Origin of the sequence: Microbacterium sp. LEMMJ01, from assembly GCF_002114135.1 — a bacterium.
Lineage (GTDB): Bacteria > Actinomycetota > Actinomycetes > Actinomycetales > Microbacteriaceae > Microbacterium.
On record NZ_NCTV01000033.1, the window covers coordinates 225,272 to 282,241 of the forward strand.

Below are 56,970 nucleotides of genomic sequence, written 5' to 3' on the forward strand. Positions count from 1 at the left end.
CACGTCATGGCCGTGGTCGCGCAGGAACCGCGCGGTGTCGACCGCCGCCGCCACGGTCAGCGTGTAGATGATCCCGCTGCCGGGGAGATCGTCGAGGTGGCTGAGCAGCCAGGCCAGGCGGCTCGCCGAGTCCTTGAGGCGGAGCACCCCGAGCCGCAGCGAGGTACGGGCGAGCGGCCCCCGGATCGTGAGCACGGGCACCGCCTCCGCTCCGCCCGCGCCACCCGGCAGCGCCCCGAGCTGCTCGGCCACGTCGGCCACCACGCGGGAGTTCGCCGTCGCAGTCGTCGCCAGCACCGGCACGTCGGCGGGCATCTGCGCGATGAGGTCGCGCAGTCGGCGGTAGTCCGGACGGAAGTCGTGCCCCCAGTCACTGATGCAGTGCGCCTCGTCGACGACGAGCATGCCGAGCCGCGCCACCAGCGCGGGCAGCTGCTCCTCGCGGAAGGCCGGGTTGTTCAGCCGCTCCGGCGAGACGAGCAGGACGTCCACGTCGTCTCCGGCGAGCCGCTCCTGCACCTCGGCCCACTCGTGGGCGTTCGTCGAGTTGATCGCCACGGCGCGCACGCCCGCGCGCTCGGCCGCGGCGATCTGGTCGCGCATGAGCGCCAGGAGCGGGGAGACGAGCACGGTCGGGCCGGCTCCCTGCCGGCGACGGAGCAGGGTCGCGACGAAGTACACCGCCGACTTCCCCCACCCGGTGCGCTGCACCACGAGCGCGCGGCGACGCCCCTCCACCAGCGCCTCGATCGCCTCGAACTGGCCGTCGTGGAAGTCGACGTCGGGACGGCCGACGAGTTCGCCGAGGGCGGCGCGGGCGGCCTCGCGGAGGGGAACGGCGGTCGGAGAGCTCATGTCCTCCACTCTGCCGCAGACCTCGGACAGGACTCCGCCCGCCGCCCGCTCTCGGTGGATGACCGGTGGGAAGGCCGTAGCGTGGAGGAATGATCACCCGCGAACTCGCCGTCGCGCTCCGCGATGCCGGCCTGAACTGGAAGCCCGCGGAGGGTGACCGGTTCCAGCTCGATCTGCCGGACGAGGTGGAGCTGGAGGCCGAGGCCGACGTCTTCACGGTGAGCGCGATGACCATCGAGGCGCGGCAGACGCCGGCCGGCACGGACCTCGCCTTCAACGGCACGACGGAGTGGGCGCTCGACGCCGTGACCCTCGCCGATGCGGTGTGGCTGCCGCGCGAGGACCAGCTGCGCGACCTGCTCCGCGGGACGTTCCGTGCCCTCACCCGCCTCCCCGACACGTTCCGCGTCGAGATCGAACTCGCCGGTACCCCCCTGCGGTTCGAGCACCCGGACCCGGCGGAGGCCTACGGCCGCGCGCTGCTGGCGCTGATCTCGCGCTCCCGCTGACACGTCCTGTTGAATCGGGCCGTCGCGTGTGTCAGAATTACCTAACGATCGGTCAGTAAAGAAGGACCGGAGCCCGAGGAGTCGACGATGACCAGTCCCGCAGACCTGTCCCTCGTGGACGGCGAGACCTCCGACGAGGAACGCCTGTTCGACGAGCTGATCGCGAACGAGCAGCGCATCGAGCCGCGCGACTGGATGCCCGAGGCCTATCGCAAGACCCTCATCCGGCAGATCTCCCAGCACGCGCACTCCGAGATCATCGGCATGCAGCCCGAGGGCAACTGGATCACCCGCGCCCCGAGCCTCAAGCGCAAGGCGATCCTCATGGCGAAGGTGCAGGACGAGGCCGGGCACGGGCTCTACCTCTACTCCGCCGCGCAGACGCTCGGCATCACCCGCGACGAGATGATGGACCAGCTCATCTCCGGCAAGGCGAAGTACTCGTCGATCTTCAACTACCCCACCCCCACCTGGGCCGACATGGGCGCGATCGGCTGGCTCGTCGACGGCGCCGCGATCTGCAACCAGGTGCCGCTGTGCCGCGCCTCCTACGGCCCCTACGGGCGCGCGATGGTGCGCATCTGCAAGGAGGAGTCGTTCCACCAGCGCCAGGGGTTCGAGATCCTGCTCTCGCTCATGCGCGGCACCGACGAGCAGCGGCAGATGGCACAGGACGCGGTGGACCGCTGGTACTGGCCGAGCCTGGCGATGTTCGGACCGCCCGACGACCAGTCCCCCAACTCCGCCCAGTCGATGGCGTGGAAGATCAAGCGCTTCTCCAACGACGAGCTGCGTCAGCGGTTCGTGAGCATGCTCGTGCCGCAGGCCGAGATCCTCGGCGTCACCCTCCCCGACCCGGACCTGCGGTTCGACGAGGAGACCGGTCGCTACGAGATGGGCGAGATCGACTGGGACGAGTTCTTCCAGGTGCTGCGCGGCAACGGCCCCTGCAACGCCGAGCGTCTGGAGCGCCGCCGCACGGCGCACGACGAGGGCGCGTGGGTGCGGGAGGCCGCCGCGGAGTACGCCCGCAAGCAGCGTTCCCGCCTCAGCCGGGAGCGTGTCGAAGGGGCGGTGGCGTGATGGCGACCCCCGGAGCCGACCCTTCGACGAGCTCGGGGACCCAGGGCCGGGAGGTCTGGCCCCTGTGGGAGATCTTCGTGCGGGCGAACCGCGGGCTGAGCCACGTGCACGTCGGCTCGCTGCACGCCCCCGACGCCGACATGGCCATCCGCAACGCGCGCGACCTCTACACCCGCCGGGGCGAGGGCGTGTCGATCTGGGCGGTCCCCGCCGAGGCGATCACCACGAGCGACCCCGACGCCAAGGGGGCGTACTTCGAGAGCCCCGCCGGCAAGAACTACCGGCACGCGGTGTACTACACCGCGTCCGAGGGGGTGCCGCACCTGTGACCCTTCGACAAGCTCAGGGAGCCGGCTCCGCTCAGGGCCCCGGCGACGTCCACGGGGACGCGCATGGCGACGTCTCCGTCGACGAGCTGCGGCTCAGCGAGGAGCTCGCGGGCGCCGGCACGACCGCGGCGAGCGCCGACATCGCCGAGTACGCCCTGTGGCTCGGCGACGACGCCCTCATCCTGTCGCAGCAGCTCGGCGCCTGGATCTCCCGGGCCCCCGAGCTCGAGGAGGACGTGGCGCTCGGCAACATCGCCCTCGACCTGCTCGGCCACGCGCGCTCCTTCCTGCACTTCGCGGGCACGTGGGACAACCGGACCGAGGACGATCTCGCGTACTTCCGCGACGAGCCGGAGTTCCGCAGCGCGTGGATCATGGAGCAGCCGAACGGCGACTTCGCGCAGACCATCGCGCGCCAGCTCGTCGCCTCGGTCTACCTGGTGGAGCTCTACGCCGCCCTCCGCGCGAGCTCCGAGCCCACCTTCGCCGCGATCGCGGAGAAGGCGCTCAAGGAGGTCGACTACCACCGCGACCACGCCGTGCAGTGGGTTCTGCGCCTGGCGGGCGGCACGGAGGAGTCGCGGCGGCGGATGATCCGCGCCTTCGCGGATGTGTGGCCGTACGTCGACGAGCTGTTCCGCGACGAGCCGCTGATCGACCGGCTCGGCGACGTCGCCGTGCGCCCGTCGAGCCTCCGCGCTCCGTTCGACGCGGTCATCGCCACCGTGTTCGCCGAGGCCGAGCTCACGGTGCCGGAGGTTCCGGCGTCGTCGGCGGGCGGCCGGAACGGCGAGCACGCGACCCCTTTCGGCCACCTCCTCGCCGAAATGCAGGTCCTGGCCCGACGACACCCGGGGGCGTCATGGTGACCCGGACCGCCGCCGACGCGGAGGCCCAGGCCTGGCGGATCGCCGCCGCCGTGCCGGACCCGGAGGTGCCGGTGCTCACGATCGAGGACCTCGGCGTGCTGCGAGCGGTCGAGCTCCGCGGCGAGCGCGTGGTCGTCGACATCACGCCGACCTACAGCGGGTGCCCGGCCATGGACACGATCCGCGACGACGTGGTCCTCGCGCTCACGGCCGCCGGGTTCGCCGACGTCGAGGTGCGGCTCGTGCTCTCCCCCGCGTGGACCACCGACTGGATGAGCGACGCCGGGAAGCAGAAGCTCCGCGCCTACGGGATCGCGCCGCCCAGCGGCCGCGCGGCCGTACCCGCCGGTCCGATCCGGCTCGCCCTCAGCGTGCGCTGCCCCCGCTGCGGCTCGCTCGACACCCGGGAGGTCTCCCGCTTCGGCTCGACCTCGTGCAAGGCGCTGTACGAGTGCCGCGCCTGCCTGGAACCCTTCGATCACTTCAAGGTGCACTGATGTCGCTGTTCTCCCCGGCTCCGGCGACGACGCCGGCGCCCTCGCCCGTCTCCCCGGCCCGCGCGCGGAGCCGCGCCCGGTTCCACACGCTCACCGTCGAGGAGGTCCGCCCGCTCACCGAGGACTCCGTCGAGGTGACCTTCACGGTACCTGCGGAACTCGCCGACGACTACGACCACCTCCCCGGGCAGTACGTGGCGCTGCGGACGATGCTGGACGGCGTGGAGGTGCGGCGTTCCTACTCGCTGTGCCGGGCACCCGAGCACCGCACCGACGGCATGCCGACCCGCCTGAGCGTCGCCGTGAAGCGCGACGAGGGCGGGATGTTCTCCACGTGGGCCCAGACCGGCCTGCACCCGGGCTTCCGCATCGACGTCATGAGCCCCCAGGGCACGTTCACCTCCGGCCTCGACGACCTGGACGAGAAGCACGTCGTCGGCATCGCGGCCGGCTCCGGGATCACGCCGCTGATGGCCCTCGCGCACACCGTGCTCTCCCGGTCGCAGACCTCGCGGTTCACGCTCCTCTACACGAACCGCTCGACGCTGGACGTGATGTTCCTGGAAGACCTCGCCGACCTCAAGGACCGCTACCCGACGAGGCTCACGCTGCACCACGTGCTGTCCCGCGAGCAGCGGACCGCGCCGGTGCTCTCCGGCCGCATCGACGAGCCCAAGCTGCGGACGATCCTCGACGCGCTGATCGACCCGGCCGACGTGGACGAGTGGTTTCTGTGCGGACCGCTCGCGCTCGTCGACCTCTGCCGGGAGGTGCTGGCCGACGTGGGCGTACCCCGCGAGCACGTGCGCTTCGAGCTGTTCACGACCGGCGACGAGCCGGTGCGGGCCGCCCGGCCGGTCACGGTGCGCTCGGGCGAGAAGACGGTACGGATCGAGGTGAACCTCGACGGCGTGTCCTCGACGGTGGAGAGCCCGGTCGCGGCGCGCGAGTCGGTGCTGAACGCCGCACTGCGGGTGCGGCCGGACGCGCCGTTCGCGTGCGCGGGTGGCGTCTGCGGCACCTGCCGCGCGCGCGTGATCGAGGGCAGCGTCACGATGACCGAGAATTACGCCCTGGAGCCCGACGAGCTGGAGCGCGGCTACGTGCTCACCTGCCAGTCCCATCCCACCAGCGACCGCGTGGTCGTGGACTACGACGTCTGAGGAGTCCTGATGATCGATCTCGCCATCGCCGACGACGTCGCCACCGTGGTGCTCGACGCCCCCGCGAAGCTCAACGCCCTGGACGAGGCCGCCCTCGCGGAGCTCGACGCCGCGTACCGGGATGCCGAGGCCGCCGGGGTGCGCGCGCTGCTGCTCCGCGGTGAAGGGCGGGCGTTCTGCGCCGGGCGGGACATCTCCGCCGTCGATCCGCGCGACGACGACGTGCTCGGCTACCTCGGCGGGCGGGTGACACCGCTGCTGCAGCGGATGTCCCGCTTCCCCGCGCCGACGTTCGCCGTCGCCCACGGCGCCTGTCTGGGCGTGGGACTCGGCCTGCTCATCGCGACGGATGTCGTGTACGTCGCGGAATCGGCGAAGATCGGCTCGCCGTTCGCAGCGCTCGGCGCGACCCTGGACTCCGGCGGGCACGCGCTGTTCCTCGACCGGCTCGGCCCGCACAAGACCCTCGACCTCATCTACACGGGCCGACTCATGAGCGGCACGGAAGCCGTGCGCTCGGGGCTCTTCTCCCAGGTTTTCCCGGACGACGAGGTGCTCGCCGCTGCGACGGCCGCTGCGGGGAAGGCCGCCCACGGCGCCACGGCCGCCTTCCGGGCGAGCAAGGAGCTCGTCGCCCGCATCCGCGACGAACGCATCACCCTGTGGGAGTCCATCGACGTCGAGAACGCGGCGCAGGCCGCCCTGTGCGACACCGAGGACTACCGCGAGGGCTTCGCCGCGTTCCAGGAGAAGCGGAAACCGGAGTTCCGCGGGCGCTGACGCCACGGCCCGGTCGTCGCTGTCAACCGTCTCGTGCGGTGTCCGACCCCGGTGGGAGGATGCCCGCATGCTGCTCTCGGAGCTCGTCACCACCACCGACCAGGTCGCCGCGACCTCGTCCCGTCTGGCCAAGATCGAGGCGATCGCCGCGCTGCTCCGCCGGGCCGACGCCGACGACATCGCCCCTCTCGTGGGGCTGCTCCTCGCCACGCCCCGCCAGGGTCGCCTCGGCGTGGGCTGGCGGGGGCTGACCGCTCTCGCGATCGAGCACAGCGCGACCTCGACCCTGACCATCGCGGAGGTCGACCACGCCTTCGACACCCTCGTGCACACGTCCGGCTCCGGATCAGCCGGTGTCCGCAGCGCGCTCCTGCACGATCTTGCCGCCCGCGCGACGGCTCCCGAATGGGACTTCCTGACCAGAGCCATGCTCGGGGAGCTCCGCACCGGGGCGCTGGGCCGCGTGCTGCTCGACGCGATCGCCCGCGCCGCCGAGGCTCCGGCCGCGACCGTGCGACGAGCCGCCATGCTCTCCGGCGACCTCGGCGAGACGGCGCTCCTCGCGCTCACCGGTGCCGAGGGAGCGCTCGACGAGGTCGGGCTCCGGGTGGGTCGCCCCGTGCTCCCGATGCTCGCGGCCACGGCGCCGACGCCCACGGCCGCCCTCGAGATCACCGGACGCGCCTCGGTCGAGTACAAGCTCGACGGCGCGCGCATCCAGGTGCACCGCCGCGGCGATGAGGTCGGCATCTACACGCGGAGCCTCGCCGACGTCACCCACCGCCTGCCCGAGATCGTCGAGGTCGTCCGCGGCCTTCCCGCGCAGGAGGTCATCCTCGACGGCGAGACCCTGGCGCTCGACGAGGACGGCGGTCCCCGGCCGTTCCAGGAGACGATGTCCCGGTTCGGTGCGGATGCCGCGCGCGAGCTCGCCCTGCGGCCCTGGTTCTTCGACGTCCTGCACGTGGACGGCCGCGACCTGCTGGACGAGCCGCTGTCAGTGCGTCAGGGGGTCCTGGCCGAGGTCGCCGGCGAGTGGCGCATGCCCGGCATCGTGACCGACAGCGCGGAGGAGGCCGAGCGCCTGTCCCGTGAAGCCCTGGCGGCCGGTCATGAAGGCGTGCTGGTGAAGGCCGTGGATGCGCCGTATGCCGCCGGTCGCCGCGGCAAGTCCTGGGTCAAGGTGAAACCGGTCCTCACGTTCGACCTCGTCGTGCTGGGCGCCGAGTGGGGGTCGGGGCGACGGCGCGGATGGCTGTCGAACCTGCACCTCGGCGCACGGGACCCGGATGGCGACTTCGGCGACCCCGGCGGCTTCGTGATGGTGGGCAAGACGTTCAAGGGCCTCACCGACGCGCTGCTGCAGTGGCAGACCGACGAGTTCCCGGCGCACGAGTCCCATCGCTCCGCGTCGACGGTGTTCCTCCGGCCGGAGCTCGTGGTCGAGATCGCGATCGACGGCGTTCAGCGGTCCCCGCGCTACCCCGGCGGCCTCGCCCTCCGCTTCGCCCGGGTCAAGGGCTACCGCCCGGACAAGACCGCTGCGGAGGCCGACACGATCCAGACCCTCCTGGCCCTGCGGCGCGGTGCCGCGGACGACTCCTGATCAGGCCGTGGGCGGCAGTCCCTCGTCTTCCTGACGCACGGTACCGCGGAACGACCAGGGGAAGTCGATCCAGAGGTCGGTGTCCTTCCACGCGAAGTCCGGCTGGATGATCGTCGAGGGCTTGGTGTAGATCGTGACCGAGCGCACGTCGGCGCCCTTCTCCTGCAGCAGCTGCACCGCGAGCGCCAGCGTGCGACCGGAGTCGGCGACATCGTCCACGAGCAGCACGCGGCGGCCGTCGAGGTAGGCCATGTCGAGCTCGGGTGGCAGCACCTCCGGGGCGTCCAGCACAGTGCCGATGCCGGTGTAGAACTCGACGTTGATGGCGCCGCAGTTCTTCACGCCGAGCCCGTACGCGATGGCGCCGGCCGGGAGCAGGCCGCCGCGCGCGATGGCCACCACGACCTCCGGCTCGAAGCCCGTCGCGATGATGTTCCGCGCCAGATCGCGCGTCGCCGCGCCGAAGCCGTCCCACGTGAGCGTCTCGCGCTCGATCGATGCATCCGTCATCGGTCCATTCTCGCGCATCCGCTCCGTCCGGGCCGCCGCTAGACTGAGCAGGTCCGGCCCCGCCGGTGCCTGAAAAAGAGGCACGAAGCACCTCGCATCGCCGCGAGGGCGAGACACATACGGATCCCCCTTCTCCGTCCCTGTCTCGAAAGGCTTCTCCATGCCCTCCGTCTCCGCGCACGTCGCCCTCACCCTCGCCCAGCACGTCGATGCCGTCTTCGGCGTCATGGGCAACGGCAACGCCTACTTCCTCGACGCCCTCGAGACGCAGACCGACGCCACCTTCACCGCCGTCCGTCACGAGCAGGGCGCGGTCGTCGCCGCCGACGCGCACTTCCGCGCCTCCGGCCGCATCGCCGCGGGCACCTCCACCTACGGCGCCGGCTTCACGAACACGATCACGGCGCTGGCCGAGGCCGTGCAGGCGCACGTGCCGCTCGTCCTCGTCGTCGGTGACGAGCCCACATCGGGGCCGCGGCCGTGGGACGTGGACCAGATCGCTCTGGCCTCGGCGGTGGGCGCGCGCACCTACACCGTCGGGCGGACGGATGCCGCCGCGACCACCGTCATCGCCGTCGAGCACGCCCTCACCTATCGCGTGCCCGTCGTGCTCGCCATCCCCTACGACGTGGCCGCCCTCGAGGCCGGCGCGGTGCCGACGGCCCCGGCTCCCCGGCTCCCCGCGCCGCTCGCCCCGCGCGGGGACTTCGCCGAGGGCATGCTGGATGAGATCGCCGCCGCCCTGCGCGACGCCGAGCGTCCGTTCCTCCTCGCCGGGCGCGGGGCGTGGCTGGCCGGCGCGGGCGAGGCTCTCGGCGCCCTCGCCGCGCAGACAGGGGCCCTCACCGCCTCCTCCGCCCTCGGCCGCGGCATCTTCCCGGACGCCCGGTACGACCTCGGGGTCACCGGTGGCTTCGGCGCCGAGGGGGCGATGGAGCTCGTGCGGACCGCGGACGTCGCGGTGGTCTTCGGCGCGAGCCTCAACCAGTTCACGATGCGCTTCGGCGACCTGTTCGCCCCGGGCACCCGGGTGTACCAGATCGACACCGCTCCGGCCGCCACGCACGCCCACGTCGGCGGCTTCGTCCGCGCCGACGCCCGCCTCGCCGCCGAGGCCCTCGTCACCCGCCTCTCCTCCGGACACGACTTCTCCGAGCACAACTTCGGAGATGCCGTCGGACTCGCCGGGGCCACCCCCGACTCCGGCGGCGTGTCGAGCGCGGACTCCGCAGTTGTGCCCGCCCGCCCGTGGCGGGAGACGGTCGATGTCGCCGCGGCCCGCGCGTACGAGCCGGGAGACGAGCTCGCGCCGGACGGCCGCCTCGACCCGCGTTCCGCCGCGCGCCGGATCGCCGAGCTCCTCCCCGAAGACCGCGTCGTGGTGTCGGACGGCGGGCACTTCATCGGCTGGGCGAACATGTACTGGCCGGTGGCCGCGCCCGACCGGATGATGATGATCGGCACCGCGTTCCAGTCGATCGGACAGGGCTGGCCCAGCGTGGTGGGTGCGGCCCTCGCGCGTCGGGGCGCGACCATCGTGCTCACCTCGGGCGACGGCGGCGGGCTCATGGCGATCGCCGACCTCGAATCGGCCGTCCGGGCGGCGGGCGGACGCGGCATGGCCGTGGTCTGGAATGACGCCGCGTACGGGGCCGAGGTCAACCTCTACGGGCTGAAGGGCCTGGCCGAGGGTCCGATGCGCATCCCCGAGGTCGACTTCGCCGCGTTCGGGGCCGCGGTCGGCGCCGAGGGCGTCGTGGTGCGGACGCTGGACGACCTCGATCGCCTCGCTGCGTGGGCCGAGGAGGACCCGGCGACCCGACGCTTCCTCGTCCTCGACCTCCGGATCTCCGGCGATGTGATCGCGCCGTACCAGCAGGAGATCATCCGCGTGAACTCCTGACCTGTGCGGGCCGATAGGCTCCCGGAATGACGGATGCTCCCGAGGTCCTGCGCTACAGCGCCTTCGCCGCGACGCCGGACGGCGGCAACCCCGCCGGGGTCGTCTTCGACGCGGACGGGCTCGACGAGGCGGACATGCAGCGGATCGCGGCCGAGGTCGGCTACTCGGAGACCGCGTTCGTGCAGGACGCCGCGGCGGACGGCTCCCGTTTCCGCGTGCGCTACTGGTCGCCGGCTGCGGAGGTGCCGTTCTGCGGGCATGCGACCGTCGCGACCGCGGTGGCCCTCGCCGAGCGGCAGGGTCCGGGGACGGTCGTGTTCGAGACCGCGGCCGGAGACGTGTCGATGGAGTCCTTCGCGGACGCGGACGGCCGCGTCACGGTGTCGTTCACGAGCGTCGAGCCGGAGGTGCGCGACCTCGACCCCGTCGTGCGTGACCGCCTCCTCGCGCTGCTGGGGATGGAGCCGGCCGATGTCGACCCGCGCTTCCCGGTCCGTGAGGCGTTCGCGGGCAACTGGCATCCGATCGTCTTCGTCGCCGACCGGGAGCTCTTCCATCAGTTCCGCTTCTCCCCCGCCGAGGTCGCCACTCTCATGCGCGCACAAGGCTGGCACGGCACGGTGACGGTGCTGCACGCCGAGGATCCGGCCGAGATCCAGGCCCGCAACCTGTTCCCCGTGGGGCGCATCACCGAAGATCCCGCGACGGGGTCCGCGGCCGCTTCGGTCGGCGCCTATCTCCGCGCCCAGGGCTATCCGGGCGACACCGTCCGGATCCATCAGGGCGCCCACGTCGGTCGCCCGAGCGAACTCCGCGTCGCAATCCCGGCCTCCGGCGGCCTCGTCGTCTCGGGCAGGGCCACCCGCCTCCCTTGACCCCCGGACCTCCCTGATCCCGGACCGCCTGCACGACCCGGTTCCGCCCGCACGACCGCACCCCCTCCCCCCGTCGTGCATCCGTCACCCGGTCGTGCACCCGTCTCCCGACTCCGGCACTTCCCGACAGGCACACCCGCACGACCCCGGTTCCACTCTGCACGTCCCCGGTTCCACCTGCACGACCCGGGGCCGTCTGCACGACCGATACCCACCCTCGGTCGTGCATCCGTCACCCGGTCGTGCATCCGTCGCGGCCGACGAGACATCGACCGCCCCGGCGCGACATACAGCACACATGGGCATGACGCACGGAAGGACGACCCGGTGACGGGTGCACGACCACGACTCACCCCAGGTCGTGCACTCGTCCCCTGGTCGTGCATCCGTCACCCGGTCGTGCACCCGTCACCCGGGTCGTGCATCCGTCACCCGGTCGTGCACCCGTCACCCGGGTCGTGCATCCGTCACCTGGTCGTGCACTCGTCCCCAGGTCGTACGTCTCCGCCCCGACAGGGCCCCGCGTCCCGAGCCCGCCTACAGATGCACGACTCCGTTCCGTCTGCGCGACCAGACACTGTCGCCGGTCGTGCATCCGTCCCGAGGTCGTGCATCTGTGACCGCACACGACCCCCAGCCGATGAACCCGAACCGGACCCGGGACGAACCTGAACCGGACACGGCCCCCATCCCTAGACCCGGCCCGGGGACCGTCGTCAGCCCTGGGCGCTGTAGTCCGGGAGCTCCTGCAGGGTCCAGGTGTTGCCGTCCGGGTCGTCGAAGCGCACGAAACGGCCCCAGTCCTGCTCGTCCACGCCCTCGGCCTCCACCCCGAGCCCCCGCAGATGGGCGAGAGCCTCGTCGGCGTCGGGGACGACCACCTGGATGGTGTTCTGCTGCCCCGGCTCCAAGCCGCTGGTCAGCCCCGTGCCGAAGGCGATCGAGCAGGCCGATCCCGGCGGGGTCATCTGCACGAAGCGCAGGCCCTCGTACGGCACCTGATCATGGTCGGCGTGGAAACCGATCTTCACGTAGAAGTCCTTCGCCCGGTCGACATCGCTGACCGGCACGAAGATGAGTTCGATCTTCCAGTCCATCACGCACTCCTCCTGTCGGGCTCCGTCACCCGTCGGCCCTCACAGTACGCGCGGCCTCCGACACCCGCCAGAGGCGTCAGAGCCAGCCCTTGTCGGACGCGATCCGCACCGCCTGCGCCCGGTTCTCGGCGCCGGTCTTGCCGATCGCGGCGGAGAGGTGGTTGCGCACCGTGCCCGCCGACAGGAAGACCTCCGCCGCGATGGCCGCCGCGGATCGTCCGTCGGCGGCCAGCCGCAGCACCTGCCGCTCCCGGTCGCTCAGCGGGTTGGCTCCCTCGAACAGGCTCTCCTCGGCGAGTTTCGGATCGAGCACCCGGAGTCCGGCGTGCACGCGGCGCACGGCCGCGGCGAGCTCCTCGGCCGGGGTGTCCTTCACCACGAACCCACTCGCCCCGGCGTCGAGCGCCGCGCGCAGGTACCCGGGTCGCGCGAACGTGGTCACCACGAGCACGCGCGTCTGCGGGCTGGCCGCGCGGATCCGTTTCGTCGCCTCGACGCCGTCCACCCCCGGCATCTGGATGTCCATCAGACACACGTCCGGCTGCAGCTCCTCCGCCAGGCGCAGCGCCTCCGCGCCGTCCGCCGCCAGGCCCTGCACCTCGAGATCCGGCTCCAGGTCGAGCAGGGCCCCGAGCGCCCCGCGGACGAGGGCCTGGTCGTCGGCGATGAGCAGCCGGATCGTAACCGTCGGGGCCGCCGTCACCACGTCACCTCCACCCGCGTGCCCGCCGCCTCGCCGGGCCGCACGGCGAACCCGGCGCCGGCCGCCGCCGCGCGCTCCCGCATCCCCCGGATGCCGTTGCCCTCGCGATGCCCGGTCGCGGACGCGGGCCCGACACCGTCGTCCTCCACGGTGAGCACGCCCGGAGCGATGCGCACACGGACGGCCGCGGCACCGGAGTGCCGCAGCGTGTTGGTCGTCGCCTCGCGGAGGATCCAGCTCGCCGTGATCGCCTGGACCGGCGAGAGGGCGTCCGGGGTCCCGTCCACGACGAGCGCGATGTCCGCGGCGCGCAGCGAATCCTCGGTCGACGCGAGCTGCTCGACGAGGGTCGTCGCCCGCGCACCCGCGACGGTCTGCCGCACTCCGGCGATGGCCTCCGCGGTCAGACGTTCGATGTCGGCGAGCTCGGCCTTGGCGCGCTCCGGGTCGGAGTCCATCAGCCGCCGCACGAGCTGGGCCTTGAGTCCGACGACCGTCAGCGAGTGGCCGATGAGGTCGTGCACGTCGCGCGCCACGGCCTCCCGCCCCTCGCTGGTCGCCAGCTCCCTGCCCAGCCGCTCCGCCTCCGCCGAGCGCACGATGAGCCAGGTCGAGACCGTGTTCACGACGCCGAGGAGGGCGACGATCGCGAGGACGGACAGGTAGGAGAGGTTGTCGGGGATGAGGAAGACGCAGCCGGCCGCCACCACGAGCGCGGCGATGGTCGTGATCCAGTGCCAAGCACGGGTCAGTCCGTACGAGGCGAACGACATGATGAACGGCAGGAAGCTCAGCGCCGACCCGCCCACGGCCGGGATCGTGACCAGCGCGCACGCGATGAGCGCGGCGAACGTGATCCACTGTCGCCGCGAGGGGGTGCGACCGAGGCCCCCTCCGCCGCGCATGCCGTGCAGGAACCCCGTCACATAGAGGACGATGAACGCGACCAGCGCCACCCACCCCGTGACGACCCACGCCGGCGGAGCGGCGGAGGCGAGCAGCGCGAGGACCGGATAGATCAGGAACACGAGCCAGACGACCGCCATCAGCCAGCCGAACCGCGCCCAAGGGTCCTTGCCCGTCCCGGATCGGGCGTCCGCCTCCCGGCCCTCCTGCATCGTCATCCGTCCAACCTACTGTCGCGCCGGGGCGCTCACCGTCGTGACCGCGAGCGCCGCACGCCCACCGTCACCAGCACCGCGAAGACGACGAGCCAGACCGCGACGTTGAGGAGCAGCATCCACAGCTCATCCGTCTGCCCCGTCGTCAGCACGCCCTCCGTCAGCGGCCACCGACTCAGGGCGACGAAGCCGTACAACGGGGTGAATCGGGCGATGTCGAGCATGACGCCGTCGAGCGGCATGAACACGTTGCCGAAGAAGGCGAAGAAGGTCATCGAGATGGACGCGAGCGCGGCGGCGGAGTCGGAGCCGAAGAACAGGCCGACCCCGAGCCCGTAGAGGCCGAACATGAGGCCGATGCCGAGGATGAGGGCGGCGGTCACGACCCAGCGCCAGGCGCCGTCCGCCTCCGCCCCGGTGAGCAGCCCGGCGACGAACACCGCGACGAGGGCGAGCGCCGCAAACGACACGGCGGTGAGCAGCTTCGTCAGGGCGTAGCCGGTGGTCGTCAGCGGCGTCATCGCGAGCTGCCTTCCCCACCCCTGCTTGGCCTCGGTGGCCGCGAGCGAGGTGAGCGAGCTCATCGCCACCGCGGTGCCGTAGGCCGCCATCGAGACCATCACGGAGAAGGAGACGTTGCCGTTGCCGGCGGAGAGCGTGCCGTACCCCATGCCCGCACCGAAGAGCAGGTACATGGCCACGGGCATGGCGAGGGTGAAGGCGAGCGTGTAGGGGTTGCGCAATTGGCGCAGCCCCTCGATGCGCAGCATGGTGGGCGAGACGGTCGTGGTCATGTCAGTCCTCCGTGAGGGCGGTGAAGGCGGTCTCGAGCGTGGGGGCGGCGATCTCCAGGTCGTGCGCTCCCCCGTCGAGCAGCAGGCGGGCGGCGGCGTCGGAGTCGGTGGCGCGGAGGCTGAGGCGGTCCCCGTCGATGCGCACACCGTTCACGCCCTCCGCGGCGGTCAGGGCGGCGACCAGCGCGTCCGACACGTCGGGCACGGTGGCCGAGACCGTACGCTCGCCCAGGCTCGCACGGAGCAGGGCGGTGGGCGCGTCCGCGACAACGGTGCCCCGATGCATGACCACCGTGCGGCGGGCGAACTGCTCCGCCTCCTCCAGATAGTGCGTGGCGAACACGATCGTGCGCCCCGCGTCCGCGTCGGCACGCATCACGTCCCAGAAGTGGCGCCGCGCGGTGACGTCCATACCGGCGGTCGGCTCGTCGAGCACGAGGATGTCGGGATCGGAGATCATCGCGAGCGCGAACTTCACGCGCTGCTGCTCGCCGCCCGAGCACTTGGACACCCGGCGGCGCGCGAGACCGGGGAGGTCGGCACGGCGCATCACCTCCGGCACGCGTGCGAGGGCTTCCCGCCCGTACAGCGAGGCGATCAGCCGCACGGTCTCGCCGACGGTGAGGTCGCCGAGCAGGCCCCCGGTCTGCAGCACGGCTCCGATGGCCCCGTTCGCGGTGGCCCGTTCCGGAGCCGCCCCGAGCACGCGCACGGTCCCGCTGCTGGGGGCGGTGAGCCCGAGGAGCATGTCGAGCGTGGTGGTCTTGCCCGCGCCGTTGGGGCCGAGCAGGGCGACCACCTCGCCGCGCCGGATGGAGAGGTCGACACCGTCGACGGCCGGCACGCGGCGCTCGCCGGTGCCGAAGTGCTTGCGCACGTCGATCAGCTCCAGCGCCACGGGTCTGTCATCGACGGCGGGGGACGCGGAGGACGACGCGACGCGCGGTGCCGCCTCCTGCACGGATGTCTCGTTCATGCCTCCAGCCTCGCGCCGGAGCGCGCGGCCGTCCGGAGGGCGGTGTCATCTCCTCGGCATGACACGTGTCATGCCGAGGTTCAGCGCGCGGGAAGCAGCGCCCCGTCCAGGAAGCCCGCCAGCTCGTCCACGCCGTCCACCCCGTCCAGCGGGAGGATCGCGGCGACGTACTGGTCCGGGCGCACGACGATCACGACGCCGTCACGGGACAGCTCCCGCGCCTCGAAGATGTCCGTGCCGCACCACTTGCTCGGGCCGGCCGCGTAGACCTTCTCCCAGTCGGTGAGTCCGAGCGGGCCGGTCTTCGGCTGGAAGAGCTCGGGCGTCGTCGTGACCTCGACCTCCTCGAAGGGCTGCTGATACACGGCCTTCACGTCGAACACGGCGTCGGCGTCGGCGTCCGCCGGGGTGAACCGTGCGAACACGGGCGCCGCCATCTCCGCCCACGCGGCGAGCGCTTCGCCGGTCCGGTCGCCGAACGCGTAGACCCGCCACCGGCCGTCGGCCTTCGCGTGGTGTCCGAGGTGGACGACGTTGCCGTCCCCAACCCGCACGACCTCCGCCGACTTGAAGCGCTTGCCCAGCGGGTACCCGACGGCGAGCGCCTGGTGGGCGTCCGTGCCGGTGATCATGGAGGACGTGTACTGGGTCATGAACCCGGACGGGAACTCGGCCGTCGCCAGGTAGTACGTGGCCAGCTCGTTCGGGTCGGAGATCTCCTCGGGCTTGCGCGCCATGAGGCTGGACCACTCGCGGTCGAAGTCGATGAGCTGCTGCGCGACGGGACGACGCTCGGCGCCGTACGTGGCCAGCAGCGACTCGGGCGCACGGCCGCTCAGCACGGAACCGAGCTTCCAGCCGAGGTTGAACCCGTCCTGCATCGACACGTTCATGCCCTGGCCGGCCTTGGCGCTGTGGGTGTGGCAGGCGTCGCCGGTGAGGAAGACGCGCGGGCTGCGGTCGACGCCGGGGTCGACGTCGTCGAAGCCGTCGGTCACACGGTGGCCGACCTCGTAGACGCTGTGCCAGGCGACCTGCTTCACATCGAGCGTGTAGGGGTGGAGGATCGCATTGGCGCGCCGGATGATCTCCTCGATGGGCGTCTGGCGCACGCGGTGGTCGTCGTCCGCCGCGACCTCGCCGAGGTCGATGTACATGCGGCTGAGGTAGCCGCCCTCCCGCGGGATGTGCAGGATGTTGCCCGCCTTCGAGTTGATCGCGCACTTGGTGCGCCAGTCCGGGAAGTCGGTGTTGACGAGCACGTCCATGACGCCCCAGGCGTGCGCGGCGCTCGCGCCGACGTGCGTGCGTCCGATCGCCTGACGCACGCCGCTCCGGGCGCCGTCGCAGCCCACCACGTACTTCGCCCGGACGACGCGTTCGTCGGCTTCGCCGACATGGCGGACGCGCACCTCGACCGGGTACTCGCCCTCCTCATGCACGGTGAGCCCGAGGAATTCGACGCCGTAGTCCGGCACGATCCGTCCGGGGCCGTCGGCCGCCGCTTCGGCGAAGTAGTCCAGCACGCGGGCCTGGTTGACGATGAGGTGCGGGAACTCGCAGATGTCGTAGGCGTAGTCGGCGGTGCGGGTGGTCCGCACGATCTGATCGGGGTGCTCGGGGTCGGGGCCCCAGAAGTTCATCCAGCCGATGTTGTAGGCCTCGGCGATGATGCGCTCGGCGAAGCCGAAGGCCTGGAAGGTCTCCACGCTGCGGGGCTGGATGCCGTCGGCCTGTCCGAGGACGAGGCGGCCCTCGCGCTTCTCGATGATGCGGGTCGTGATGTCGGGGTACTGCGACATCTGTGCCGCGAGCAGCATGCCCGCGGGCCCGGAGCCGACGATGAGGACGTCGACCTCGTCGGGCAGGGCGGCGGGGCGGTCGATCCCGGTGCCGGCGGCGTCCTGCACGCGCGGGTCTCCGGACACATAGCCGTGGTGGTGGAACTGCATCGTCGTCGATTCCTTCCGGACGTCTTCGTCGGGTGTTGCGTCCAGGAACACGGTGTTCTATATTCGAACACAGTGTTCTACTATTGAACACAGCCTAGACCGGTGCCTCGCGCATCGCAAGGAGAGCCATGCCCGAGCGCCCCGCCGCCCCCGCCTCGCAGACGCTGAGCCGCGGCATCCGCATCCTCGAGGTGCTCGCCGACGCCCGCGGTGCGCTGACCATCGACGACATCGCCGGACGCCTCGAGGTGCATCGCTCCATCGCCTACCGGCTTCTCCGCACCCTCGAGGATCACGGTCTCGTCACCCGCGACGCGAGCGGCGCCGTGAGCCTCGGCGCTCGCATGGCCGCCCTCGCCGCCGGTGTCGCCCACGACCTCCAGGCCGAGGCCCTGCCGGAGCTCACCGCCATCGCGAACGAGCTCGGCATGACCTGCTTCCTCGCCGTCCTGGACGGGGCCGAGTGCATCACCCTCGCCAGCGTCGAGCCGCGGCACGCCGTCGCCAGCGTCGCCCAGCGGCCCGGCGCGCGGCACTCCGTCACGGTCGGCGCTCCCGGGAAGGCGATCCTCGCGCAGCTCGACGGCGCGGAGGTTCCCGTCGCCATCTCCCCCGCCCTGCGCGCCGACGTCGACAGCGCCGCCGCGCGCGGCTACGCCACGAGCCACGACGAGGTCATCCCCACGGTCCAGTCCGTCGCCGTCCCGCTGCGTCTGCGCGGCCAGCGTCCCGCCGCGATCGCGGTCGTGCACGTCGCGACCGACCTGGACGACGGGGAGATCGCCGCGCGCCTCCGGCGCTCCGCCGACCTCATCCGCGAGGCCCTCGAGGGCTGAGCCGGAACGCACGAGAGCGCACGCCCCTCAGGGACGTGCGCTCTCGTGGCAGGGAGGTCAGACCTTCGCGAGCCCGCGGATCGGGCTGACGGACTGCTCCTCCTCGTGGTCTGGACCGAGCGGGATGCCCGAGCGGTCGCGCAGCAGGAGCGTGGCGACGAGGCCGAGGAGGGTCATGCCCGCGAGGTACCAGGTGACCGCCTCGGTGGAGCCGGTCTGATCGACGATGAACGTCGCGATCGTGGGCGCGAAGGCGCCACCGGCGATCGCGCCGATCGCGTACGAGATGGAGACGCCGGAGAACCGGATGCTCGCGGGGAACAGCTCGGTGTACAGCGCCGCCTGCGGCCCGTAGGTGAAGCCCAGGCCGATCGTGAGGATCGCGAGACCGGCGAACAGCAGCCCCACCTCGCCGGTGTTGACGAGCGGGAACAGCGTGAACACGCCGACGAGCTGGAGCACCCAGCCGATGAGGTAGGTCGTGCGACGCCCGATGCGGTCGGACACCCAGCCGGCCAGCAGCGTGGTGAGCAGCCAGGTGACGGCCGATCCGGTGACCGCCCACAGCACGGGCCCGCGCTCGAGGCCGATGGGCCCCTCGGGGTTCGTGGCATAGCCCTGGATGTAGCCGCCGGTGGTCATGTAGCCCACGGCGTTGTTCCCGGCGAAGACGAGGGCGGCGATGATGACGAGCAGCAGGTGCTTGCGGAAGAGCTGCACGATCGGCATCTTCGCCTTCTCCTTGCGCTCGGCGAGCTCGGCGAACACCGGGCTCTCCTCCACGCGACGGCGGACGTAGTAGCCGACGAGGATCAGCACGACGCTCAGCAGGAACGGCACGCGCCAGCCCCAGGCGAGGAACTGGTCCCCCGGAGCGATCGCGGTCATCAGCGCCATGACGCCCGACGCGAGCAGCAGGCCGAGCGGCACGCCGATCTGCGGGGAGGCGCCGAAGATGCCGCGCTTCTTGCGCGGGGCGTGCTCGACGGCCATCAGCACCGCGCCGCCCCACTCGCCGCCGGCCGAGATGCCCTGCACGATGCGCAGCAGCACGAGGAGGATCGGCGCCATGACGCCGATGGTCTCGTACGTGGGGAGCAGACCGATCAGGGCGGTCGCGGCCCCCATGAGGATCAGCGTCCACATCAGCACGGCCTTGCGGCCGAGCTTGTCGCCGTAGTGGCCGGCGAGGAACGCGCCGAGGGGCCGGAAGAGGAAGCTCACACCGACCGTGGCGAAGCCGACGAGAGCGCTGTTGGCGCCGAGCGGCGCGAAGAAGAGCTGTCCGAAGACCAGCCCGACCGCCGTGGCGTAGATGAAGAAGTCGTACCACTCGACGGTGGTCCCGACGACGGTGGCGAAGACGACACGACGCCGGTCGGCCGCCGTCGCGATGGTTCCGGTGGGCGTGAACCCACCCTGTGACTGCCCGCTCATGGGGTGTCTCCTTTGTGCTTGTGACCGCGTTGTCACGGCGCGCCCGGACGTGAATCCGATCCGCTTGCCGAGGGGTGAGACGATGATATATGATTTCGGATACGACGCACAATGCGTCCTGACGAGCGCGAGGAGGCGCATCCGTGACGGACACCATCGCCCGCCCGGGGAAGATCATCGCGATCCACCTGAGCTACGCCTCGCGGGCCGACCAGCGCGGTCGACGCCCCGCCCACCCCTCCTATTTCTTCAAGCCGGCCAGTTCGGTCGGGGTCTCCGGCGGCACCGTCGAGCGTCCCGCCGGCACCGAGCTGCTCGCGTTCGAAGGGGAGATCGCGCTGATCATCGGCGCCCCGGCCCGCCGGGTCGCCCTCGCCGACGCCTGGGACCACGTGCAGTGGGTGACCGCCTCGAACGATCTCGGTCTCTACGATCTGCGCGCCAACGACAAGGGCTCCAACGTCCGCTCCAAGGGCGGCGACGGGTACACCCCGCTCGGTCCGGAGCTGATCGACGCCCGCACGGTCGACCCGGCGGCCCTCCGCGTGCGCGCCTGGGTGAACGGCGAGCTCCGCCAGGACGACACCACCGCCGGCCTCATCTTCCCGCTGGCCCAGCTCGTCGCCGACCTCTCCCAGCACTTCACGCTGGAGACCGGCGACGTGATCCTCACGGGCACCCCCGCGGGCTCGTCGGTCATCGTCCCCGGCGACGTGGTCGAGATCGAGGTCGACGCCCCGGACGCCCCCGGCGCCCCCACGTCCGGCCGCCTGGTCACGACGGTCACGCAGGGGGATGTCCCCTTCGACGGCGACCTCGGCTCGCTCCCCGCGGTGGACGACCTCCAGCGCACCGAGGCCTGGGGCTCCCGCGAGCTCGCCGGCCTGCCCGCCGAGGACACCGCGCCCACGCTCACCCCCGAGCTCCGCGCCCAGCTCCTCGAAGCCCCCACCGCCGGCCTCTCGGCCCAGCTGCGCAAGCGCGGACACCACTCCTGCTTCATCGACGGCGTCTCCGCCAACCTCCCGGATACGAAGATCGTCGGCACCGCCAAGACCCTCCGCTTCGTGCCGTTCCGCGAAGACCTGTTCCGCAGTCACGGCGGCGGGTACAACGCCCAGAAGCGCGCGTTCGACGCGGTCGCCGCAGGCGAGGTCATCGTCATCGAGGCCCGCGGCGACGCGACCACCGGCACGCTCGGCGACATCCTCGCCCTGCGCGCGCAGACCCGCGGCGCGGCGGGCGTGGTCACCGACGGCGGTGTCCGCGACTTCCAGGCCGTCGCCGAGATCGGGCTTCCTGTCTTCTCGCAGGGTGCGCACCCCTCGGTGCTCGGCCGCAAGCACGTGCCGTGGGACGTCGACGTGACGATCTCGTGCGGCGGTGCCACCGTGCAGCCCGGCGACATCATCGTCGGCGACAGCGACGGCGTGATCGTGATCCCGCCGGCTCTCGCCGCCGAGGTCGCCGCCGACGCCGTGGCCCAGGAGATCGAGGACGCCTGGATCGCCGAGCAGGTCGCCGCCGGGCACCCGGTCGACGGCCTCTTCCCGATGAACGCCGAATGGCGCGCCCGCTACGAGCAGGCGACCGGCACCGGAGCGGAGCGGAAGTGAGCACGGTCGAGAGCGCCAGCAAGTCGGAGCAGGCGTACGCCTGGATCCGCGCGCGCATCTCGGCGCACACCTACGGCCCTGGCTACCGCCTGGTCCTCGGTCCGATCGCCGAGGAGCTGGGGATGAGCGTGGTCCCGGTGCGCGAGGCGATCCGCCGCCTGGAGGCCGAGGGGCTCGTGACCTTCGAGCGCAACGTCGGCGCCCGCGTGACCCTCGTGGACGAGGGCGAGTACGCCCACACGATGCAGACGCTCGGACTCGTCGAAGGGGCGGCCACCGCGCTGTCCGCTCCCCTGCTCGACGCGGACGCGCTCGCGCAGGCCGCCGAGGTCAACGAGCGCATGAGCCGCCTGCTCGACCACTTCGACCCGCACACGTTCACCGAGCTCAACCGGCAGTTCCACTCCGTGCTGTTCGAGCCGTGCCCCAACCCGCACCTGCTCGACCTCGTGCACCGCGGCTGGGCCCGGCTGTCCGGCATCCGCGACTCGACCTTCGCCTACGTGCCCGGCCGCGCCCACCACTCGGTCGACGAGCACACCCAGATCCTCGAGCTGATCCGCGACGGCGCCGAGCCGCTGGAGATCGAGCTCGCCGCCCGCAACCACCGGTGGCGCACGAGGGACGCGTTCCTCGACGCCCTGCACACCCGTTCCGTCCCCGCCGAAGGAGAAGCATCATGACCGACTCCCGCATCCCCGCCGACCTGCCCGACCACATCCAGCACTACATCGACGGCGCCTTCGTCGACTCGATCGACGGCGACACGTTCGACGTGCTCGATCCGGTGACGAACCAGACCTACACGACGGCCGCCGCCGGCAAGAAGGCCGACATCGAGCGGGCCGTCGCCGCCGCCAAGCGCGCCTTCGACGAAGGTCCCTGGCCGCGGATGCTCCCGCGTGAGCGCTCGCGCGTGCTGCACAGGATCGCCGACATCGTGGAGTCGCGCGACGCCCGGCTCGCGGAGCTGGAGTCGTACGACTCCGGGCTGCCGATCACGCAGGCCCTCGGTCAGGCCCGCCGCGCCGCCGAGAACTTCCGCTTCTTCGCCGACCTGATCGTCGCCCAGGCCGACGACGCCTTCAAGGTGCCGGGCAAGCAGATGAACTACGTCAACCGCAAGCCGATCGGCGTCGCCGGGCTCATCACCCCGTGGAACACGCCGTTCATGCTCGAGTCCTGGAAGCTCGGCCCCGCGCTCGCCACCGGCAACACGGTCGTCCTCAAGCCGGCCGAGTTCACGCCCCTCTCCGCCTCGCTGTGGGCGGGCATCTTCGAGGAGGCGGGCCTGCCGCAGGGCGTCTTCAACCTCGTCAACGGCCTCGGCGAAGACGCCGGCGACGCGCTGGTGAAGCACCCCGACGTGCCGCTCATCTCCTTCACCGGCGAGAGCCGCACGGGGCAGATCATCTTCGGCAACGCCGCGCCGTTCCTCAAGGGCCTGTCGATGGAGCTCGGCGGCAAGTCGCCCGCCGTGGTCTTCGCGGACGCCGACCTGGAGGCCGCCGTCGACGCGACCATCTTCGGCGTCTTCTCCCTCAACGGCGAGCGCTGCACCGCCGGGTCCCGCATCATCGTGGAGCGCTCGATCTACGACGAGTTCGTGGAGCGCTACGCCGCGCAGGCGCAGCGCGTCAAGGTCGGCTACCCGCACGACCCCGAGACCGAGGTCGGCGCTCTGGTGCACCCCGAGCACTACGACAAGGTGAGGTCCTACGTCGAGATCGGCAAGACCGAGGGCCGTCTGGTCGCCGGCGGCGGTCGTCCCGAGGGCTTCGAAGAGGGGAACTTCGTCGCCCCGACGGTGTTCGCCGACGTGGCCCCCGACGCCCGCATCTTCCAGGAGGAGATCTTCGGCCCGGTCGTCGCGATCACCCCGTTCGACTCCGACGAGGAGGCGCTGGCGCTCGCGAACAACACGAAGTACGGCCTCGCGGCCTACATCTGGACGAACGACCTCAAGCGCGCCCACACGTTCGCGCAGTCCGTCGAGGCCGGCATGGTGTGGCTGAACAGCAACAACGTCCGCGACCTCCGCACGCCGTTCGGCGGCGTGAAGGCGTCGGGCCTGGGCCACGAGGGCGGCTACCGCTCCATCGACTTCTACACCGACCAGCAGAGCGTGCACATCACGCTCGCCTCGACCCCGCACAACCCCACGTTCGGCAAGAACTGACGCCCGCCGGACACAAGCAAGGACGCTGACATGACCGACAAGACCGCCAAGACCCTCACCTCCTCCGGCTACTACGTGAGCCAGGAGGCCCCGATCCAGAGCGACAACCCCGTCGCGACGCCGAAGAGCACGCCGCCGGACATCCTGCGCTGCGCGTACATGGAGCTCGTCGTGACCGACCTGGCCGCCTCGCGGCAGTTCTACGTCGACATCCTGGGCCTGTACGTGACCGAGGAGGACGACGAGGCGATCTACCTGCGCTCGACCGAGGAGTTCATCCACCACAACCTCGTGCTGCGTCAGGGGCCCATCGCCGCGGTCGCCGCGTTCTCATACCGGGTGCGCGCCGCGGAGGACCTCGACCGCGCCGTGGAGTTCTACACCGAGCTCGGCTGCGACGTCCGTCGTCAGGAGAACGGCTTCGTGAAGGGCATCGGCGACTCCGTGCGCGTCGTCGATCCGCTGGGCTTCCCGTACGAGTTCTTCTACGCCACCGAGCACGTGGAGCGCCTGTCCTGGCGGTACGACCTGCACACCCCCGGCGAGCTCGTGCGCCTCGACCACTTCAACCAGGTCACCCCCGACGTGCCGCGCGCGGTGCGCCACTACCAGGACCTCGGCTTCCGCGTGACGGAGGACATCCAGGACGACGAGGGCACCGTGTACGCCGCGTGGATGCGCCGCAAGCCCACCGTGCACGACACCGCGGCGACGGGCGGCGACGGTCCGCGCATGCACCACGTCGCCTTCGCGACGCACGAGAAGCACAACATCCTCGCGATCTGCGACAAGCTCGGGGCGCTGCGCCGCTCCGACGCCATCGAGCGCGGCCCCGGCCGGCACGGCGTCTCCAACGCGTTCTACCTCTACCTGCGCGACCCGGACGGCCACCGCGTCGAGATCTACACGCAGGACTACTACACCGGCGACCCGGACAACCCGGTCGTCACCTGGGACGTGCACGACAACCAGCGCCGCGACTGGTGGGGCACCCCTGTGGTGCCCTCCTGGTACACCGACGCCTCGCTCGTGCTCGACCTCGACGGCAACCCGCAGCCCGTCGTCGCCCGCACGGACTCCAGCGAGATGGCCGTGACGATCGGCGCCGACGGCTTCTCCTACACCCGCGCGGACGAGGGCGAGACCTCGATGCCCGAGTACAAGCAGGGCGAGTACAAGCTCGGCCACCAGCTCTAGGAGACGCTCATGCTGCCTGAGGAGACCATCGCGCAGATCGCCGCGGAGCTCGCGGAGGCCGACCGCACGCACGGGGTGATCCCGCGCATCACCGCGCGGTACCCCGAGGCGACCGTGGAGGACTCCTACGCCATCCAGGGCGTGTGGCGGGACTCGCAGGTCGCGGCGGGCCGCCGGCTGGTCGGGCGCAAGATCGGCCTGACGTCGAAGGCCATGCAGCAGGCGACGGGGATCACCGAGCCCGACTACGGCGTGATGTTCGACGACACCGTGTACGAGTCGGGCGCGGAGATCCCCACGGATCACTTCTCCAACGTCCGCATCGAGGTCGAGCTGGCGTTCGTGCTCAAGGAACCGCTGGAGGGCCCCGACTGCACGCTGGAGGACGCCCTCGCCGCGATCGACTACGCCGTGCCGGCCCTCGAGGTGCTGAACTCGCACATCGAGCTCGAGGGCCGCACGATCGTCGACACCATCAGCGACAACGCCGCGTACGGGGCGATGGTGCTGGGGACCGTGCGCAAGCGCCCGGACGAGATCGACCTGCGGTGGGTGCCCGGCGTGCTGTCCCGCAACGGGGAGATCGAGGAGACCGGTGTCGCCGCCGGCGTGCTCGGGCATCCGGCCACCGGGGTCGCGTGGCTCGCGAACAAGTTCCATCAGCACGGCGCGCGTCTGGAGGCGGGCGAGATCATCCTGGCAGGATCGTTCACACGCCCGATGTGGGTGTCGCGCGGCGACGAGGTGCTGTGCGACTACGGACCGATGGGGACCATCACATGCCGCTTCGTCTAGACCCGTCCTTCCGCGCGCAGCTCGCCGCGTCCGATCGTCCCTTCGTGGGGATGTGGGTGTGCTCCGGCAGCCCGCTGCTCGCCGAGGTCGCCGCGGGCTCCGGGCTGGACTGGCTGCTCATCGACATGGAGCACTCGGCGAACACGCTCGAGTCCGTGCTGACCCAGCTCCAGGCGGTCGCGGCCTATCCGGTGACCCCGCTCGTCCGGGTGCCCTTCAACGATGCGGTCGCGATCAAGCAGGTGCTCGACCTCGGTGCGCAGAACCTCATCGTGCCGATGGTGTCGTCCGCCGACGAGGCGAGGGCCGCCGTGGCCGCGACCCGTTATCCCCCCGAGGGCGTCCGCGGCGTCGGCAGCGCCCTCGCCCGCAGCGCCCGCTGGAACCGCGTCGACCGCTACCTGCAGGAGTCGGCGCAGCACGTGTCGCTCACGGTGCAGATCGAGACGGCCGCGGGGGTCGGGGCCGCCGCCGACATCGCCGCGGTCGACGGGGTGGACGCGGTGTTCGTCGGCCCCTCCGACCTGTCCGCGTCGATGGGCCTGCTCGGACAGCAGACGCATCCGGACGTGGTCGCCGCTGTGGAGTCGGTGTTCGCCGCGGTGCACGGTGCCGGGAAGCCCGTGGGCGTGAACGCCTTCGATCCCTCCGCCGCCGACGCGTATCTCGCGGCGGGTGCGGACTTCGTGGCCGTGGGCGCCGACGTCGCCCTCCTCGCCCGTGCCTCCGAGGCCCTCGCCGCCCGCTTCCTCCCCCGCTCCGACGCCTCCGGCCGCCCCAGCTACTGACTTCGAGTCGCGCACCTGGCTCCATCCGCGGCCGGAATGGGGCCATTTGCGCGATTCGAAGCGGCCGGGAAGGATGAGCCGGTGCACAGACTGGCGGCGATGCAGGACCGCAACTTCCGGTGGTTCTTCCTCGCGCGCGCCCTGACGCTCGTCACGGGCTCGATGTCGGCCATCGCCCTGGCGTTCGCGGTGCTCGAGATCGACAACGACGCCCGGTCGCTCTCGATCGTGCTGGCCGCCTTCACGATCAGCAACATCGTGTTCGTCCTGTTCGGGGGCGTCGTCGCCGACCGCCTCCCCCGCGCTCTCATCATCCAGTCCTGCTACGTCGTGGACATCCTGTCGGTCGGAGCGATGGCGGCTCTCCTGTTCACCGGCACGGCCACGGTCCCGCTCCTCGCCGTGCTCTCCGCGATCAACGGCGCCTCGTCCGCGTTCGTGCTCCCCGCGATGCAGGGCATCATCCCGCAGCTGACCACCCCCGCGCACCTCCAGCAGGCGAACGCGATGCTGTCGTTCGTCCGCTCGGCCGTCACGATCGGCGGCCCGGTCGTCGCGGGCGTCCTGGTCGCCACCGCAGCACCCGCGTGGGCCATGGTCGTGCAGGCGGCGGGGTGGCTGCTCGCGATCCCGGTCCTCGCGCTCGTGAAGCTCCCGCCGCCCGCGGCCTCCGGCGGCACCACGATGTTCCACGACCTCCGGGTGGGGTGGCACGAGTTCTGGAACCGCTCCTGGCTGTGGACCATCGTGCTGGCCTTCATGATCATGAACGCGATCCACGTCGGCGCCTGGGGCGTCGTCGGCCCGTACATCGCGAAGAACGACGATCGCCTCGGCATCTCCGGCTGGGGGTGGGTCGTGAGCGCGGAGGGCGCAGGAGTCCTGGTGATGACCCTGCTGCTGATGTGGTTCCCGCTCCGCCGGCCCCTGCGCTACGGGATGATCGGGATGGCGGCGTTCGCCCTGCCGCTCACCCTCCTCGGCGTGCACCCGGCCGTGGTCCTGCTGGCGATGGCGGCGTTCGTCGCCGGAGCCGGAGCCGAGGTCTTCGCGACCGGCTGGAACCTCGCGATGATGGAGAACATCCCCGGGGAGAAGCTCTCGCGGGTCGCGAGCTACGACATGCTCGGCAGCTTCGTGGTGATGCCCATCGGCACGCTCGTGTACGGCTGGCTCATCACGCACGCGGAGCCGGCCACCGTGCTCACCACCTCCGCGGTCCTCTATGCGGCGATCGCCCTGATCACCCTGCTCGTCCCCGCGGTGTGGCGGATGGGGCGGCCCGCGGCGGCCGTCCCGGAGCGCGTGGGAGTGGCGGATTCATAGCAATCCCGGCGAGACTGTGGGCATGACCTTCCCCCCGCTGCAGCCCCTCGCCGACCGTGCCGCCCTCTTCACCGCGCTCCGCCAGGACGCCCTCTCCGCGGCCGCCGATGCGCTCGGCGAGCACCGGTGGGACGCCGACCTCGCGGCGGGAACGCTGACCTTCACCGCGAACGACGACCCGACCCGGCAGCTCGTGACCCGCGCGCACCTCATCGCCACGATCGCCCCCGGCCCCCGCTCGCTGCTGTGGGCGTGGGCGCACCCCCAGGGCGACCCCCAGGGTGTCGCGGCGCAGCTCCGCGCGTACGGCGAGCAGCACGGGATCGCCGAGCTCACCGCCCCCGAGGTCCCGTTTCCGGCCGATGCCTCGGGCGACGCGGAGTGGATCGCCCGCGCGGCGCACACGATCGGCGGCGTGGCGGTCGAGCTCACCGGGCGCTCCCCCTACTACTCGGCCCCCGTCGACGGCGGCACCCGCGCGGTGTTCCTGCTCGACGCCCCGCTCGCCCCGCTCACGGTCGCCGACACGGTGGCGGCCCTGCCCCGCACCCTCGCGCAGACGCCCCTCCCCGACGCCCGCACGGCGGTCTGGGACCTCGCGCGTCTCGCCGGCTGGACCCTCACCTGGACGGACGAGTCCTTCTCCGGCGCCACGGTGACGGACGCCTCGGGCACCGCGACGATCCGCTTCGACGAGCAGGCCCGGATCAGCGGCGTGGAGAGCTCGCTGCACGGCCACGGCTGAGTCCGCGGAATCGCACGAACGCCGCAGAGATCACTCGGATCCCTGCGGCGTTCGCGTGAATCTGCGACGCGGCGCGGAGGTCAGACCGTCCGCTCGGCCGCCTCGACGACGTTGGTCATGAGCAGGGCGACGGTCATCGGCCCCACCCCTCCCGGATTCGGCGACAGGTACCCGGCGACCTCGGCGACCTCGGGAGCGACGTCGCCGAAGACGAGGTTCTTCCCGGTCTCCGGGTCGGTCTCGCGGGTCACGCCGACATCCAGCACCGCGGCTCCGGGCTTGACGTCCTCGGCGCGGATGAGGTGCTTCACGCCGGCCGCCGCCACGATCACGTCGGCCTCGCGGAGGTAACGCGGCATGTCGACCGTGCCGGTGTGCGTCAGCGTGACCGTGGCGTTGAGGTCGCGACGCGTCAGCAGCAGCCCGATCGAACGCCCGATCGTGACACCCCGACCGACGACCACGACGTGCTTGCCTTTGAGGTCGTAGTCGTTGCGCAGCAGCAGCTCGATGACCCCGCGCGGGGTGCACGGCAGCGGCGTGTGGATCGGCGCGTTGACGTTGAGGACGAGGCGCCCGAGGTTGGTCGGGTGCAGCCCGTCCGCGTCCTTCGCCGGATCGATCCGCTCCAGGATCGCGTCGGTGTCGAGGTGCTTCGGCAGCGGCAGCTGCACGATGTACCCGTGGCAGGCGGGATCGGCGTTGAGCTCGTCGATCAGCGCCTCGACGTCGGCCTGGGTGGCGTCAGCCGGCAGCTCGCGCTGGATCGAGTTCATCCCGATCGCCTCGGACTGCCGGTGCTTCATGCCCACGTAGAGCTGCGAGGCGGGGTCGGCTCCCACCAGCACCGTGGCGATGCCGGGGGTGACGCCCTTCTCCTTCAGCGCGGCGACCCGCTCCGTCAGCTCGGCGCGGATCTCGGCCGCCGCCGCCTTGCCGTCGAGGACGACCGCGGTCACTGCTGCAGGTCCGGGTAGAGCGGGAAGGCCGCGGCGAGCGCGTCCACGCGGGCGCGGAGCGCCTCGATGTCGGCACCGGGGAGCAGCGCGAGGGCGATGATGTCGGCCACCTCGGTGAACTCGGCGTCGCCGAAGCCGCGGGTCGCGAGCGCGGGCGTGCCGATCCGCAGGCCCGAGGTCACCATCGGCGGACGCGGGTCGTTCGGCACGGCGTTGCGGTTCACGGTGATGTGGATGTCGTGCAGGAGGTCCTCCGCCTGCTTGCCGTCGATCTCGGCGTCGCGGAGGTCGACGAGCACGAGGTGCACGTCCGTGCCGCCCGAGCGCACGGCGATGCCGGCGTCCTTCACGTCCTGCTGCGACAGGCGCTCGGCGATGAGCTTCGCCCCGCGCAGCACACGCTCCTGGCGCTCCTTGAACTCCGGCGTGCCGGCGAGCTTGAAGGCGGTCGCCTTCGCCGCGATCACGTGCATCAGCGGACCACCCTGCTGGCCGGGGAAGACCGCGGTGTTGATCTTCTTGGCGAGGTCGGCGTCGTTGGTGAGGATGAAGCCCGAGCGGGGGCCGCCGATGGTCTTGTGCACGGTGGAGGACACGACGTGCGCGTGCGGCACCGGGTTGGGGTGCAGGCCGGCGGCGACGAGGCCGGCGAAGTGCGCCATGTCGACCCAGAGGATCGCGCCCACCTCGTCGGCGATGGCACGGAACGCGGCGAAGTCCATCGTCCGCGGGTAGGCGGACCACCCGGCGATGATGACCTTGGGCTTGTGCTCGATGGCGAGGCGGCGGACCTCGTCCATGTCGATCGTCGAGGTCTCGGCGTCGACCCCGTAGGCCACGATGTCGTACAGGCGGCCGGAGAAGTTGATCTTCATGCCGTGCGTGAGGTGGCCGCCCTGGTCGAGCGAGAGGCCGAGCAGGGTGTCGCCGGGGCGGGCGATCGCGTGCAGGACCGCGGCGTTCGCGGACGCACCGGAGTGCGGCTGGACGTTCGCGAACTCGGCGCCGAACAGGCTCTTGGCGCGGGAGATGGCGAGCTCCTCCGCGACGTCGACCTCCTCGCAGCCGCCGTAGTAGCGGCGGCCGGGGTAGCCCTCGGCGTACTTGTTGGTGAGCACCGAGCCCTGCGACTGCAGGACCGAGACGGGGACGAAGTTCTCCGAGGCGATCATCTCGAGGAAGGTCTGCTGACGCTTCAGCTCGCGATCGAGGACCTCGGCGATCTCCGGGTCGACCTCGGACAGCGGGGCGTTGAAGTAACGGTCGGTCATGACGTGCTCCTTTTGACGACGGATTCGAAAAGGGTGTTCCTATCGGCCCAGGCGCGCGGTCGAATTCCGTGGTCAGTCGCTCCCCGGTGGTTGTCCACCCAGACGCCAGTCGCGACGGTTACGAGCATAGCCGATGCGCGACGCCGCGCACGCGGTCGTTTCGGGCATCGTGCTCACCGTCTGCAGAATCGTTTCGATCCCCCTGTTCCCTTGCGGCGTTTCGTTGGCTAGGTTTTGTTCATGGTCCTACCTCTTGATCTGCCCCTCGTCCCCGCTCCGGTGTCCGCGAAGGCCAGGGAGGGACGTCTGCCGCTCGCCGCGACGACGCGCGTGCTCGGCTCCTCCCCCGCCGCCGGACAGCTGATCGACGCCGTCGAACGCCGCACCGGCCTCCGCCTCACCGCGGTGGACTCCGGCCCCGCCGAGATCGAGCTGTTCGTCGACGCGGCCTCGTCCGCACCGGAGGGCTACACGCTCGAGGTCGGCGACCGCGCCATCCTCATCGGCGCCGATGAGGCGGGGCTCTTCTACGGGGTCCAGACGCTGCTGCAGCTGCTCCGGGAGGACGACGCCGGCTGGGCGCTGCTCCGCGCCGACATCGCCGACGCCCCGCGCTTCGCCCGCCGCGGCGTGATGCTCGACGTGGCGCGGCACTTCTTCGGCGTCGACGACGTGAAGCGGTTCATCGACAGCACCAGCGCGCTGAAGTTCAACCACCTGCACCTGCACCTCACCGACGACCAGGGCTGGCGCGTGCACATCGATTCCTGGCCGCTGCTCACCGAGCGCGCCGCCGCCACCGCGGCCGACGGCGCCCCCGGCGGCTTCTACACCAAGGACGACTACCGCGAGATCGTGGCGTACGCGGCGGCGCGCCACATGATCGTGATCCCCGAGGTCGACCTCCCCGGCCACACCCACGCGATCGGCGTGGCCTATCCGGAGCTGGTCGAGGCCCCGGTGCTGAACGACGCGCTGGTCGCCCAGTCCGAGCAGCTCGGCCAGCCGCTCCCCGTGGCCGGAGAGCCCTACCTGGGCTGGGGCGTCGGGCACTCCAGCGTGCGCATCCACGAGGAGGAGACGTACCGGTTCGTCCGCGACGTCGTCCGCGAGCTCGCCGAGATGACCCCGGGGCCCTACATCCACATCGGCGGCGACGAGTCCCTCGGCACGCCCCAGGCCGACTTCGACCTCTTCGCGGAGCGCGCGACGGCGATCGTCGTCGAGGAGGGCAAGACCCCGGTCGCGTGGCACGAGATGGGGTCGGCGGCCGGCATCGCCCGCGGCACGATCGGGCAGTACTGGGGCATGACGACGCCGACGGGCACGCATGCCGAGGAGGCCGCGCACTTCGTCGAGCGCGGCGGAGCCCTCATCATGTCGGCGGCGGATGCGACCTATCTCGACATGAAGTACACGGCCGAGTTCCCGCTCGGACTCACCTGGGCCGCCATCATCGACGTCCGCCGCGCGTACGAGTGGGAGCCGACCGCCGTCCTCGACGTGCCGGACGAGGCGATCCTGGGGATCGAGGCGCCGCTGTGGTCCGAGACCACCCGCACGCTCGATGAGGTGGAGCAGCTCGTGTTCCCCCGTGCCGCCGCGCAGGCCGAGATCGCCTGGTCGCCGCGCGAGGGCGTGGGCCGCACGTGGGAGTCCTTCCGCGCCCGGGTCGGCGCCCTCGCGCCGCTGTGGAAGGCTGAGGGGGTCGATTTCCACCCCGCCCCCGAGATCCCCTGGAGCGCCCGTTGAAGACCCTCTCCTCCGCGACCGGTTCCCTCGTCATCCACTCCGCCCGCCTCGTCGATCGCGGGGAGATCGTCGAGGACGGCTGGGTGCGCATCGAGGACGGCGTCGTGGCGTCCCGCGGCACCGGAACGGACTGGGAGCCCGCGACGGAGGTCGTGGACGCGACCGCCGTGGCGGGCGCGGGCGCGCTGCTCACGCCGGGCTTCGTCGACATCCACGGTCACGGCGGGGCGGGTGCGGCGTACGACGACGGGGTGGACGCCATCCGGACCGGGCGGGATCTGCACCGCGAGCACGGCACCACCAGGGCCGTCATCTCGCTCGTCACGGGCACGATCGACGACCTCGCCCGCAGCGTCGCCCTGATCGCCACCCTGACCAGGACCGACCCGGACGTCCTCGGCTCGCACCTGGAGGGCCCGTTCCTCGACCCCGGGCACCACGGCGCCCATGAGCCCTCGCTGCTGCGGCACCCCGTCCCGGCCGACGTGGCCCGTCTGCTGGATGCCGGAGAAGGCACCGTCCGTCAGGTCACCATCGCGCCGGAGCTCCCCGGAGGGATCGACGCGGTCCGTCAGATCGTCGCGGCGGGTGCCGCGGCCGCGGTGGGGCACACCGACGCCGACGCCGCGATGGCCGTCGCCGCCTTCGAGGCCGGTGCCTCGCTGCTGACCCACGCGTTCAACGCGATGCCCGGCATCCACCACCGCGCGCCCGGACCGGTGCTGGCTGCGGCCGCCGACCACCGGGTGATCTTGGAGGCCATCGCCGACGACGTGCACCTCGACCCGCACGTCGTCAAGCTCGTGTTCGACGCGGCGCCGCAGCGCGTGGCGCTCATCACCGACGCCATGGCCGCGGCCGGGAGCGCCGACGGCAAGTACGACCTCGGTGCGGTCAAGGTCACCGTCGAGAACGGCGTGGCCCGCGCCGACGACACCGGCTCGATCGCCGGCTCCACCCTGACCCAGGACGTCGCGCTGCAGCGGGCGGTGGCGGCGGGCGTGCCGCTGCCGGAGGTCGTGCGGGCGCTCACGGAGACCCCGGCCCGCGCGATCGGACGTGACGCCCACCTCGGCGCGCTGCGCCCCGGCCTGCTCGGCGATGCGGTGCTCCTGGACGCGGAGCTGCGCGTCGCGCGGGTCTGGACGGGACCGGCGCTGCCCGCCTAGGACGACAGCGCTCCGCGCGACGCGCAGCACTGCGGTCTCCGGTCGATCGGACGAGACGGTGTCACCGGACTCCCCAGATCGGTGACGTGCGTCTCGCAGGTGTGGGAGTGGTGGGCCGCCGTTCTCCCCAGATCGGCGGCCCATTCCCTCCCGCTCGAGCGGGCGGGGCCGGGAGCTCCTCCCCCGAGGATCCCGACCCGCCCACTGGTGCAGTACCCCCCGCACCAGCGCCGGAACTCCGCCCCCCGGTGGAGTCCATTTCGGCTGTCTCTACCGGAAGAGACGAGGGTGCCCCCGGTTCATTACGCGGTTCTCCGAAAAAGTTTGAGAATTCTTCGCCGCTCCCTTCCGCGGGCGTCGTCACCGCGCTCGAGGAGCCGATCCCGAGCATCGGCTCCGAGTCCGTCCTGGGGCTGGCCAGCATGCCGATTTCGCGAGACAATGGAGGGACCGCGTAATGAAAGACGCCTTCTCGCGTCTCTCCTCCTGGGGACGGTTGTGTGCCCCGGGACCAGATGGATGACCGTGCACCGAGAGAACACCACACCAGACGACACCATCGGCGATGCCGACCTGATCCTCCGCGTCCGCTCCGGCGACAAGGGGGCGTTCGGGGAACTCTGGAGGCGGCACTACCCGTCCGGAATGGCGGTCGCACGCTCGGTGACCTCCTCGATCGATCCGGACGACCTGGTGCAGGAGTCCTACACCCGCATCTACCAGGCGATCCTCAAGGGCGGCGGCCCCAACGGCTCGTTCCGCGCCTACCTCTTCACGAGCATCCGCAACACGGCGGCCGCCTGGGGACGAGCACGCCGCGAGACCGCGATCGACGAACTCGACACGGTCGCCGACCCGGACAGCACCGAGCACGCCACGAACGAGGCGCTCGACCGCAGCCTCACGGCCCAGGCGTTCCGCAGCCTCCCCTCCCGGTGGCAGGAAGTTCTCTGGTACACCGAGATCGAGCAGATGAAGCCCCAGGAGGTGGCTCCGCTCCTCGGCATGAAGGCCGGCGCGGTGTCGCAGCTCGCCTTCCGGGCCCGCGAAGGGCTCCGCGAGGCGTGGATCCAGGCGCACCTGCGCAGCGCGAGCCCCGGCTCCGAGTGCCAGTGGACGATCGAGCATCTCGGCGCCTATTCGCGCGGCAACCTCGCCACCCGCGACCACCGTCGCCTGGAGCTGCACCTCGACGAGTGCGCGCGCTGCATGATCGTCGCCGCCGAGGCCAAGGACGTCTCCAAGCGCCTCGCCCTCGTGCTGCTCCCGCTCGTCCTCGGCGCCACCGGCGCCTCCGGGTACCTCGCCGCCCTCCAGGGCGGTGCACCGGTCCTGGCGGTGGCGGGCGCGGCGTCCACCATCCCCGGTGCGGTGTTCGTCGGCGACGGCGGCATCGGACAGGCCGCGGCGGCCACCTCCGGGGTCGGCGCCGCGGGTTCGGGAGCCGGCTCCGCCGGCGGTGCGGGCACGGGCGCGAGCACGGGCGGCGTCTTCACGGGCATGGGCGCCGTCGTCGGCGCCGGGTCGGCGGCCCTCGTGGTGGCCGGAGTCGTCGCCGCGGCGGCCATCGTCCCCGGGCTCGCGGGCGCGAACCCCGCGACCTCCCTGCCCAGCGCCTCGGACACCGACCCTTCGTCGATCACGACCGACATCGCTCCCGACTCCTCCCTCGACCTCGACGAGCCCGTGGTGATCGAGACGCCGGATGCCACGCAGCCGCCGTCTCCCCCGGCGGAGGACGAGACGGCCCCGCCGGTGTCCTCGGAGGCCGGACCCGATGCGGCTCCCGCCGCGCCCGTGGTCGTCCCCGCGCTCCCCGAGGCCACGGTGCCGCCCGTCGCTCCGGTGGACCCCGTCGATCCCGTGGACCCGGTGGACCCGGTGGACCCGGTCGATCCCGTGGACCCGGTCGATCCCGTCGATCCCGTCGATCCCGTGGACCCTGTGGACCCGGTGGACCCGGTGGACCCTGTGGACCCGGTGGACCCCGTGGACCCTGTGGACCCCGTGGACCCTGTGGATCCCGTGGACCCCGCGATCCCGACGGATCCGCCCACGTGGAGCACCGCCGACTTCTGGCTCGGCGAGGACCTGCACTGGTACTACGTCGTGCCGGTCGCCGGAGCACCGGGCACCGTCGTTTAGGCACTGCTCGGCGGCCAGGAGGGCGACAGCATCGTCCTCGGCGAGGACGGCACGGGCTTCGTCCAGCTGCGGGCCTCCCTCGACCAGTTCCTGTTCGCCAGCCTCGTGCCGGTGACCTTCCGCTACGTGCTGCCGTCCGGCGAGGCCGGCCCGTCGGCCACCACCTCGCTCTATTCGCTCGAACCCCAGGAGGCAGGCGCCGACGAGCGCGCAGCGGCGACGGCGGCCGAGGAGCAGCCGGCGGTCGTCATCGAGGAGGCCGAGCAGGCGCCGGCGCCCGAAGCGCCCGTCGCCGAGAGCGTGGCCCCCGTCGCCGAGGTCACGGCCCCGACCGACGCCGCCTCCGCAGAACCGGCACCCGCGGAATCCGCACCGACGGACGCCGCCCCCGCCGAGGTCGTGGCCACCGATGCCCCGACCGCAGACGCCGCCGCGACGGAAGCCCCGGCCGAGGACGCCCCGCCCGCGGAATAGACTGGTCGTATGACCCCGGATTCCGCCCCTGTCGCCGGCGTCGACCGTCCGGCCCTCACGGCCCTCGACATCGTGCGCGTCGTCGTCCTCATCGCGGCGATCGCCTCGCTCGCCCTGTGGGGGTTCGCGAGCTGGGACCTGCCGTGGAACGTCGTGATCGGCGTCGGCGCCCCCGTCGTCGCCCTCCTGCTGTGGGCGCTGTTCCTCTCCCCGCGCCCGGTGCTCCGCGTGCACCCCTTCCTTCGCGCGGTCGTCGAGCTCTTCATCTACGTCGGCGTGACCATCGCGTGGTGGTCCATGGGCCAGGCCCTCATCGGCACGGCGTTCGCGCTGGTGGCCGTCGTCGCCGGGGTCCTCAGCGGACGCCGCGCGCTGGCATGAGCGCACGGTCGTGAGCGTCGTCTCGCTGCTCCGCGACGCCCTCGGGGCGCGCGTGGACGTCAGCGAGCAGGCGCGGCGCGAGGCCAGAGCCGACCGCTCCGGTCATGCCGCGGTGGGCCTCCCCCTGGCCGTCGTCCATGCCGAGAGCGTGGACGACGTGCAGCAGACCCTGCGCATCGCCACGGCCACGCGCACGCCCGTCGTCGTTCGCGGTGCCGGGACCGGGCTCGCCGGGGCCGCCAACGCCGGTGAGGGGGAGATCGTCCTCTCCCTCCGCCGGATGGACGCCGTCCTCGAGGTGCGGCCGGACGACCTCCTCGCCGTGGTCGAGCCCGGCATCCTCAATGCCGACCTCAACGCGCACCTGGCGGCCCAGGGACTGTGGTGGCCGCCCGACCCCGCCAGTCGTGACATCTCCACCGTCGGCGGCAACATCGCGACCGGAGCCGGCGGACTGCTCTGCGCGAAGTACGGCGTCGTCCGCGATGCGGTCCTCGGCGTCGATCTCGTCCTCGCCGACGGACGCCTGCTCCACCTCGGGCACCGCAGCGTGAAGGGCGTGACCGGGCTCGACCTCACCGCCCTCGTCGTGGGGTCGGAGGGAACGCTCGGCGTCGTCGTCGGAGCCACGCTCAAGCTGCGCCGCCTGGTGCCGGGCGAGACCTGCACCGTGACGGCGACCTTCCCCGGCGTCCGGGCGGCGGCCGCAGGCTCCGCGGCCGTGACCGCCGCGGGGATCCAGCCCGCGATCATGGAGCTCATGGATGCCGCGAGCCTCGCCGCCGTCCACGCCCTGCTCGCCCTCCCCGCGCCGACCCCGGGCGCCGCACAGCTGACGATTCAGACCGACGGCCCGGCCGCGCGTGCGGAGGCGGACGCCATCGCCGCGATCCTGAGCGCCCACGAGGGCGTCCCCGTGGTCTCGCACGACCCCGTCGAGGGCGATCGCCTGCTGGCGATCCGGCGGTCGATGCACGCCGCGATGGCGTCGCTGGGGACCACCCTCATCGAGGACGTCTCGGTGCCGCGGAGCGCCATGCCCGCGATGTTCGACGAGATCGCCCGGATCGAGCGCCAGTTCGACATGGTGATCCCGACCGTGGCCCACGCCGGCGACGGCAACCTGCACCCGAACTTCATCTTCGAGGGTCCGGAGACCCCGCCGCAGGTGTGGGCGGCGGCCGACGAGCTCTTCCGCGCCGCGATCCGGCTCGGCGGCACCCTCACCGGCGAGCACGGCATCGGCGTCCTCAAGCGGCGCTGGCTGGCCGACGAGCTCGGCGACGACCAATGGCGCCTCCAGCGCGACATCGCCGCGGTGTTCGACCCCCTCGGCATCCTCAACCCCGGAAAGGTCTTCTCTCTCGATGCCTGACATCCACGTGAGCGCGGCCGTGATCGTCGATGCGGAGGGGCGGGTCCTCGTCGTACGCAAGCACGGCACCACCCGCTTCATGCAGCCCGGGGGCAAGCCGGAGCCGGGCGAATCCCCCGTCGAGACCCTCATCCGCGAGCTGCACGAAGAGCTCGGGCTCGAGCTCACGGACGCCGACCTCCGGCCCCTGGGGCGCTTCGTGTCGGCGGCCGCCAACGAGCCGGGGCACCGCGTGGTGGCCGACGCGTTCTCGGCCTCGATCGATCCCGACGGGGTCCGCGTGCAGGCCGAGCTCGCCGAGCTGCGCTGGATCACCCCGGAGGACGCCGCGGCGCTCCCGCTGGCCCCGCTGAGCGTCGAGCATCTGCTGCCGCTCGCGTGGCCGGCCGGAGCGCGCTAGCGCCTCGGATCAGATGCCCTGCCAGGCCGGCTTGTTCGCGAACGTGTAGCGGTAGTAGTCGGCGAGCTGCAGCTTCGACGCGGCGGCCTCGTCGACGACGATGGTCGCGTGCGGGTGCAGCTGGATGGCCGAACCAGGCAGCAGGGCCGTGAGCGGCCCCTCGACCGCACCGGCCACGGCCTCGGCCTTGCCCGCGCCGAACGCCAGCAGCACGAGGTGACGCGCTTCCAGGATGGTCCCCAGCCCCTGCGTGATGCAGTGCATCGGGACGTCGTCGATCGAGTCGAAGAACCGGGCGTTGTCCTCGCGGGTCTGCTCCGTCAGGGTCTTCACCCGGGTGCGGGAGGCGAAGGAGGACCCGGGCTCGTTGAACCCGATGTGCCCGTCGGTGCCGATGCCGAGGATCTGCAGGTCGACCCCGCCGGCCGCGGCGATGGCCGCGTCGTAGTCCTCACCCGCGTGCTGGATGGTCGCCTCCGCGCCGTTCGGCACGTGGATGCGCTCCGGGTCGAGGCCCAGCGGCTCCACCACCTCGCGGGTGATCACCGAGCGGTAGCTCTCCGGGTGGGAGGGGTCGATCCCGACGTACTCGTCGAGTGCGAAGCCCCGCACCTGCGAGACGTCCCGGCCCGCGAGGCGGCTGCGGAGAGCCTGGTACACCGGCAGCGGCGTGGAGCCGGTCGCGAGTCCGAGCACCGCGTCGGGGCGGCGGTCGATGAGCTCGACGATCTCGGTGGCGACCAGGGCCCCGGCGGCCTCGGCATTCTCGACGATGACGACCTCAGCCATGCGGAACGATCTCCTTCTCAGAAATGGATGCGCCCACCAGAGCGGCGCCGAAAGCGGCGGCGGGGGAACCCGCGGGGAGCAGTTCGATTCTCTCATCCAGCCGCAGGGACTTCAGGAACGGTGACGCCTGGGCACCCGCATGCAGGGCCGCGCGGATGCCGTCCGCGAGACGACCGCCGAGCGCGGTGAGACCGCCGCCGATGACCACCGTCTCGACGTCGGCCGAGAGCACGAGCACGCGCACGGCCGCCGCGGCCCCGAAGAAGAGGTCCGCCTGCAGGGCGAGGGCGTGCGGATCGCCGGCGTCGGCCGCCTCCACGATGTCCTTGACCGGGAGCGCGCCGGGGCGTCCCCAGGCCTTGGCCAGCGCCCCGCCGCCGCAGAACGTCTCCACGCAGCCGCGCTGTCCGCAGCCGCACAGACGCCCGCGGGGGTCGACGGAGAGGTGCCCGACCTCGCCCGCGGTCCCCCGCGCCCCGCGCCAGATGCGGCCGTCGATGACGATGCCGGCCGCGACGCCGGTGCCGAGGTTCAGGTAGGCCATCGATCCGGCGACGTCGCTCAGGACGGCGGCGCCGAGCGCGGCCGCCTTCACGTCGTTCTCGACCCGGAAGGGGACGCCCAGCGCCTGCTCGGCGCGCGCCGCGAGGTCGAGGGATTCCACGCCGAGGTTCACGGCGTGCAGCACACGTCCGGTCTCCGCGTCCACGAGGCCGGGGATGCCGATGCCGGCGGATCCGACGGCGGACAGCGGCAGCCCGCTCTCCTCGGCGAGCGCGGCGACGGTCGAGACGATGCTGTCGACGACGGCGTCCTCTCCCCACCCGGTCGGGCGGCGGAGGCGGGCGAGGATCGTCCCCGCCGGGTCGACGGCGACGGCGTCGATCTTCGTGCCGCCGACGTCGAGGCCCACGCGAAGGGGCCGACCGGCGCGGTCGGCGGAGGCGGGGACGATCATCGGATGCCGTTCCCGGTCATGGTCGCGAAGATCACGACACCCCCAGCTGCCCGGAGAGCACCATCACCGCGGCGCCCCGGAGCACGATGTCGTCCTGGCGGGTGAGCCGCACCATGACGTCCTCGAAGACGCCCTCGAGCGTGCGGGCGTGGAGCGTCTCGACGGCCGCGTCGATGAGCGTGCCGTCCAGCAGCTCGGCGGGTCCGGAGAGCACGACCTCGGACAGGTCGAGGGCGGCGACGATCGGGGCGATCGCGATCGCCATGCGGGTCCCGGAGTCGCGGAGGATCTCCTCGCGCGCGGCCGGGTCGGCGTCGATCGCCTCCTGCATGCGGCTCACGCTCAGCCACGCCTCCAGGCAGCCGATCTTGCCGCACGCGCAGCGGGGGCCGCCGTCCGTGCCGACGACGACGTGACCGATCTCCCCCGCCGCGAAACGGCTGCCGAGGAGCGGCTGGCTGCCGGTGATGAGCCCGGCACCCACGCCGCGGCCGATCTTGATCAGCATGAAGTCGGCTTCCGCCTCGCCGAACGTGTACTCCGCGAGCACCGCGGCGTTGGCGTCGTTGCGCGCCAGCACGGGGAGGTCGAGCTCGGCGCTGAGCTTCGCCTCCAACGGGAAGTCGGTCCAGCCGAGGTTGGGCGAGCTGAGGACGAGGCCGTCCGGACGCACGACACCCGGGGTGCCGATGCCGACGCCGAGCACCGGCTGCGTGGCGATCTCGACGAGGGTCTGCGCGAGGCCGCGGAGGGCGTCGTACGCGGCATCGCCGTCGGGCGTCGCGGGACGCGGCACCTGACGCCGCTCCAGCACGTCGCCGTCGAGGCTGAGCACGGCCCCCTCGAAGGCGGTCGGACCGGACAGGTCGAGTCCGATGATCTGATGCCCCACGCGGTCGATGTCGATGAGGATCGGCGGCTTTCCGGGGCCCACCGCCTCGCGGACGCCGATCTCGACGACGATGCCGTCGGCGATGAACTCCGCGACGAGGTCGGAGATCGTGACGCGCGTGAGGCCGGTCTCTCGGGAGAGGTCGGCGCGGCTCATCGCCCCCGAGTGATAGAGCGTCTGCAGCACGAGGGCGCGGTTATGACCGCGCGCGTGCTCGGGGAGCACCTTGGTGCGCGAACGGAGATGCCGCGCGGGGCCGAAGGCGTGCGCGTTCGCGGCGACGAAGTCTGTCGTCGCCGCGGGGCGCTGATCATCCGAAACGGACATGTTTGTTAGTAGACCTTACGAACAGGAATTGTGCAACTGTTCCGCGCGATTCCGCGGGCAGGGTTACCGAAACGTGACATCACGCCGACCGCGGATCCTCGTCAGCGGCCCGGCGGAGGAGGCGCTCGACGAGGCCGGCGACGATCGCCTCCCGCGTCTCCACGGTCATGGGCTTGCCGGGGACCCCCGGGCGCCGCTGCTCGGGCGACGGACCGTCCAGCGGACGATACCGCACCCCCGCCGCGGCGAGGCGCCGCAGGTGCGTGGGCAGCCGCCGCGCGAAGTCGGCGAACGGGGCGGGCTCTCCCCCGTCCCAGAGCCGCTCCGCGATCGCGGCGAGACGCGGGAACATCGCGAAGTCGACCCGGTCCCTGCTCGGCAGGTGCTCCGTCCACACGTTCGCCTGCCCGCCGACCGCCCCCTCGACGACCTGGAAGGAGTACGCGCGCTCGATGGTCAGCGGCGGACCGACGCGGATGGGCTCCTCGGTCGATTCCGACTGCGGGTAGTCGAGGTAGACCTCCAGATCCGGACACCCCACGTCCGGGATCCCCCGGCGCAGCGCCTCGCGCATCGCGACCGGTCCGCGCCAGGCGAGGATGCGGACGCCGTCGGGCACGTCGCCCTCCAGCACCTCGTCCCAGGCCAGCGCGGTCCGACCGCGGCGGCGGACGTGGTCGACGAACTGCGCCGTGAACCACGGCTGCACGTCGTGCGCCGTGGCCAGCCCCAGCTCCTGCATGCGCGCGGCGGCGGCCGCGCTCTCCGCCCACTCGGTCACCGGGACCTCGTCCCCGCCGATCCCGATCCACGCGGACGGGAACACGTCGCACAGCGCGTCGATGGCGGCACGGCCGAAGGCCAGCGCCTCCGGAGTCGGCGCGAGGGTGCGGGCATTCACGCCGAAGCGCTCCCACGGCCCGGTGGGCGGCGTCCCGACGTCGCAGTTGCCGAGCTCCGGATAGGCGGCGAGCGCGGCCTGGATGTGTCCCGGCAGCTCGACCTCTGGCACGAGCGTCACGAAGCGCTCCTCCGCGTAGCGCACGAGATCGCGCAGCTCGGCGGAGGTGTAGAAGCCCTCGTGCACGCCGGGCTCGACCGTGGCCTCCGGTCCGTGACCGCGTTGGGTGGCCTCGCGCCGCGCGCCGACCTCGGTCAGGCGCGGGTAGCCGGGCACCTCGAAGCGCCAGCCCTGATCGTCCGTCAGGTGCAGATGCAGGATGCTGAGGTGGTGGTCGGCGAGCAGGTCGATGAGGCGACGCACGTCCTCCGCAGGGCGGAAGTGCCGCGCCACGTCGAGCATCGCACCGCGCCAGGCGGAGGCGGGAGCGCCCTCCCAGCGCCCGGCCGGGATGATCGCGGGGAGGGCGGGGTCGTGATCCGGGTCGCGGAGCTGCCGGAGCGTGGTCGCGCCGCGAAAGACCCCCTCCGGCGTCGCCCCCGCGATCTCGATCCCGGAGGCCGTCACGGTCACCCGGAAGGCCTCGGCACCGTGGCGCCCCGCGGCGGAGGCCGCGGCGCCCAGCTCCTCGTCGATCACGAGGCGGATCGCGGGCAGGGTGTCGTCCGCTCCCCCGCCGCCGAGCCGTGCGACCGCGGCCGCCAGCTCCGGCGCGCCGAGGATCGGGGTCGAGGGCGTCCACCGGAAGCCAGGAGCCAGGGAGTCGATCTCTGCGGGGATGTGCGGCACCGTCGCCCGCGGCGCGGACGGAGGCATCCGCAGCGCACGGCCGGCGACGGCGCCCGTGGGGTCGCCGTCGATGACGACCGGCACACCGCCGACGAGCACCTCATGCACGCCCTGCGGCGCGCCGTGCGGGTCGTCGAAGGTGGCTCCGGCTGCGATCGTCTCCGGGTCGAAGAGCACCAGGTCGGCGGTGGCGCCCTCGCGGATCACGCCGCGCGGTGCGTCGCCGCGGTCGAGGCCGAGGCGGGCGGCCGGGTTGCCGGAGAGATGACGCACCGCTTCCTCGAGGCTCAGCACGCCCAGCTCCCTGACGTAGTGCCCGAGGTAACGGGGGAACGTGCCACGGCCGCGCGGGTGCGGGCGCGCGCCGATGAGGATGCCGTCGCTGCCGCCGGAGTGCCGCGGGTGCCGCATGATGGCGCGGACGTTGTCCTCGTCGCCGATGTGCATGAGCACACCCGTGGCACCGGCATCGGCGAGGATCGTCTCGATCACGACATCGACGGCGCGCTGCCCCGTCTCCGCCGCGATGTCGGCGATCGTCCGGCCGACGAGCCCGGCCAGATCGGGATGGGCGGTCCCGGAGATCTGGATCGCCGACCAGTCCGCGGCCTCGCCGTGGAACCCGTCGCAGCCGATCTCCTCCAGCTCGACGCGGACCGCCTCGCGCCCCTCGGCGTCGAGGGCTGCCAGGACGCGGAGCAGGTCGCCGGTCGCCGCCAGCCGGCTGGGCAGGAGCGCGGCGAGAGTCGTCGCCCCCGGGAGATACGGGTAGGTGTCCAGGGTCACGTCGACGCCGTCGGCCGTCGCCGCGTCGACGAGCGCCAGCAGCTCGGCGGCGCGACCGCGGTTCGGGGCGAAGTTCATGGTCGCGTGGGTGAGATGGACCGGGCACCCGGTGCGGCGGCCGATCTCGATGGCCTCGCGGTACGCGTCCAGCGCCGCCCGCCCGTAGCTGCGGGTGTGCGGCGCCCAGTAGCCGCCGCGCTCCGCCACCACCCGGCAGAGGGCTTCGAGCTCCGCGGTGTCGGCGTACATCCCCGGGGTGTAGGTCAGGCCGCTGGACATGCCGAAGGCCCCCGCGCCGAGGGCCTGCCCGAGCAGGTCGGCCATGGCCGCGATCTCGGCAGGGGTCGCACGGCGGTCGTCGTGTCCGACCACCATCATCCGGAGGTTGCCCTGCGGCACCAGCACCGCGGCGTTGGCCACCGCGGCAGCGTCGATCGCCCGCAGGAGGTCGTCCATCGACCGCCACGGGACCACTGACGGCCGCCCGTTCCAGCCTGCGATCTGCGCGGGGATGACGGCGGCTGTCGCCTCGTCCAGCGGCGCGTAGCCCAGGCCGTCCTGCCCGAGCACCTCGGTCGTGACCCCCTGACGGATCTTGGCGTCGTGCGCGGCCCCCTGGAGCACCGCGAGATCGCTGTGCGCGTGCATGTCGATGAAACCGGGCGCCAGGACGAGGCCGGACGCCTCGACCTCGACCGCGCCGTCCGGCAGCTCGAGCGTCGTCCCGTCGCCGTCGCGGACGACGGCGACGACCCTGGCCCCCTCCACCGCAACGTCCGCGACGACGCGCGGAGCACCGGTACCGTCGACGACGGTCGCCCGACGATAGACGCGCACCAGGCCGGCCGCGGCCTTCTCGGCGCTCAGAAGCATGTCGCCACCGCGTCGATCACCCGGGGGTCCTCGGCGTCGGGGTCGTCGATCACGGCGACGACGCGCCACTTGTCGAACGCGGTGCACGGATGCGAGAGACCCAGCCGCACGACCTCGCCGACCGCGACGGTCGCCCCCTCGGCGGGCCGGAGGAAGGCATGCTGGTCGTTCAGGGCGGTCACGGCGCCGGCGACCGACTGCGGCACCGGGAGGTCGATGTCGAACGGCACGTCCCGCCGCCCGGCGTCGAGCAGGGCGAGGCCGGGTTCGGGCTGGGAGACCACTCGCGACCACGCGTGCATCGCGGACCGGAGTGGAGCGGTGTCCGTCAGCGGACCGAACGGCGACATGCGGGAGTAGAAGCCGTCGTCGTGGATCTGGAACGCACCGGAGCGCAGCACGACCTCGGCGTCCCCTCCCGCAGCGCCGAGGACCGCGGCGGCGCGATCGGGGAAGGAGCTGCCCCCCGCGCTGAGCACGGGGCGGACGCCGTCGGGGTAGTCGAGACGGTTGTGCAGCTCGACGAGCGTGGCCAGGAAGCCGTCCACCGCGGCGACCGAGGCCGCGGAGCGATCGGGACCGAAGGGCCCCTCGTAGCCCGTCACCCCGGCCAGGCGGAGACCAGGGGCGGCCGCGATCGCCGCGGCGATGCGCTCACCCTCCGCCACCGTGCGCGCGCCCGTCCTGCCCTGCGCGCCGCCGAGCTCCACGAGCACGTCCAGCGGTCGGGGGGCGCCGGCGAGGGCGTCGGCGAGGATCGCGACACCGGCGAGGGAATCCGCGCCGCAGAGGATCCGCAGGCCCTCGTCGGCCGCGAGCATCGCTCCGAGCTCCCGGGCCGCGGCGCCGTCCGTCACCCCGTTGGCGATGAGCACCGTGGGCACACCGGCGTCGACGGCGACGCGGGCCTGCCAGGGTGTGGCGACCGAGATCCCCCAGGCTCCCGCGTCGAGCAGCCGCTGCCAGAGCGCGGGCGCCATGGTGGTCTTGCCGTGGGGGGCGAGGCGGACGCCCTCGCGCGCGGCCCAGCCGAACACCGTGTCCTCGTTGTGCGCGATCGCGTCGGCGTGCACCGTGAGCACCGGGGTGCCGAGGTCCGACAGGTGCAGACCGGCCGCGCCGACCTCCGACAGACGCAGCCCCGCGGCGTGCGCCGGGAACCCCTTCGCCCAGGCGCCGAGGACGGGATCCGGAATTTGTAGAGGCATCTAACAAGGCTACTAGGCTGGCGGCATGACCGCGAAGACACGAGTTTCCACCGACGCCGCCCCCGCTCCCGCGCACACCTTCTCGCAGGGCGTCCGCAAGGGCCCGATCGTCCAGGTCTCCGGCCAGGGCCCCGTCGACCCGCAGACCAACGAGTACCTGTACCCGGGCGACGTCGCGGCGCAGACCACCCGCACGCTCGAGAACGTCAAGGCCATCGTGGAGGCCTCCGGCGCCACGTTCGACGATGTCGTGATGCTGCGCGTGTACCTCACCAAGCGGGAGGACTTCCCGATCATGAACGAGGCCTACGGCGCGTTCGTCGAGGCCCACACGACCAGTGGCGTGCTGCCCTCGCGCACCACCGTCTTCACCGGCCTTCCCCGCGAGGAGATGCTCGTCGAGATCGACGGACTCGCCGTCGTCGACTGACCCCCGACACCCCCGGCGAACGGGGAGGCACCTTATCAGGACCGTTGCCTCCCCGTTACCAGCCATCCCGTACCATGGACGACAGGACACGTCGAGACTGCGGGGGGTGTAGTTCGTGACCGATCTGATTTCCACGCCGGGCACTGCGACGGGGGCACAGCCCGACGATGCGACACCGACGAGCGTCCTGACGCCGGAGGCGGCGACCGACACGGCCCCGCCGCAGACCGGCGAGCAGCCCCTCGCCTGGGCTCCCGTCGAGCCCGCCCCGAAGAAGCGCCGCCTCGGCCTGTGGATCGGTCTCGGCCTCGGCGTGGTCGCGCTCGGCGCCGGCGCCGCCTCGATGATCCTCATCGCCCCCGGCACCACCGTCGCGGGCATCCCGGTCGGCTGGATGACCCCCGGGGCCGCCGCCGATGCGATCAGCTCCCGCCTCGCGCAGACCGAGGTGACCCTCACGGGCGAGGGCGACGACGCCGTGCTCACGGGCGCCGACCTGGGCGCGACCGCCGATGCCACCGCGCTCGCCGATGCCGCGTTCGCCGCACACCCGATGTGGAACCTCGGCGCGTGGATGGGCGACCCCGTGCCGGCCGACATCGTGCTCGACCAGGAGACCGCTGCCGCAGCGCTCCGCAGCGCCGTCCCCGGCAGCTTCGTCGACCCGGTCGACGCCGGAGTGGTCTTCGACGCCGCGAAGGGCACCTACACCGTCACGCCGTCCACGCCAGGAACGGGCATCGACGTGACCGCACTGAACGCGGCCTTCGTCGAGGCCGTGGGCGACGGCCGCACGACGTTCGAGTACCCCGGTGGTCCGGCCGAGGCCGCGCCCGCCGTGTCCGACGACGACGCCACGGCGACCGCGACCACGCTCAACACAATGCTCTCGACCATCGGCTTCTACGTCGGCGAGGAGCGGACCGTCCCGGTCTCCCCCGAGGTCGCGGCTTCCTGGCTGACCGTGGTCGACGACGGCCAGCTCCGCATCGAGGCCGACCCCGAGGCGATCCAGGCCACGGTCGACACGCTGCCCGCCGCGGTGGACCGCGCCCCCGTCGACGCGATCAACATCGTTGACTCCGCGGGGAACGTGCTGCGCGCCGAGAAGGAGGGCACCACCGGCCGCGCCCTCGGCGACACCGCGGACATCGCCGACGACTTCGCGACGCAACTCGCCGCGGGAGACGGCGTCTTCGCCCTCTCCGTGACGGAGACCCCCTTCGAGACGACGAACCTGTTCCGCCGCGCCGAGATCAACCTCAGCACGCAGCGCGCCTACCTGTTCGAGAACGACAAGGTCGTGCAGTCCTGGGCGGTGTCGACCGGTCTTCCCGGTACGCCCACGCCGACGGGCAACTTCAAGGTGTTCGCGCACACCGCCATCCAGGACATGGGCTGCTACGAGGGCGCGCCGTACTGCACCGAGGACGTGCCCTGGATCACGTGGTTCGCCCCGAACATCGGCTTCCACGGCACCTACTGGCACAACAACTTCGGCAACCGGATGAGCCACGGCTGCGTGAACCTGCCGATCGACCTCGCCAAGTACGTCTACGACTGGTCCCCCGTGGGCCTCGAGGTCTCCGTCTACAACTGATCCGGAGCCCTGCACCGGGCGAACCCGGCTGGGGACGACAGCAGAAGGGGGCGGATGCCGCAGCATCCGCCCCCTTCTCGCCGTCTCAGCGGAGGGCGTCGACGATCTCGTTGAGCGTCGTGGACGGGCGCATGACCGCCTCGACGAGCTTCTCGTCCGGACGGTAGTAGCCGCCGATCTCCACCGGGGAGCCCTGCACCGCGTTCAGCTCGGAGACGATCGTCTCCTCGTTCGCGGCGAGCTTCTCGGCGATGGGCGCGAAGGCGGCGGCGAGCTCCGGGTCCTTCGTCTGCTTCGCCAGCTCCTGCGCCCAGTACAGGCCGAGGTAGAAGTGGCTTCCGCGGTTATCGATCGTGCCGAGAGCGCGGCCGGGCGAGCGGTCCTCCTCGAGGAAGGTGCCGGTCGCGGCGTCGAGCGTCTCCGCGAGCACGCGGGCCTTCTCGTTGCCCGTGCGGTCGGCGAAGTGCTCGAGGGAGGCGGCCAGCGCGAAGAACTCGCCCAGCGAGTCCCAGCGCAGGTAGTTCTCCTCGACCAGCTGCTGCACGTGCTTCGGAGCCGAGCCGCCGGCGCCCGTCTCGAACAGTCCGCCGCCGGCGAGCAGCGGCACGATGGAGAGCATCTTGGCGCTCGTGCCGACCTCGAGGATCGGGAACAGGTCGGTGAGGTAGTCGCGCAGCACGTTGCCGGTCACCGAGATGGTGTCCAGACCGTGACGCATGCGGGCGAGCGTGTACCGCGTCGCCTCCTCCGGCGCGAGGATCGTGATCGTCAGGCCCTTGGTGTCGAGCGTGGCGAGACCCTGGTGCACCTTCGCGATGATCTGCGCGTCGTGCGAGCGGTTCGCGTCGAGCCAGAACACCGCCGGGGCACCCGTCGCGCGGGCGCGGCCGACCGCGAGCTTGACCCAGTCCATGACCGGGATGTGCTTGGTCTGCGTCGCACGCCAGATGTCGCCCTTGCCGACCTCGTGCTCGATGAGGACGGTGCCCTCGCTGTCGAGCACCTGGACGATGCCGTCCGCCGCGATCTCGAACGTCTTGTCGTGGCTGCCGTACTCCTCGGCCGCCTGCGCCATGAGACCCACGTTCGGCACGGTGCCGATGGTGGCGGGGTCGAGCGGGCCGTTCGCGATCACATCGTCGATCACGGCCTGGTAGACGCTCGCGTAGGAGGAGTCGGGGATGACCGCGATCGTGTCGGCCTCCTCGCCGTCCTTGCCCCAGAGCTTCCCGCCGTTGCGGACGAGGGCGGGCATGGACGCGTCGACGATGACATCGCTCGGCACGTGCAGGTTCGTGATCCCCTTGTCGGAGTTCACGTACGACAGGCGCGGCCCTTCGGCGATGGCCTTGTCGAACGCCGCGGCGATCTCCTCGCCACCCGCGACGGTGGCCAGGCCGGCGAGGATCGAGCCGAGGCCGTCGTTCGCGCTGAGCCCGGCCTCGGCGAGCTGGGTGCCGTACTGGTCGAAGACGTCCTTGAAGAACGCCTTCACGACGTGACCGAAGATGATCGGGTCGCTGACCTTCATCATCGTGGCCTTGAGGTGCACCGAGTAGAGCACGTCGTCGGCCTTGGCCTCCGCGAGGGTGTCGGCGAGGAACGCGTCCAGCTCCTTCGCGGACAGGAACGTCGCGTCGATGATCTCGCGCGGGAGGACCTTGAGCCCCTCCTTGAGGACCGTGACGGTGCCGTCCTTCGCGGTGTGGCGGAAGGAGAGGACGTCGTCGCGAGCGGCGACCCACGAGCGCTCGTTGTGCTTGAAGTCGTCGTGGCCCAGGGTGGCGACGCGGGTCTTGGAGCCCTCCGCGAACGGCTTGTTGCGGTGCGGGTGCTTCTTGGCGTAGTTCTTCACCGCCAGCGGGGCCCGGCGGTCGCTGTTGCCCTCGCGCAGCACCGGGTTCACGGCGGAGCCCTTGATGCGGTCGTAGCGGGCGCGGATGTCCTTCTCCTCCAGCGACGAGGGCTCGTCCGGGAAGTCGGGGATGTCGTACCCCTGCTGTTGCAGCTCCGCGATGGCCGCCTTGAGCTGCGGGATCGACGCCGAGATGTTCGGCAGCTTGATGATGTTGGCCTCGGGGAGGGTGGCGAGGCCGCCCAGCTCCGCCAGCGCGTCGCCGACCTGCTGCTCGGGGGCGAGCTTCTGCGGGAAGGCGGCGAGGATGCGGCCGGCCAGAGAGATGTCCCGCGTCTCGAACTCGATGCCCGCCTGGCCCGTGTAGGCCTGGACGATCGGCAGGAACGAGGCGGTGGCCAGTGCCGGTGCCTCGTCGGTGTAGGTGTAGATGATGGCGTCGTCGGTCACCGGGAGGTTCTCCGTTCACGAGGTCTATTTGTCTCGATACCAAGATACCTGAGCGGGGTCGGCCCCGAAGCGGCGGCCCCGAGGGAGGCGCCCGGTCCGTGAAAAGTCCTCCCGAGTGATGAATGCGGTGACCGGAGGGGCTAGCCTGGGGACATGTCCGAACTGCGCATGGTCGAACTCTCCGCCGCGACGATCGTCGCCGTGAACAACCTGTCGCTCAAGCCCGGACAGGAGCAGTTCCTCGCCCCCGTCTCGTACGGCATCGCGGCCACCGTCATCAACCCGCAGACCTCCTGGCAGCGGGTGATCCTGGACCGCAACGAGGTCGTGGGCTTCGTGAGCGCCAACTTCGACGACGAGGCCCCGGAGGAGCACTTCCGCTCCGTGCTGTGGCGCATCAACGTCGACGCGGACGACCAGGGTCGCGGCGTCGGCCGCTTCGCCGTGGAGAGTCTCATCGACGAAGCACGCAACCGCGGCGTCGACCACGTCAACGTCATCTACGAAGCCGGCGAGGACGGCCCGGAGGCGTTCTTCCGGCGCGTCGGCTTCACCCCCGTCGGCGAGACGGCCTACGGCGAGGTCATCGCCGAGATCCGGGTCCCCTCCTGAGACCGGCGGCGGGGTCTCGAATCCCCTCCCCCATCGAGACTCCGTCGCCCTCGGATTCCACCGGGCGGCGCGAGCTCGATCCCTCTCAGCGCTGACCACTGTCGCCCGGAGGCGTGCCCTTCCCCCGACGGCTGTTCCACGCGGCGAGCGCAGACGCGGCAGCTCCGGCCGCCCGGTCGATGGCCTCCGCAGACCGGTGCAGCATGTCCTGCGCGGCGTCCTGCCAGGCCGGAGTCGGCGGCGCCTCCCCCGTCTGCACCTTCGCGGCGTGCTCGGCGGCCTCGAACGCCCGCTCCAGCTCGGCGACGGCGTCGCGGTAGGCCGCGTACTCGGCGGCGGTCACGCGGCCCGTCGTCTGCCGACGCGCCTCGACCGCCGCGCCGGCGGCCCGGAGGTAGGCGGCCGTCTCCGGGCGCTTCACGTCCGTCATCTCGGGGTAGGTGATCTGCAGCGCGGGGTCGGTCTCGTACCGCATCCACCGCGCCGTCACTGCCTCGTGCTCCGCGTACAGCCGCTCCAGCGGCCGCGGGGCGGAGCCGGCGGGGATCGCGGCCCGGGCGGCATTCACCCTGACGCGTCGGGCGCGGACGTCGGCCGCCGCCGCCCTGGCATCGCGTTCACGCTCCTTGAGCATGCGCCGGGCGCCGGCCACCTGCTCAGCGCTCGCGCGCTGCGCGGCCCGCTCGGCGGAGACCCTCGCGAGGTCGGCTCGTGCCACCTTCAGCGCCGTCCGTCGGACCACCGCGCGCTGCTGGGCCTCACGGAGGTCGTGCCGCGCGGCGTCGTACTCCAGTCGGCGGCCGCTGCGGGTATTCCGACGACGCACCCCGATCGCGCCCGCGGTCACCCCGGCGGCGGCGGTCGGCGCGAGCCACCACCACTCCGCGACGAGGAGGAAGGGGTCCATCCTTCGATGCTACCGACCGCGGCGCGCCCGCGCCCGGACGCAGCGGCCCCGGCATCCGTGCGGATGCCGGGGCCTCAGTCGCGTCACGACGTCAGACGAGCGTCTCCTGCCAGGCCGCGTGCAGCTGGGCGAACTTCCCGGTGCCGCCGATCAGGGCGGCCGGGGTGTCGTCCTCGATGATCCGGCCGTGCTCCATCACGAGCACACGGTCCGCGATCGCCACCGTCGACAGCCGGTGCGCGATGATGATCGCCGTCCGGTCGGCCAGCAGCGTCTGCAGCGCATCCTGGATCAGCCGCTCGGACGGGATGTCCAGCGAGGCCGTCGCCTCGTCGAGGATCAGCACCGCCGGGTCGGCGAGGAAGGCGCGGGCGAACGAGATGAGCTGGCGCTGCCCCGCCGAGACACGACCACCGCGCTTGTTCACGTCGGTGTCGTACCCGTCCGGCAGCGCCGAGATGAACGCGTCGGCGCCCACCGCCCGTGCCGCCTCGCGGATCTCGTCCAGCGTCGCGTCCGGGCGCCCGAGCGCGATGTTGTCGGCCACGGTCCCGCTGAACAGGTACGCCTCCTGCGTGACCATGACGATCGCGCGGCGGAGATCCTTCGGGTGCAGCGACCGCAGATCGACGCCGTCGAGCGTCACCGTCCCCGCGGACGGGTCGTAGAACCGCGAGATGAGCTTGGCCAGCGTGGACTTGCCCGCCCCCGTCGTCCCGACCAGCGCGATGGTCTGCCCGGCCGGGATGTCGAGCGAGAAGTTCGGCAGGATCGTCTTGTCCTCGTTGTACGCGAACGTGACCTCGTCGAAGCGGATGTGCCCGCGGGACTCCCAGAGGTCGACCGGCTTCTCGGGGTCCGGCACCGTCGGGACCTCCTCCAGGACGCCCGACACCTTCTCCAGCGCCGCGGTGGCGGACTGGTAGGAGTTGAGGAACATCGCGATCTCCTGCATCGGAGCGAAGAAGTTGCGCACATAGAGCACGGCGGACAGCAGCACGCCGACCGTGAGCGCTCCCTCCGAGACCCGGATGCCGCCCCACAGCACGACGACCCCGAGCACGAGCGCCGCGACGCCCATGAGGCCCGGCTCGAACGTGCCGAACAGCAGCATCGAGCGACGGTTCACGTCCCGGTACTCGCCGGCCACGCCCTGGAAGGCCTCGTCGTTGCGCGGCTCCTTCCGGAAGGCTTTGACCGCGCGGATGCCCGTCATGGTCTCCACGAACTGGACGATCACCTTCGCGCTGATCACCCGGGACTCGCGGTACACGAGCTGCGAGCGCGAGTAGAACCAGCGCATGAGGAAGAACAGCGGCACGCCGCCGATCGCGAGGATGAGACCGGACTGCCAGTCCCACACGCACAGCGCGATGAAGGTGAAGACACCGAAGAGCACGCCGGAGACGAGCTCGTTCAGGCCGCCGTCGAGGAGCTCCTTGATGGAGTCCAGGTCGCTCGTCTGGCGCGAGATGATCCGCCCCGAGGTGTACGACTCGTGGAACTCCAGGCTCAGGCGCTGGGTGTGCAGGAAGATTCGCTTGCGCAGGTCCAGCAGGACGGCCTGGGTCAGCTTCGCCGCGATGATGACGTACCAGGCGATGAGCACAGCGGCGAGAGCACCCGCGAGCAGGTAGATCCCGCCGACGACGAACGTCGGCATCCAGTCGGCGTCGTCGAGCACCGCGGGGAGCGCCCGGTCGAGGCCGATGCTGATGAGGATCGGCCCCGCCACCTGCAGCGCCGTCGAGATGACGAGCACGGTCGCGGCGAGCACGATCTGCGGCTTGAGCGGACGCACGAGCGAGCCGAGCAGCCGCAGCGAGCGGCGGCGGATCGCCCTGCTCTCCTCCGTGGTGAGGCGGGAGCGGTCCTCGTCCTGGGTTCCGGTGAGGGAGCTCATCGCTGCACCTCCTCTCCTGCGAATCGGGGGGCGCCTCCCGGCGCCTCGTCATCGGCCTCCTCGCGGATGCCGTCCTGCACGGTCTCGTGGATCTCGGCCTGCTCGTCGCGGATGATCGGGATGGCCCCGGTGCGGGCGGCCTCCTCGGCTTCCAGACTGGAGATGACGTGCCGGTAGTGCCGGCTCGTCCTCAGCAGCTCGGCGTGCGTGCCGACGGCGGTGATCCGGCCGTCCTCGAGCAGCGCCACGCGGTCGGCGAGGGCCACGGTGGACGGACGATGCGCGACGATCATCGCGGTGGTGTCGGCGAGCACGTGCCGCAGCGCCTCCTCGACGAGCGCCTCGGTGTCGACGTCCAGCGCCGACAGCGGATCGTCGAGGACGAGGACCCGGGGGTTGGCGGCCACGGCGCGGGCCAGGGCGAGCCGCTGGCGCTGTCCGCCGGACAGGCTCAGCCCCTCCTCGCCGATCACCGTCTCGACACCCTCGGGGAGTGTGTCGACGAAGGCGGCCTGCGCCACGTCGAGCGCCTCGCGCAGGACGCGCTCGGCTTCGGGGCTGTGCACGTCGAGGTCGGCGCGCCCGAGCAGGACGTTCTCACGGACCGACGCCGAGAAGAGCGTCGCGTCCTCGAACGCCATCGCGATGTGCTCCCGGAGCTCGGCGAGCGTCAGGTCGCGCACGTCGACGCCGTCGAGCGTGACCCGGCCTCCCGTCACGTCGTACAGCCGTGTCGGCAGCGTCGTCAGCGTCGTCTTGCCGCTGCCGGTGAGCCCCACGAGCGCCATGGTCTCCCCCGGCCGCAGCACGAGGTCGATACCGTCGAGCAGGTCGCGCTCGTCGGCGGCCGCGTCCTGGTACCGGAAGTGCGCGTTCTCGAACGCGAGCTCGCCGCGCGGGTTCTCGATGTGCACCGGGTTCTCCGGATCGGTGATGGTGTTCGTCTCCGAGAAGATGTCGAAGACGCGGTCCGTCGCCGTGCGCGCGTCGAGCATGAACGAGAACAGGAAGCCGATCGACTCGATCGGCCAGCGCAGCACGACGGCCATCGCGAAGAAGGCGAAGAGCTCCGCCGACGTGATCGCGTCCTGCGAGATGAGCCAGATGCCCGACATGAGGCTGAGGCCGAAGGCGATCTGCGGCATGAGGTCGAGCCAGAACCAGATCGAGGCGATGGCCCCGGCCTTGCTCATCTCGGTCTCGCGCAGCGTCTCGGCCTGACGGCTGAAGCGGCGGAGGGCGTGCGTGCCGCGGCCGAACGCCTTGAGCACGCGGATGCCGTGCACGCTCTCCTCGACGCTGGTGGCGAGATCGCCCGCCTGGTCCTGGCTGCGGCGGGTGAGCGCGCCGTAGCGCTTCTCGAAGAGGTAGCCGCGGATCCACAGCGGGACCGCCGTCACGAGGAAGATCGTGCCCAGCAGCCAGTGCCAGCGGAACAGCAGCACCGAGCCGATGAGGATCGTCAGCACGTTCACGACGAGGAGGACGAGGCCGAAGGCGAGCCACCGGCGGATGAGGCCGATGTCCTGCATCATGCGGCTCAGCAGCTGCCCGGACTGCCACCGGTCGTGGAACGCGACGGGAAGCGTCTGCAGGCGCGCGTAGAGCTCGGTGCGCATGCGGTACTCCACCTGCGTGGCGGGGAAGAGCACGAACTGCCGGCGGAGCCACACCATGAGCGCCTCGCCGAGGCCGAGGGCGAACACGGCGAGCGCTCCCCAGATGATCGCGTCGAGCGCTCCGGACTGCACCGGCCCGCCGATGATCTGCTCGAGCACGATGGGGATCATCAGGGCGATGAGCGCGGCCGCGAGCGCGCTGGCGGCACCGCCGGCGAGGCGCCAGATGACGGGCTTCACGAACGGCTTGAGCCGCCACAGCGCGGCGGGCGTGGAGAGGGAGGACGAGGGGGACGGGTTCTGCGCGGAAGACGAGGAAGACATGTCTCTCAGAGGAGTCGAAGGGGAGAAGAGCGGGGAACGGATGCGAGAGCGGGCTCACGGAGCCCGGCATCCGGTGCAGAAGAGGGGCGGAGGCTCTAGGAGAGCGGGCGCGCCGGGGTCGAGCCGAGGGTGGCGATCCGCGCGGTGGCGATCGTGGTCATGGTGTCCTCCTCAAGGGCTCGGCGAGGTCGTCCGGTTGGCGCGACAGCCCATCAGCCTATTCCTGTGAACCAGCTGAGCGCAAGGGGAATTCCCGGTACGCCGAAGAGCCCGCTCCGTGCGGGGCGGGCTCCTCGGATCGGAAGGTCAGCGGGCGGCGCGCTCCCGCGCCAGAAGGCTCTCCTTCACCGGGAGCCCCCACGCGAAGCCGCCGAGGGAGCTGTCCGTGCGGAGCACCCGATGGCAGGGCACGAACAGCGCCGGGGCGTTGCGGGCGCAGATCGACGCCGCGGCCCGCACCGCCTGCGGGTTGCCGAGCCGGGCCGCGAAGCCGGTGTAGGTCAGGGGCTCCCCCGGCGCGATGCCGCGGAGCGCCGCCCAGCCGGCGAGCTGGAGGGCGGTGCCCGTCTGCGCGACGGCGACCCCGTCGATCGCCGCGACGTCACCCGCGTAGTACGCGCCGACCGCGCCGGCCGCCTCCGTCTCCGCGTCGCGCACGGCGTCGGGGCGGACGCGGGCGGGAAGACGTCCGAGGATCGCCTCGACGTCGTCGGTCCACCCGGACACGAGCACCCGCTGGCGCTCGTCGGCGAGGATCGTGAAGGGACCATCGGGGGTGTCGAGGGTCTGGATGAGAGCGGTCATGAGGTCTCCTCGGTGTCGGATGCGATGTCGCGGGCGGGCCGGACGGCGGATTTGCGCCGCGGTCCGGCGGGACGGATCGGGGCGGCACGCCACAGATGCGCGCTGAGGTAGCTCCGCCATGGTGCGGTGCGCTCCGCCCAGGCGGTGAGGGTCTTCGGGTCGGCGGGCAGCCCGGAGGCCGCGGCACCGGCACGGAGAGCCACGTCGCCGGGGAGCAGCACGTCCGGATCGCCGAGCACCCGCATCCGCACGTAATCGGCGGTCCAGGGTCCGATCCCCGGCATCGCGAGGAGGGCGGCGCGCTGCGTCGGGCCGTCATCGCCCACGGTGAGGGTCAGGCTCCCGTCCGCCAGGGCCGCGGCGGCTCCCGTCACGGCGCGGATCCGGGCGGCGGGGCCGCGCAGCACCTCCGCCCCGTGCTCCGCGATGGCCGACATCGTCGGGAACAGCAGGCCGTCGGGGGTCCGCTCCCCCAA

51 protein-coding genes and 1 riboswitch (2 of these 52 only partly in view) are annotated in these 56,970 nt (G+C 71.9%); of the genes, 29 read left to right on the forward strand and 22 right to left on the reverse strand.

From position 1 onward, the window contains the following. On the reverse strand, positions 1-855 hold the start of the coding sequence (locus tag B7W94_RS12335) for a RecQ family ATP-dependent DNA helicase (RefSeq protein ID WP_085606783.1). It extends 1,272 nt beyond the left edge of the window; the window shows 855 of its 2,127 coding nt (coding positions 1-855); its start codon is at positions 853-855; the stop codon falls past the left edge of the window. A gap of 89 nt (positions 856-944) precedes the next feature. On the opposite strand from B7W94_RS12335, the gene B7W94_RS12340 reads away from it, so the two are divergent. The 8 genes from B7W94_RS12340 to B7W94_RS12375 all read left to right on the forward strand — a co-directional run bounded on the left by B7W94_RS12340 (position 945) and on the right by B7W94_RS12375 (position 7,691). Continuing rightward, a complete protein-coding gene (locus tag B7W94_RS12340; RefSeq protein WP_085606785.1) occupies positions 945-1,364 on the forward strand; it encodes a pilus assembly protein CpaE in 420 nt (139 codons plus the stop codon). A gap of 87 nt (positions 1,365-1,451) precedes the next feature. Beyond that, positions 1,452-2,447, forward strand: a complete 996-nt coding sequence (gene paaA / locus B7W94_RS12345) for a 1,2-phenylacetyl-CoA epoxidase subunit PaaA (protein WP_085606787.1) — start codon at positions 1,452-1,454, stop codon at positions 2,445-2,447. Continuing rightward, on the forward strand, positions 2,447-2,776 hold the full coding sequence (gene paaB / locus B7W94_RS12350; protein ID WP_025103829.1) for a 1,2-phenylacetyl-CoA epoxidase subunit PaaB: 330 nt from the start codon (positions 2,447-2,449) through the stop codon (positions 2,774-2,776). The genes paaA and paaB overlap by 1 nt, the downstream gene beginning before the upstream one ends. Beyond that, a complete protein-coding gene (gene paaC, locus B7W94_RS12355; RefSeq protein ID WP_085606789.1) occupies positions 2,773-3,645 on the forward strand; it encodes a 1,2-phenylacetyl-CoA epoxidase subunit PaaC in 873 nt (290 codons plus the stop codon). Before paaB ends, paaC begins: the two co-directional genes overlap by 4 nt. Then, the gene (gene paaD, locus B7W94_RS12360; RefSeq protein WP_085606791.1) at positions 3,639-4,142 is read left to right on the forward strand and encodes a 1,2-phenylacetyl-CoA epoxidase subunit PaaD; all 504 of its coding nucleotides are present in this window, start codon (positions 3,639-3,641) and stop codon (positions 4,140-4,142) included. Before paaC ends, paaD begins: the two co-directional genes overlap by 7 nt. Further along, entirely contained in the window at positions 4,142-5,305 is a 1,164-nt protein-coding gene (gene paaE, locus B7W94_RS12365) for a 1,2-phenylacetyl-CoA epoxidase subunit PaaE (RefSeq protein ID WP_085606793.1), read from the forward strand. Before paaD ends, paaE begins: the two co-directional genes overlap by 1 nt. 9 nt (positions 5,306-5,314) lie before the next feature. Beyond that, entirely contained in the window at positions 5,315-6,085 is a 771-nt protein-coding gene (locus B7W94_RS12370; protein ID WP_085606795.1) for an enoyl-CoA hydratase/isomerase family protein, read from the forward strand. Between the two features lie 67 nt (positions 6,086-6,152). Further along, entirely contained in the window at positions 6,153-7,691 is a 1,539-nt protein-coding gene (locus B7W94_RS12375) for an ATP-dependent DNA ligase (RefSeq protein WP_085606797.1), read from the forward strand. On the opposite strand, the gene B7W94_RS12380 is transcribed toward B7W94_RS12375, so the two are convergent. Continuing rightward, positions 7,692-8,201: a phosphoribosyltransferase gene (locus B7W94_RS12380; RefSeq protein WP_060923485.1), complete on the reverse strand. Its 510-nt coding sequence runs from the start codon at positions 8,199-8,201 to the stop codon at positions 7,692-7,694. A gap of 160 nt (positions 8,202-8,361) precedes the next feature. Here B7W94_RS12380 and B7W94_RS12385 point away from each other — a divergent pair, with 160 nt between their 5' ends. Beyond that, positions 8,362-10,104 (forward strand): thiamine pyrophosphate-binding protein, encoded by a 1,743-nt coding sequence (locus B7W94_RS12385; RefSeq protein WP_085606799.1) that lies wholly within the window; start codon positions 8,362-8,364, stop codon positions 10,102-10,104. A gap of 26 nt (positions 10,105-10,130) precedes the next feature. Next, on the forward strand, positions 10,131-10,979 hold the full coding sequence (locus B7W94_RS12390) for a PhzF family phenazine biosynthesis protein (protein WP_085606801.1): 849 nt from the start codon (positions 10,131-10,133) through the stop codon (positions 10,977-10,979). Between the two features lie 716 nt (positions 10,980-11,695). Here B7W94_RS12390 and B7W94_RS12395 read toward each other — a convergent pair. From B7W94_RS12395 to B7W94_RS12420, 6 genes are all read right to left on the reverse strand, one after another. After that, entirely contained in the window at positions 11,696-12,076 is a 381-nt protein-coding gene (locus B7W94_RS12395) for a VOC family protein (RefSeq protein WP_025103820.1), read from the reverse strand. Positions 12,077-12,152: 76 nt separating this feature from the next. After that, positions 12,153-12,779 (reverse strand): response regulator transcription factor, encoded by a 627-nt coding sequence (locus B7W94_RS12400; protein WP_139833321.1) that lies wholly within the window; start codon positions 12,777-12,779, stop codon positions 12,153-12,155. Continuing rightward, the gene (locus B7W94_RS12405) at positions 12,776-13,903 is read right to left on the reverse strand and encodes a sensor histidine kinase (protein ID WP_085606805.1); all 1,128 of its coding nucleotides are present in this window, start codon (positions 13,901-13,903) and stop codon (positions 12,776-12,778) included. The genes B7W94_RS12400 and B7W94_RS12405 overlap by 4 nt, the downstream gene beginning before the upstream one ends. Before the next feature lie 29 nt (positions 13,904-13,932). Next, positions 13,933-14,694, reverse strand: a complete 762-nt coding sequence (locus B7W94_RS12410; RefSeq protein WP_085606807.1) for an ABC transporter permease — start codon at positions 14,692-14,694, stop codon at positions 13,933-13,935. 1 nt (position 14,695) lies between these two features. Then, positions 14,696-15,670 carry an ABC transporter ATP-binding protein gene (locus B7W94_RS12415; RefSeq protein ID WP_085606809.1) on the reverse strand — a complete coding sequence of 325 codons (975 nt, stop codon included), beginning with the start codon at positions 15,668-15,670 and terminating at the stop codon, positions 14,696-14,698. Positions 15,671-15,750: 80 nt separating this feature from the next. Next, entirely contained in the window at positions 15,751-17,622 is a 1,872-nt protein-coding gene (locus B7W94_RS12420) for an FAD-dependent monooxygenase (protein WP_025103815.1), read from the reverse strand. A 128-nt stretch (positions 17,623-17,750) separates the two neighbouring features. On the opposite strand from B7W94_RS12420, the gene B7W94_RS12425 reads away from it, so the two are divergent. Then, complete coding sequence (locus B7W94_RS12425) at positions 17,751-18,458, forward strand: IclR family transcriptional regulator (protein WP_085606811.1); 708 nt, start codon at positions 17,751-17,753, stop codon at positions 18,456-18,458. Between the two features lie 57 nt (positions 18,459-18,515). Here the strand turns inward: B7W94_RS12425 and B7W94_RS12430 are convergent, their stop codons facing one another. Continuing rightward, positions 18,516-19,895 (reverse strand): MFS transporter, encoded by a 1,380-nt coding sequence (locus tag B7W94_RS12430; protein ID WP_085606813.1) that lies wholly within the window; start codon positions 19,893-19,895, stop codon positions 18,516-18,518. 143 nt (positions 19,896-20,038) lie between these two features. Between B7W94_RS12430 and B7W94_RS12435 the strand changes: the two genes are divergently transcribed. The 8 genes from B7W94_RS12435 (at position 20,039) to B7W94_RS12470 (ending at position 28,541) form a co-directional block, all read left to right on the forward strand. After that, positions 20,039-21,511, forward strand: coding sequence for a fumarylacetoacetate hydrolase family protein (locus B7W94_RS12435; protein WP_085606815.1), 1,473 nt, complete (start codon positions 20,039-20,041; stop codon positions 21,509-21,511). Further along, the gene (locus B7W94_RS12440; protein ID WP_025103811.1) at positions 21,508-22,194 is read left to right on the forward strand and encodes a GntR family transcriptional regulator; all 687 of its coding nucleotides are present in this window, start codon (positions 21,508-21,510) and stop codon (positions 22,192-22,194) included. The genes B7W94_RS12435 and B7W94_RS12440 overlap by 4 nt, the downstream gene beginning before the upstream one ends. Further along, a complete protein-coding gene (hpaE, locus tag B7W94_RS12445) occupies positions 22,191-23,690 on the forward strand; it encodes a 5-carboxymethyl-2-hydroxymuconate semialdehyde dehydrogenase (protein WP_085606817.1) in 1,500 nt (499 codons plus the stop codon). Before B7W94_RS12440 ends, hpaE begins: the two co-directional genes overlap by 4 nt. Before the next feature lie 30 nt (positions 23,691-23,720). After that, on the forward strand, positions 23,721-24,887 hold the full coding sequence (hpaD, locus tag B7W94_RS12450) for a 3,4-dihydroxyphenylacetate 2,3-dioxygenase (protein ID WP_025103809.1): 1,167 nt from the start codon (positions 23,721-23,723) through the stop codon (positions 24,885-24,887). A 9-nt stretch (positions 24,888-24,896) separates the two neighbouring features. Further along, positions 24,897-25,682, forward strand: coding sequence for a fumarylacetoacetate hydrolase family protein (locus B7W94_RS12455; RefSeq protein ID WP_062766317.1), 786 nt, complete (start codon positions 24,897-24,899; stop codon positions 25,680-25,682). Next, complete coding sequence (locus B7W94_RS12460) at positions 25,667-26,470, forward strand: HpcH/HpaI aldolase family protein (protein WP_085606819.1); 804 nt, start codon at positions 25,667-25,669, stop codon at positions 26,468-26,470. Before B7W94_RS12455 ends, B7W94_RS12460 begins: the two co-directional genes overlap by 16 nt. Before the next feature lie 81 nt (positions 26,471-26,551). After that, positions 26,552-27,796 carry an MFS transporter gene (locus B7W94_RS12465; protein ID WP_172400119.1) on the forward strand — a complete coding sequence of 415 codons (1,245 nt, stop codon included), beginning with the start codon at positions 26,552-26,554 and terminating at the stop codon, positions 27,794-27,796. A 22-nt stretch (positions 27,797-27,818) separates the two neighbouring features. Beyond that, complete coding sequence (locus B7W94_RS12470) at positions 27,819-28,541, forward strand: DUF6882 domain-containing protein (RefSeq protein WP_085606823.1); 723 nt, start codon at positions 27,819-27,821, stop codon at positions 28,539-28,541. Positions 28,542-28,621: 80 nt separating this feature from the next. Here B7W94_RS12470 and B7W94_RS12475 read toward each other — a convergent pair whose 3' ends face one another. Together B7W94_RS12475 and glyA are read right to left on the reverse strand one after the other, a co-directional pair. Next, positions 28,622-29,500, reverse strand: coding sequence for a bifunctional methylenetetrahydrofolate dehydrogenase/methenyltetrahydrofolate cyclohydrolase (locus tag B7W94_RS12475; protein WP_025103804.1), 879 nt, complete (start codon positions 29,498-29,500; stop codon positions 28,622-28,624). Next, positions 29,497-30,771, reverse strand: coding sequence for a serine hydroxymethyltransferase (glyA, locus tag B7W94_RS12480; RefSeq protein ID WP_025103803.1), 1,275 nt, complete (start codon positions 30,769-30,771; stop codon positions 29,497-29,499). Before glyA ends, B7W94_RS12475 begins: the two co-directional genes overlap by 4 nt. 38 nt (positions 30,772-30,809) lie before the next feature. Then, a riboswitch (ZMP/ZTP riboswitch) is annotated at positions 30,810-30,894 on the reverse strand. Positions 30,895-31,011: 117 nt separating this feature from the next. On the opposite strand from glyA, the gene B7W94_RS12485 reads away from it, so the two are divergent. From B7W94_RS12485 to B7W94_RS12515, 7 genes are all read left to right on the forward strand, one after another. Further along, a complete protein-coding gene (locus tag B7W94_RS12485; RefSeq protein WP_081811575.1) occupies positions 31,012-32,523 on the forward strand; it encodes a family 20 glycosylhydrolase in 1,512 nt (503 codons plus the stop codon). Next, positions 32,520-33,692 (forward strand): N-acetylglucosamine-6-phosphate deacetylase, encoded by a 1,173-nt coding sequence (gene nagA, locus B7W94_RS12490; RefSeq protein WP_085606825.1) that lies wholly within the window; start codon positions 32,520-32,522, stop codon positions 33,690-33,692. The genes B7W94_RS12485 and nagA overlap by 4 nt, the downstream gene beginning before the upstream one ends. A gap of 519 nt (positions 33,693-34,211) precedes the next feature. Then, a complete protein-coding gene (locus B7W94_RS18495) occupies positions 34,212-35,837 on the forward strand; it encodes a sigma-70 family RNA polymerase sigma factor (protein ID WP_172400120.1) in 1,626 nt (541 codons plus the stop codon). A gap of 111 nt (positions 35,838-35,948) precedes the next feature. Next, positions 35,949-36,311, forward strand: coding sequence for a hypothetical protein (locus tag B7W94_RS18275; RefSeq protein ID WP_216353900.1), 363 nt, complete (start codon positions 35,949-35,951; stop codon positions 36,309-36,311). A gap of 9 nt (positions 36,312-36,320) precedes the next feature. Continuing rightward, complete coding sequence (locus B7W94_RS12505; RefSeq protein WP_062766298.1) at positions 36,321-36,692, forward strand: YrdB family protein; 372 nt, start codon at positions 36,321-36,323, stop codon at positions 36,690-36,692. A gap of 10 nt (positions 36,693-36,702) precedes the next feature. After that, on the forward strand, positions 36,703-38,067 hold the full coding sequence (locus B7W94_RS12510; RefSeq protein WP_062766295.1) for an FAD-binding oxidoreductase: 1,365 nt from the start codon (positions 36,703-36,705) through the stop codon (positions 38,065-38,067). Beyond that, positions 38,060-38,467 carry an NUDIX hydrolase gene (locus tag B7W94_RS12515; protein WP_025103797.1) on the forward strand — a complete coding sequence of 136 codons (408 nt, stop codon included), beginning with the start codon at positions 38,060-38,062 and terminating at the stop codon, positions 38,465-38,467. Before B7W94_RS12510 ends, B7W94_RS12515 begins: the two co-directional genes overlap by 8 nt. Before the next feature lie 9 nt (positions 38,468-38,476). Here B7W94_RS12515 and nagB read toward each other — a convergent pair whose 3' ends face one another. From nagB to B7W94_RS12540, 5 genes are all read right to left on the reverse strand, one after another. Beyond that, positions 38,477-39,256 (reverse strand): glucosamine-6-phosphate deaminase, encoded by a 780-nt coding sequence (gene nagB, locus B7W94_RS12520; protein ID WP_025103796.1) that lies wholly within the window; start codon positions 39,254-39,256, stop codon positions 38,477-38,479. Continuing rightward, positions 39,249-40,214 (reverse strand): ROK family protein, encoded by a 966-nt coding sequence (locus tag B7W94_RS12525; RefSeq protein ID WP_062766292.1) that lies wholly within the window; start codon positions 40,212-40,214, stop codon positions 39,249-39,251. The genes nagB and B7W94_RS12525 overlap by 8 nt, the downstream gene beginning before the upstream one ends. Positions 40,215-40,245: 31 nt before the next feature. Beyond that, entirely contained in the window at positions 40,246-41,433 is a 1,188-nt protein-coding gene (locus B7W94_RS12530) for an ROK family transcriptional regulator (protein ID WP_025103794.1), read from the reverse strand. A 79-nt stretch (positions 41,434-41,512) separates the two neighbouring features. Next, on the reverse strand, positions 41,513-44,782 hold the full coding sequence (locus tag B7W94_RS12535; RefSeq protein ID WP_085606829.1) for a family 20 glycosylhydrolase: 3,270 nt from the start codon (positions 44,780-44,782) through the stop codon (positions 41,513-41,515). Beyond that, a complete protein-coding gene (locus B7W94_RS12540) occupies positions 44,773-45,990 on the reverse strand; it encodes an alanine racemase (RefSeq protein WP_085606831.1) in 1,218 nt (405 codons plus the stop codon). The genes B7W94_RS12535 and B7W94_RS12540 overlap by 10 nt, the downstream gene beginning before the upstream one ends. 25 nt (positions 45,991-46,015) lie before the next feature. Between B7W94_RS12540 and B7W94_RS12545 the strand changes: the two genes are divergently transcribed. Further along, positions 46,016-46,420, forward strand: coding sequence for a RidA family protein (locus B7W94_RS12545; protein WP_025103791.1), 405 nt, complete (start codon positions 46,016-46,018; stop codon positions 46,418-46,420). Between the two features lie 115 nt (positions 46,421-46,535). After that, positions 46,536-48,020 carry a L,D-transpeptidase family protein gene (locus B7W94_RS12550; RefSeq protein ID WP_253247439.1) on the forward strand — a complete coding sequence of 495 codons (1,485 nt, stop codon included), beginning with the start codon at positions 46,536-46,538 and terminating at the stop codon, positions 48,018-48,020. A gap of 85 nt (positions 48,021-48,105) precedes the next feature. On the opposite strand, the gene B7W94_RS12555 is transcribed toward B7W94_RS12550, so the two are convergent. Next, the gene (locus tag B7W94_RS12555; RefSeq protein ID WP_085606833.1) at positions 48,106-50,325 is read right to left on the reverse strand and encodes an NADP-dependent isocitrate dehydrogenase; all 2,220 of its coding nucleotides are present in this window, start codon (positions 50,323-50,325) and stop codon (positions 48,106-48,108) included. Positions 50,326-50,478: 153 nt separating this feature from the next. Between B7W94_RS12555 and B7W94_RS12560 the strand changes: the two genes are divergently transcribed. Further along, positions 50,479-50,937 (forward strand): GNAT family N-acetyltransferase, encoded by a 459-nt coding sequence (locus B7W94_RS12560; RefSeq protein WP_025103788.1) that lies wholly within the window; start codon positions 50,479-50,481, stop codon positions 50,935-50,937. A gap of 85 nt (positions 50,938-51,022) precedes the next feature. Here B7W94_RS12560 and B7W94_RS12565 read toward each other — a convergent pair whose 3' ends face one another. The 5 genes from B7W94_RS12565 to B7W94_RS12585 all read right to left on the reverse strand — a co-directional run. Continuing rightward, a complete protein-coding gene (locus B7W94_RS12565; RefSeq protein ID WP_062635944.1) occupies positions 51,023-51,844 on the reverse strand; it encodes a hypothetical protein in 822 nt (273 codons plus the stop codon). Between the two features lie 91 nt (positions 51,845-51,935). Continuing rightward, positions 51,936-53,747 carry an ABC transporter ATP-binding protein gene (locus B7W94_RS12570; protein ID WP_060923216.1) on the reverse strand — a complete coding sequence of 604 codons (1,812 nt, stop codon included), beginning with the start codon at positions 53,745-53,747 and terminating at the stop codon, positions 51,936-51,938. Continuing rightward, positions 53,744-55,690: an ABC transporter ATP-binding protein gene (locus B7W94_RS12575; RefSeq protein WP_085606835.1), complete on the reverse strand. Its 1,947-nt coding sequence runs from the start codon at positions 55,688-55,690 to the stop codon at positions 53,744-53,746. Before B7W94_RS12575 ends, B7W94_RS12570 begins: the two co-directional genes overlap by 4 nt. Positions 55,691-55,996: 306 nt before the next feature. Next, complete coding sequence (locus tag B7W94_RS12580) at positions 55,997-56,494, reverse strand: methylated-DNA--[protein]-cysteine S-methyltransferase (protein WP_085606837.1); 498 nt, start codon at positions 56,492-56,494, stop codon at positions 55,997-55,999. Next, positions 56,491-56,970: the final stretch of a DNA-3-methyladenine glycosylase 2 family protein gene (locus B7W94_RS12585; protein WP_085606839.1), read on the reverse strand. It continues 1,029 nt past the right edge of the window; 480 of the gene's 1,509 nt are visible here — the last part of the coding sequence; its start codon lies beyond the right edge, outside the window; the stop codon is at positions 56,491-56,493. Before B7W94_RS12585 ends, B7W94_RS12580 begins: the two co-directional genes overlap by 4 nt.

Bases quoted from the DNA above. Each gene is read 5' to 3' on its own strand.
- B7W94_RS12485 (WP_081811575.1), top strand. From the start codon at position 31,012: ATGGTCCTACCTCTTGATCTGCCCCTCGTCCCCGCTCCGGTGTCCGCG.
- B7W94_RS12370 (WP_085606795.1), top strand. From the start codon at position 5,315: ATGATCGATCTCGCCATCGCCGACGACGTCGCCACCGTGGTGCTCGAC.
- hpaE (WP_085606817.1), top strand. From the start codon at position 22,191: ATGACCGACTCCCGCATCCCCGCCGACCTGCCCGACCACATCCAGCAC.
- B7W94_RS12395 (WP_025103820.1), bottom strand. From the start codon at position 12,076: ATGGACTGGAAGATCGAACTCATCTTCGTGCCGGTCAGCGATGTCGAC.
- B7W94_RS12405 (WP_085606805.1), bottom strand. From the start codon at position 13,903: ATGACGATGCAGGAGGGCCGGGAGGCGGACGCCCGATCCGGGACGGGC.
- B7W94_RS12580 (WP_085606837.1), bottom strand. From the start codon at position 56,494: ATGACCGCTCTCATCCAGACCCTCGACACCCCCGATGGTCCCTTCACG.
- B7W94_RS12460 (WP_085606819.1), top strand. From the start codon at position 25,667: ATGCCGCTTCGTCTAGACCCGTCCTTCCGCGCGCAGCTCGCCGCGTCC.
- B7W94_RS12380 (WP_060923485.1), bottom strand. From the start codon at position 8,201: ATGACGGATGCATCGATCGAGCGCGAGACGCTCACGTGGGACGGCTTC.
- B7W94_RS12430 (WP_085606813.1), bottom strand. From the start codon at position 19,895: ATGAGCGGGCAGTCACAGGGTGGGTTCACGCCCACCGGAACCATCGCG.
- B7W94_RS12425 (WP_085606811.1), top strand. From the start codon at position 17,751: ATGCCCGAGCGCCCCGCCGCCCCCGCCTCGCAGACGCTGAGCCGCGGC.
- nagB (WP_025103796.1), bottom strand. From the start codon at position 39,256: ATGGCTGAGGTCGTCATCGTCGAGAATGCCGAGGCCGCCGGGGCCCTG.
- B7W94_RS12545 (WP_025103791.1), top strand. From the start codon at position 46,016: ATGACCGCGAAGACACGAGTTTCCACCGACGCCGCCCCCGCTCCCGCG.
- B7W94_RS12505 (WP_062766298.1), top strand. From the start codon at position 36,321: ATGACCCCGGATTCCGCCCCTGTCGCCGGCGTCGACCGTCCGGCCCTC.
- B7W94_RS12570 (WP_060923216.1), bottom strand. From the start codon at position 53,747: ATGAGCTCCCTCACCGGAACCCAGGACGAGGACCGCTCCCGCCTCACC.
- B7W94_RS12420 (WP_025103815.1), bottom strand. From the start codon at position 17,622: ATGCAGTTCCACCACCACGGCTATGTGTCCGGAGACCCGCGCGTGCAG.
- paaB (WP_025103829.1), top strand. From the start codon at position 2,447: ATGGCGACCCCCGGAGCCGACCCTTCGACGAGCTCGGGGACCCAGGGC.
- B7W94_RS12575 (WP_085606835.1), bottom strand. From the start codon at position 55,690: ATGTCTTCCTCGTCTTCCGCGCAGAACCCGTCCCCCTCGTCCTCCCTC.
- paaE (WP_085606793.1), top strand. From the start codon at position 4,142: ATGTCGCTGTTCTCCCCGGCTCCGGCGACGACGCCGGCGCCCTCGCCC.
- B7W94_RS12455 (WP_062766317.1), top strand. From the start codon at position 24,897: ATGCTGCCTGAGGAGACCATCGCGCAGATCGCCGCGGAGCTCGCGGAG.
- B7W94_RS12515 (WP_025103797.1), top strand. From the start codon at position 38,060: ATGCCTGACATCCACGTGAGCGCGGCCGTGATCGTCGATGCGGAGGGG.
- glyA (WP_025103803.1), bottom strand. From the start codon at position 30,771: ATGACCGACCGTTACTTCAACGCCCCGCTGTCCGAGGTCGACCCGGAG.
- B7W94_RS12560 (WP_025103788.1), top strand. From the start codon at position 50,479: ATGTCCGAACTGCGCATGGTCGAACTCTCCGCCGCGACGATCGTCGCC.
- B7W94_RS12470 (WP_085606823.1), top strand. From the start codon at position 27,819: ATGACCTTCCCCCCGCTGCAGCCCCTCGCCGACCGTGCCGCCCTCTTC.
- B7W94_RS12415 (WP_085606809.1), bottom strand. From the start codon at position 15,670: ATGAACGAGACATCCGTGCAGGAGGCGGCACCGCGCGTCGCGTCGTCC.
- B7W94_RS12390 (WP_085606801.1), top strand. From the start codon at position 10,131: ATGACGGATGCTCCCGAGGTCCTGCGCTACAGCGCCTTCGCCGCGACG.
- B7W94_RS12340 (WP_085606785.1), top strand. From the start codon at position 945: ATGATCACCCGCGAACTCGCCGTCGCGCTCCGCGATGCCGGCCTGAAC.
- B7W94_RS12535 (WP_085606829.1), bottom strand. From the start codon at position 44,782: ATGCTTCTGAGCGCCGAGAAGGCCGCGGCCGGCCTGGTGCGCGTCTAT.
- B7W94_RS12565 (WP_062635944.1), bottom strand. From the start codon at position 51,844: ATGGACCCCTTCCTCCTCGTCGCGGAGTGGTGGTGGCTCGCGCCGACC.
- B7W94_RS12410 (WP_085606807.1), bottom strand. From the start codon at position 14,694: ATGACCACGACCGTCTCGCCCACCATGCTGCGCATCGAGGGGCTGCGC.
- B7W94_RS12525 (WP_062766292.1), bottom strand. From the start codon at position 40,214: ATGATCGTCCCCGCCTCCGCCGACCGCGCCGGTCGGCCCCTTCGCGTG.
- B7W94_RS12530 (WP_025103794.1), bottom strand. From the start codon at position 41,433: ATGTCCGTTTCGGATGATCAGCGCCCCGCGGCGACGACAGACTTCGTC.
- B7W94_RS12385 (WP_085606799.1), top strand. From the start codon at position 8,362: ATGCCCTCCGTCTCCGCGCACGTCGCCCTCACCCTCGCCCAGCACGTC.
- paaA (WP_085606787.1), top strand. From the start codon at position 1,452: ATGACCAGTCCCGCAGACCTGTCCCTCGTGGACGGCGAGACCTCCGAC.
- B7W94_RS12375 (WP_085606797.1), top strand. From the start codon at position 6,153: ATGCTGCTCTCGGAGCTCGTCACCACCACCGACCAGGTCGCCGCGACC.
- paaD (WP_085606791.1), top strand. From the start codon at position 3,639: ATGGTGACCCGGACCGCCGCCGACGCGGAGGCCCAGGCCTGGCGGATC.
- hpaD (WP_025103809.1), top strand. From the start codon at position 23,721: ATGACCGACAAGACCGCCAAGACCCTCACCTCCTCCGGCTACTACGTG.
- B7W94_RS12540 (WP_085606831.1), bottom strand. From the start codon at position 45,990: ATGCCTCTACAAATTCCGGATCCCGTCCTCGGCGCCTGGGCGAAGGGG.
- B7W94_RS18495 (WP_172400120.1), top strand. From the start codon at position 34,212: ATGACCGTGCACCGAGAGAACACCACACCAGACGACACCATCGGCGAT.